The following is a 56,189-nucleotide window of genomic DNA, read 5'->3' on the forward strand; positions in this document are numbered from 1 at the left end:
GGACAAGGATGCCTCTACCAGTAGGAGTCAGGCGGGCATTACGGTGGACCATGAAGACCTCTTAGTCGTTCGGTGTGTGTGGTAACCACCAACCTAAGAGGTCTTCACCCTTTCAACATGTAACCAACGTCCTGGCCGAGTACACCTAGCACTTCAGCTGGCTCCTCAGGTCGCTGGCCGCGGCCTGGAGCTTGACCGTCTCGTCCCGCAACGAGGCCGCGGCCTGCGTTAGCGTGGCGTCATTGGGAACGTCCTTGACTGCCTTTTCAAGGTTCTGTTCCGCCGTCTTCACCGCATCCGCACGGTCTTTCGCCACGTCCTGGGACTGTTTGATCATTTCCTCGTAGGTTTTCGTCACCTGGTCCCGGGCCGAATGGACTTCATCCACCGTGGCGCTGGGCTTCAATGTGTCCTTGAAGTTGGTCAGGGCCAGTGCATAGGCGCTGGCGGCAGCGCAGGCCTGCGATACATTTTCCTGCGGACTCGGCGCGCAACTAGTCAGCAGCGCAACGGCCGTCCCGAGCGCCACCGGCCCGGCAAATATGCGATGTGCTTTCATCAACGGAGAATCCTTCCTAAGGAACCGCCCCGCCGGCAGGTCGGCCGTCACGGACAGTTACAACCAGTGTCAAACCCTCACCCATCCCTGGCCTCACCCTGGCAGCGTGAATTTCCCGACGCGGGCGCCCGCCGGGCGCCAAGCTCAGACGATGCCCCGCTTGGCCGCCGTCTTGAGGGCATCACGCCGGCTGCCCGCCCCGAGTTTTCGGTAGATGGACCGCTCGTGTGTCTTGACCGTGTTCACCGAGATGTACAGGGCCTCGGCAATCTCGGCCGCCGTCATGATGGAACGCATGTAGGCGAGGACTTCGCGTTCACGCTCCGTGAGGTTCCAGTAGGACTGTGTCCGAAGGCCGCCCTCACCCTGCGCGTCGCGTGCCATGAGCGCGGCGATGAAGGACTCATGAGCGGTTCCCCAGACCGCGTGCTGGACGAGCAAATCCGCGAGTTCGTCCCTGCGGTCGGCGAACGGCCGCAGGACTGATGCAGGCTCGGCCCTCTGGACCGCGTGCTCAAGACGTTCGTGTGCCGTGGCCGTGTCTCCGCCCCTACAGGCCGCGAGCGCCTCCGTCAGGCTCAGGCAGATATCGATATACGCGTTCCGACGGTCCGTCACAGACTCCGCGCAGTGCTGGGCTGTCTCGATGTCCCCTCCGCGACGCAACAGCTCCGCCAGCAGCGTATCCGCCAATGCCCCGTGCCCTCCAGCGCCCAGTGGTTGAACGATCGCCAGCGCACCGGCGAGGTCACCCTGGGCCTCAGCGGCCTTTGCCACGGTGACGGAGTGCAAGGCGTCCCAGGACACGGCATACAATCCACGCCCGTGAGACGAAGCGAGCGCCGCGCACGAGTCGGCAAGCTGGTCCAGATCACCAGCGGCGCAATCAACCAGCACCCGGTAGATGCCGCTGAGCGGGCCCGACGGGAAGTGCTCACCGCCCAAGCGCTGGGCTTTGGCGAGGCACATCCGGGCAGCCGCCATGTCGTCCCGCCAATAGCACGCAATGCCCCGCGCCAACCAGGCCGGAGCGATCCGCTCTTTCGAAGTCCGGGCCAGCGCGTCTCCCCGCCCCAGCACCTGCGTGGCATATTCGTCGGCGCTCACCAGGTCACCGGTTGCTGCGAACGCTAACGCGAGATCCGCCTGGGAACGGACTTCGGTCTCTTCCAACTGGTCGGGGCTGCCGGCCCCCCGGGCCGCTTCCAGCAGTGCGGTCGCAAGATCGCCTCTGCGGTGTAATCGAAACTCGGCCTGGGCAAGCAGGAACAGTCCCGTCGAGCAGACCGCGGAACGGCCGTCATTCGCGGCGTCGCTAGACGCCCGGTCGTCCTCCGCCTGGCTTGCGTGGAGGTCCAGCCGGCCACCGGCAGGCAAGGGCTCGAAGAGGGCCCGGTAACCGTCCAGCTGCCGGCGTCGACTCGAGTCGAGCACAAAGGTCCGCGCCAGCGCCCGCTCGGTGAGCTCGGACGCGGCGGCGGCGTCGCCGGCTAGGACGCGGCAGACGGCTCGGATCATCAAGACTTCGGGGTCCTCGCTCCACGGCGCCGGCAAATCCCGGCACAGCAGCTCGAGGGTCTCGGCGTCGTTCCCGAGCAGGAACTCAAGCCAGTGCGCTCCGAGCGATACCACGGCCTGCCGGGGCGCGCGCCCGTGCACTGCCTGGTCAACGCACTCGACGACGTCGGCGTCCTGGTAGTACCGCGCCGCCACGCGGTGCAGTCGTTCCGCGAGAAGGGGATCGCGCCGCTGAAGTATGCGGCGGCACTGCGCCGCGAAGAGTGATTGCCAGCGGTACAGGGATTCGCCGCCACGGTAGTCATGCTCCGCAATGAACAGGCCGTTGCGCAAGCATTCCTCAAGCAGCACTCCGCCCTGGGGCCGGCCGAAGAGCTCGACGGCGAGTCGACGGCTGAGCCAGTCACTCGTGGTGGCCCGCAGGATGAACTCCGCCAGCGGCGGTTCGAGCTGGTCGAGGATCTCTTCGGCGACATAGCCGGCGAGAGGGATGTGCGTGGGTGTGGCGCTCGGCGTCGTGACCGGCACGTTGCGGGACTGAGCCAGCGAGACGAGACTGGCGTGGACGGCGACGGGCCAGCCGGCGGTCATCGCCCAGAGGGCTCCGGCGTCAATGGCCGCGTCTTGACCCAGCGAACACGCGAACTCGGCCACTTCCTCCCGGGTGAAGGCGAGTTCGGCCGCGTGAAGTTCGCCCAGTCCCTCGCCATACCTGAACCGTTCCAGCTGGATGGACGTATGCCCGCGGCCCGAGAGCACCAGCCGCAGAGAGGGGGGCGCCGAGGCGGCGAGCACCCCGACGATTCCGTTGCCGAGCCCCGGGCCGGCCAGCTGAACATCGTCGATCACCAGGACAATCGGCTCGGTGAGATGCTCGAGCGCTCCGAGGAGGAGGTCGTAGGAAGCGGCGCGGTCATGGGCAAGGCCCTGGTCGAGAGTCAGCAGGGCGTCGTTTCCGGGTAGCGGCAGCCTGCTCGCCGCGGATTGAATCGCCCCGACGACCCCGTGAAAGAGCCGTCCAGGTTGGGTATCGAACCGGTCAAGCGACAGCCACGCGCACGGCAGCGCGCACTTGCGGACCCAGTCTCCCAGGAACGTGGACTTGCCGTAGCCGGCCGGTGCTGCGACGAGCGTCAGGCGGTGCGAATCGGCGGATGCGGTCAGGGCGTTTTCCAGGCGCGGGCGCTCCAGCGCTCCGAGCCCTCGCACAGGAGGCCGGATCTTGAACTGCGGACCAGGCACCCATTCGGGTTTTAGAATCTCTCCCACGTTGCACATGCTAGGCGGACGCAAAAGGGCTCCAACAGGGCGCAAAGACCCCTTGTGCCCTGCTGTCTTGTGCGACTTAAAGGCGGCCAGGAATGCCCAAATGCGCCGCAACGCGAATTGCGTGAGCGGGGGTATCATCAGTCATGGCTTCGAAGCACGGCAGCCAGACGAACCCGATATTCCTGCATGATCTCGATAAGGCCAGCCGTAGGCGCGTTCTTATTTTCGCGGTCGCACGTCTGGTTGCATTTACGGTAGTAATCCTCACCCTCTATTTCTTTATTCCAATAGGGGGGTTTAACGACGCCAATCCTGCGGCCGCGTGGATCCGGCTTGCGGGCATCGTCTTGGTCTTTCTTGCAGCCCTGGTCCTGCAATTGCGGATGATACTCACGGCGCATATCCCCCAGGTCCGGGCGGCCGCGGCAGTCGTCGAATCCGTCCTCATGTTTCTGTGTCTTTTCGCGCTGCTTTACACGTCAATGTCACTAACGGACCGATTTTCCTTTAGCGAACCCCTGAACCGGACGGATGCCCTGTACTTCACCACTTCCACGTTTGCCACCGTGGGATTCGGTGACATAACTCCGGTGAGTCAACTGGCGAGGGCGGTGGTGTCAGTCCAAATGGTTGCTGATCTGGGCGCTCTCCTCTTAGTCGCAAAGGTCGCCTTCTTCGCGGCCGGCCGGCGTCTGGGCCGCTGACGCCAAGGGCGCCGTCGTCATCACCCGAAAGGGGTGAGTCAGGACTTTGGTGTGAGCATTTTGCGGTGCAGGCAGTGGCGGACAGTGGCTCCTTGTGACCGGGCCGGGATCTGACGCGCGGATCGGCTCCCCCGCCACAGTCGCGGCAAATAATTTTGCGGCGCAACAGATCACCCTGTGTGGGTGGGGTTGGACCAACGCCCCGCGTGGACAATCAAAATTGTCACGAGTGCCCAACCGCAGGGCAGGAGCAGCGCCTGCAGCTCCCGCTTCCGGCTTGAGGCAGGCGTCGAATGAAGACCGGTCAGGCACAACAACGTAGCCTGTCGCCATCGTCCTATAGGCGGAGCCCCTCATGTCTCTCCAGGATCAGTCCCCCAGCTCCAGCGGCCCCGAACAGGAAGAAATACTCCGGCTCCGGGCGGAGATTGCCCGGTTGCAGCGCGAACGGGACGACGCCAGGAAAGCACACCCAAGGCCCTCCGGACCGCGCCCCGGACTGGCTCGACGGATAGTGGCGATCGTGCTGGTGGTCCTGACCGCCGTGCTGGCCTTTGCTGCGGTGCCGGCCCTCTACCTGCGCAGTGAACTCATCGATACCGACCGGTATGTGGCTACTGTGGCGCCCCTGGCATCCGACCCCGCGATTCAGGCCGAGATCGCTGACAAGGTCACGCAGCAGATTACCGACGCGGTGGACTTCCAGACCATCACCCGGGATGCGCTCAACGAACTGAGCAAAACGGCGCCGCGTGCGGCCGCCGTGATCACCGGGCTGGCGCCGGTCATTGCGGAGCAGACCAAGAACCTCATTCATTCCACCGTCGCCAAGTTCGTGGCGACCCCGCAGTTTCAGGATCTTTGGACACAGGTGAACCGGGCGGCTCACCAGGGGCTGGTCAACCTGTCCACGGGGAATACGGGCGGCGCCGTCAGTATTGACGAGAGCGGGACGGTGTCGATTTCCACGAAGGAGATCATAGCCCGGGTCAAGGCCCGCCTGGTCGAGCAGGGCGTCGACATCGCCGCCAGGATTCCAGAGGTGGACAAGCAGATACCGCTGTTCCAGTCGCCCGAGCTGGCCCGCGCCACGCAAATCATCAGCGCGCTGGACCGGACCGCGCCCATACTGGCATGGCTGACGGTGATCAGCGCCGTCGGAGCGGTCGCAGTGGCTCCCCAAGGCCGCAGACGGAGCACCACCAGCGGCGTAGGTTTGGCCGTTGCTGTGGCCATGGCACTGCTGGCGCTGGGACTTGTGATCGGGCGGAGCATCCTCCTGGACTCGATCCCGCCCGATACTGTCTCGCCGGCGGCGGCTGAAAGCCTGGTCGAGACTCTCCTGGTGCCGCTCCGCACCAGCGTGCGCCTTGTGTTCGTCGTTGGGCTCCTGATCGCTTTGGCTGCATTCCTGGGCGGCCACTCGCGTACCGCGGAGTTTGTCCGGCACGGTCTGGCGAGTGCAGGAGACTACATCACGGGCAAGGTCGGTGCCGGCGAGGCCAAACCGTGGCAACTCTGGCTGGCCCGCTACCGTCGGATCCTGGAGGCCACCGTCGTCGGAATCGCTGTGCTGGTGCTGATCTTTTGGCAGGACCCGACGGCAGCCGTCGCCATTTGGACGGCCGTCCTGGCGGTCCTGGCCGTTCTCCTCGTCGAGCTGCTGTGCCGCCCTGCCGTAGCGCCCGGGGCCGCAGAGTCCGTCCCGGGGGCCGGCGCCGAGACCGCCACTGTGCCGGTCGCCGGGCCCACTCCCGGATCAGCCACCGTGTCGGCCACCGGGTCCGCCCCATCATCGGGCGGCCCCCCGGACGAGCCGAATCCCACGATCCCTCTCCCCTGACGGATTCACGGCGACGCCAACGGGCGCCGCTCAGAAGGATGCCCCGGGCACGAGTGCCCGGGGCATTGCCTGTTCAGCCCGGGAGCACAGCTAGCCGGCCACCGGCGAGAACGGGAAGAGCTCTTCGCCGGCTCCGTGGACCACGACGCATGTGGATTCGGGCACTTCCCGCCACGCCCCGCGCAGGTCCCCCAGCGGCTCGGAGACCACCAGGCGCGTGTCGTCGGAGAGGCCGTGGAGCATCGGGTTGTCCGGGTATTGGGCCCGGAGTGTCGCGATGTCAGTGCTATGGAACAGGGACCTGGACCGGCCCTCGCTCGAGTAGCGGAACGCCCAGGTACTGTCGCCGTCGGTGGTTGCCACCGTCATCTGAATCGGAAAATCGATGCCGTGCCGCCGGCCGACCTCTTCAATCAGCCCTACGGCGGAGGCGACACCCGCCCGCGGATCCTGCTCCAGGCCGAAGGTGAGCGCCAAGTAGAAGAACAGCTCCGAGTCCGTGGCTCCCTCGATCTGCGGAAACAGCGACGGGTCGACGGCCATGGCCAAGTCGCGCTTCACCGTCGGGAAATCCGTGATGAGCCCGTTGTGCATCCATAGCCAGCGTTCGTGGCGGAACGGATGGCAGTTGGTCTGTTGGACGGCCGAACCGGTCGAGGCACGGATGTGCGCGAAAACGCGGCCGGCTGAAGCCTGGGCGGACAGCTCGCGCAGATTACGGTCGTGCCAGGCCGGCTCCGTGCTGTGGAACACACCGGGATACGGCGCCGAGCCATACCAGCCAACACCAAAGCCGTCACCGTTCATGGTTTCCACGCCCATACGAGCATGTTTGCTCTGCATCACGAGCGAGTTGGCGGGTTTGTACAAAAGCTCTTCAATTTTTACCGGCGAACCCGAATACGCGAGCCAACGGCACATGGCATCCTCCTCTGCTGTGGATTGAAGTCCATCACGGGTGCAGGACCCGCGCATCATCACCCCGGGGTGATTCGGCGCCGTCAGGGCAGCTGCCGAGTCTCTCCACGTTCACCGCAGGACGCCACATAGCGACGGCGGCGACGATGCGCCGCCGTCGCGATGCGGCTCCGAGGATCACCCCCGGCGGGTGAGGCGCCCGCACGGCGCGAAGCCAACACTGGTGGTACCTGCCAGTGTCTGGGCTGGCCAGGCACAGGCCCATTAAGAGCGCCAACCAACACCGCCAACCTACGGAGAGAGGGGCCTCCAGTGTCGAGACCACAACCAGTCCTCGCGCGGATGATCACGCTCGGGGCCGCGATGGCGTTGCTCGCCGGCTGCAGCAGCACGGGCGCTGGCCCCAGCCCCAGCCCGACCCCGAGCGTTTCGCCCGTTTGCGCTGCTGCTGACGCCTACGAGTCTGCCCTGACGAATTTCAAGGACACCCTGAAACCAGGCGCCACCGTGGATCAGATCCGGACGGCTCGGGATCAGGTCGTGAAAGCCTTTGACGACATGGTCAGTGCGGCCGGGGACGCTGCCAAAGGTCGGGTGGATGCAGTCAAGACGGCAGAACAGAAGTTCGCTTCCGCAGTGAAGGCCGTTCCCAACGACGCCACCCTGACCCAGGCAATCGATTCCCTGCGGGACGAAGCTGCCAACGTCCAGGGCGCGGTCAGTGACCTCACCAGCGAGGTCAAGTGCTAGTCCGGCCGGCTTGCAGATCCCCAAAACCCGTCCCCCGCCCAGGCTGCGTCCCCAAACAACGCCGCGCCAAGTGAAAGTAGGGAAGCCACAATGAGTTTCTTCGAGAACTTTTGGGATATTTTCTGGTGGCTGTTCTGCGTCTATGCGATCTTCGCCTTCCTGTGGGCGTTGTTCATGGTGATTGGCGACCTCTTTCGTGACCACGAACTCAGCGGCTGGTGGAAGGCTGTCTGGATAGTCTTCCTCGCATTTGTACCTTTCCTGTCGCTGCTGGTGTACATGATCGCCCGCGGCAAGGGAATGACGGAGCGGTCGATGGAACAAGCCCGCAAGAGCCAGGCGGCAGCAGATGCGTATATTCGCCAGGTTGCCACGGCGAGCCCCAGCGAAGAGATCGCCAAAGCCAAATCGCTCATGGACGCCGGAACGATCAGCCCGGAGGAATTCGAAAGGATCAAGAGCAAGGCAGTCGCCTGACTCAACGCGCCCTCAGCTCTGCATCGCCCCCGGTGGGGACCGGTTTGGGGGCGGGGCGCAAGGGACAAACCTCTCTACTCATCGCGCCTTCCCGCCTCTAAACTGGGGCCAGTCTGAACCAAGGAGGGCTCAATGGAGCCGGCATCATCGGAATCGGATCCACGCCCAGCCCTCCCCCGCACCGTCACCATCTTGCTCGCCCTGGCCGGCGCGACCATCGTGACTTTCGGCCTCGGTGCGATCAAAGGAATCGTCACCCCGGTATTTTTCGCGTTCGTGCTCACTCTGTGTGTTCATCCCATCCGCCGCTGGATGCAGGCTCGGGGAATCTCCCGGGGCATCGCCACGGGCACCACGATTGCGGCCGTCTTCGGATTGTTGATCGCTTTCGCCGCAGTCTTCGTGCTCTCGCTTGCGCAGTTCTCCGCGCTGCTGCCCCAGTACGCACCGCAGTTCGCCCAGCTGGGCGCCAGCATCGCCGGCGCCTTGGAATCTGTCGGTTTCGGACCGGAGCAAGCCCAGGCAGTCCTGGACGGGTTCACCCCCGGGCGCATCCTCGGTTTCCTCGGCGGCCTGCTGGGGAACGTCGCGAGCCTGGCGGGCAGCCTCGTGATCATCCTGACGATGCTCATTCTCATGGCGGTCGACGGCTCGCGCATACCAGCGATCCTGACCCATTTGAACTACCACCGCCCGGCAGTGGTCTCCGCCTTCATCGGCTTCGGTGACGGCGTGCGCCGCTACATGGTCGCCACCACAGTCCTCGGGATCGCCCAGGGCCTGTTCAACTGGCTCTTCCTGGTCATCCTCCAGGTCCCCGGAGCCCTGCTCTGGGGTTTGCTGTCTTTCATCTGCAGCTTCATCCCCAACATTGGCTACTTCATCGCGATCATCCCGCCGCTGTTCTTTGGATTCCTCACCGGCGGCTGGCCGACCGTTTGGGCCATTATCATCATCTACGGCGGAATTAACGGCGTCATCCAGTCCATAATCCAGCCGAAATACGTCGGCAACGCAGTATCGCTTAGCGAAACCCTGACCTTCGCCTCCGTCCTCTTCTGGACCGTCGTTCTGGGCCCTGTTGGCGCCATCCTCGCCGTCCCCCTGACCCTCTTCGTGCGCACGCTCCTGCTAGATTCCGACCCGTCGGTCTCATGGTGGCGTCCGTTGACGGGCGATCAAAAGGATGTGGAACCGCTCCTCAAAGCCGAAGATGAGACGATCCGCGCGCGTCGCGGACGGACACGGCCGGGCCGCCCGGACACGGGCAGCGTCCCGGAGGCATGACGTGCTGTCGGGGGGCCGCCCGCGGCAGGTGAGAGCCGCATGCTGAACACCATCACCAGCCTCGTGCTCTTCGCCCTCGCCGGGGCAATGAGCACCGTGCCTGTCAGTGTGACGATCATGATTTTGCTCTCCCCCAATCCACGCCGCGGCGCCGTTCCCTTCCTGGTCGGCAGCCTCGTGGGCTCGATTGTGGTCGTGGGGCTCTCGGCGGTCGGGCTGCAGTTCCTGCCCGTCAGGCCGCGCATCCGTAAGGACGAATTAGTGGCCCAGTTTGCCCTGGTGGTCGGTGTGCTTTTGATTGGCTACGCCGTATACCTCCTGTTAAGCAAGGGCGGGCGGGACAGTGCCATGCTGGGCAAATTGAAAACGAGGTTCCTCTCTGCCCCGCCCTGGGAATTCGTAGCCCTGGGCCTGGGCTTGAACCTGCGTCCCAAGGCAATCCTGCTGGCCGTCACGGCAGGTGCCGTGATCAGTGTCCAGGAACTGCCGCCGTTGGAAGCAAGCGTGCTGATCCTCGCCTACGCCGCCGTGGCCCAGTCCGCCGTCGTCGTTCCGGTCGTCGTGTGGCTGCGATCCCCGGAGCGCGCGCAAGTTCCTCTCACAGCCCTCTACGATTGGTTGCAGCGCAACGGCCGCAGGATCGCGGCGATCGTCACGCTGGCAATCGGGCTTTTCCTTGTCGGCTACAGCCTCGTCCAACTCTGACCGTGAGGCCGCGCAGATCGGACCCGGTCCCGGCCGAACGCCTAATCCAGGATCGCGCCTTCGCCGGTGCCGGAGGGCTTGGGGTCTGGAATGCGCATCATGCGGAAGGAGATGACGAAGCCGGCGACGCTGGCGAGGATCGGAATGAGCAGCCCGATCTGCAGGGCAATGGGCCGGGCCTCAGTGTTGATGCGGATGATTTCGGCCTGGATCTCCGGCGGCTGGCCGGCGAGCTGTTCCGCGAGCTGGGTGTTGCTGAGGACTTGCGCGTCTGCTTCCAAGGCTTGCGCGACCTGCTGCTGTTCGGCGGGCGGGAGTACCGTGCTCGAGGTCGCCAGGCTGGTGAAGATGGCGGCGAGTGATGCCAGCATGATGGCGCCGGCAAAAGCGAGTCCGAATGACAGTCCGAACGAGCCGGCGGCTGAATTCACGCCAGCGGCCTCGCTGACGCGTTCGTCGGAGATTGGGGACAAAGTGTAGTTGTTCAGCTGCGACACCAGCAGCCCGAGTCCGGCACCCGCAATGATCAGTGGGATCAAGAGCCACCAGCCGGAGTCGGCACGGGGCACCACCGGCAGGATCGCGAGCAGTCCTGCCAGAAGAAAGATGAACCCCCACCTGATAATGCCGGCCGGGCGACGCGTCCCTGCCTTCTTTCCGGCGAGCAGGGCGATGCCGAACATGGTCAGCGAAAGCGGCGCGATGGACAGCCCTGCCTGCATCGCGTTGTATTCGAGCACCATCTGGAGGTAGATCGGCAACACGATCATGGTGCCGCCGAGGGCGATCTGCTGAAGCATTTGCTGCGTGGCGCCGAACCGGAAGGCCTTCGAACGGAACAGCCCCGGGTCCAGCAGCATCGCTTTGTTGAGCCGCTCGCGACGCACGAGCCAGTAGGACAGCCCGGCCAATCCGGCCGCGCCGACGATCAGCAGCGCGCCAACGGCCTCGCCGCCCTCCTGCCAGACCAGGATGCCGAGAACGATCCCGCCCATGCCCACCACCGACAGGATTGATCCAACGACGTCGACCTCCCGGGGTCCCGTATACGGCACATCCTTAACGAGCTTGATGCCGGACAACACGACCGCGATGATTACCGCTTCCAGGAGGAAGGCAACGCGCCAGGAGAGAAACGTCGTGATAAAGCCACCGAGCAGGGGTCCGACGGCGGCGGCGATCGCCGCCGCGGCGCCCACGAGGGCATAGACCCGCTTCCGGGCATCGCCGTCGAAGTTGCCGTGGATGAGCGACTGCATGGCGGGGAGCAGGAGCGAGGCGCCCAGGCCGCCGATCAGCGCCCAGAAAACGATGATCGCGGTGATGCTCTGGGCCAGCGTCATCGCCACGGCGCCGACGGCGTAGCCACAGAGGCCCAGGACATAGGCGCGTTTGCGCCCGATCAGGTCCCCCACTTTGCCGCCGATCAGGATGAATGCCGCGGAAACCAGCGCTTCGAGGGCGATCGCCGCTTGAAGGTCGCTGACCGTGCTGTTGATGTCCTTGACCACGGCGGAGATCGAGACGTTCATGATCGATGTGTCGACGACGAGCACGAACATGGCCATCGCCAGCAGCACGGCGAGTCTCTGGTTGAACTGCACCGGCTGGGTCCCGGCGTCGTTGGAAGCGCTCATCACTCTGCGTCCCCCCGGCTCGCCGCATACGGGGTCATTACATGGCCGGACATGTCGCCTCCTCTGGCGTGGACCGGACAGGCGCACGCGTGTGCGTGGTGCTGCAGGATCACATCCCGCCAGAGCCCGCCGCGGTGTGATGCTGATGCAAAGCTAGCCGCCCGGCACCCAGACCGGATCATTCCCGGCGGGTGAGGTTTCAACCCGCCCAGTCCGGCGAAACCATGCAAGCACGCGATCCCCGCCCCGGATGGCCTACCGTAGAAGACTGCCCCGGCTTTGTAGCGCGGCAAATGCGTCCCGTCCCCCTAAAGAGTCCGATGCCCGGAGGCAACCCCCAAATGGTCGAACAGCTAACTGCCTTCGTGCTGACCTGCCTGGTGGTAGTCCTCGTGCCCGGTCCGGACTTTGCGCTGGTCCTTCGGAACGCGACCCGCGGGACCCGATCGGCAGCGACAGCCGCCGCCGGAATCATGGTTGGCAACACGATTCTTGCACTGCTGGCCGTGCTCGGTGTCACCGCGCTGCTGGGGGCCTCGGAGGTGCTCGGGACCGGGATCAGGATCGCCGGGGCGGCCTACCTGCTCTATCTGGGTGTCCGCGCCTTCGCTGAGGCGTTCCCCAGAGAATCCAAAACGCCCGGGACGCCCAAAAATCCCAACCCGCCCGCAGCCCGGGAGGGACGCCCGCTCGGCGGAAGTTCACCCTTCGTCCAGGGAATGGTGAGCAACCTGCTGAACCCGAAGGTCGCCGTGTTCTACCTGTCGCTGTTCCCGCAGTTTAACTTCGCCCCACTCCCGCCCCTCGCCCAGCACACGTTGATGGCCTGCATCTTCTTGCTGATTGCCTTGGCCTGGTACGTGTTGTTGCTCACCGGGATCAAGAGGGTGACAGGCTTCCTGGCCCGGCCCCGGACCCGGCGGATGATCGTCGGGGGTTCGGGCGCGGTCCTGGTCGGGGTTGGCGGCACGATCCTGACGAAGACGCTGGTCTCCGCCTAGCCGCCCCGGCGCGTACACGGGCCGGGCCGGGACTTCTGCCCGAGGGTTCAGGCCGGACGGGTCACCCACAACGGATGATGGCTTTGCACTCCGGCACTCTGCGCGATCAATGCCCGTGGTCCTTCAAAGGGGATGGACCTCCGCGTTCCCACGGCACTGGGCTCCCGGGGGCTTGGGTCGCGGCCGCACCGGGCTCTAGCTCCGGGCGACGTGGCTGGTTCGCGTTGAACTGGTCGGCGTCGACGGCGGCGAGGTTGCGGATCAGGACGATGAGCCACGAGAAGATCAACAATCCGGCGATGAGCTCCACCGCGGTCAGGTTGTAGTAACCGACCGGGAACCACAGCACCGCGGCGACAACGATGACTGCCAGGAACACCCACCCGAGCGCTGCGAAGGCGGGCGAGATGGAGGGGACGAGGGCCCGGATGCGGACAATCAGGGACGCGAACACCACCACCATGCCGGACGCGACCAGTGTGTGGAGACCGAAGCGCTCATCGACCGGGAACACTCCCACGCAGGCGAGGAACACGCCCATGAGGGCGATGCCGCCTTCGAGCAGCCTTGCCCGTCGAAGCGCGGCGGGGGTGTTGGCGCTCGCAGCGAGCGTCGCCGTCGAATATCCCGCCAGGGTGGTGACCACGACGCCGCCGACGATCAAGGTGAAGTTGAATGCCACCCCGGAGACGTCGGAGCTCATGCCGAGGGCGCTGAGGTTCTCCTGCCACCAATGCGGGTCAGCTGCCGTGAGCATGCTCGTGAGGACACCAGTGACGAGGAAACCGGCAAGTAGCGCGGCGAGCCGGTAGGCGGTCATCCCGAGCGCGGAGAGGTAGGCGACGTAGGCGCTGATAGCCCCCACGGCCCCGACCAGGACGGCGGCCGCCACGGGATAGAGCAGTGCGCCGATGAACGCCTGCTGGAAGACCCAAAAAAGCGCCAGCCAGCCGAGTAGGAAGATACACGCGTGGGCCAGCGCGAGGGCGCCGACGTCGATCGCATGACGCGTCCGGCCGCCGCGGAACTGCGGTGACACCGGCGTCGGTCGTTGCAGGCAACCGGCCACCACGGCCGCGGCACCAAGCACCGCCGTGCCGATCGCTGCAATGTCACCGGCCGAGCCTCGTCCGGACAACGGCACAGGATCCCGCCCGACCAGCAGAAACGCGACACCGCCGAGGACCACAAATCCCACGCTCCCGATGAAGAGCGCCCTCGACTCCGAGGTGACTGCTGCGTGTTTGTTCCGGTCTGACATCACTCACTTCGATTCGCTGCCGTTGTGGGCCCGTGCAGTTCCGCCGTTGAGGCCGGACACTCCCACGCTATGTCCGACGCTTCCGGTCGCCGTCACCCGGAACGGGTGAACTGCTATTGGGGACGGGAAGCCGGCCGGCGTTTCACGCGCCGGAGTGCGGAACTATCAGCACCGGCCGGGCCTGCAGGCGGGTCAAGGAAACGCTGACGGAACCTTCCAGGAGCCGGCCCATCCTCGCAACCCGCCCGGGCCGCTGCCCGCCGACGATCAGCGCAGCCGCATCCGTGGCTTCGGCCAGCCGGCCCAGGGCCTGAGCAACTTCCCCGTTGAGCACCCTGAAAGTCCACGCCCCGCCGGGCCGTCCGAGCACGCCGGTGAGCGCGGCGAGAATCTGGCCGGCGGGGAATTCGGCGTCGACATTGGGGACAGGATCCAGCGAGGTGCCTGGCTGCGATCCCTCAGGCTCCCACTCCGTGAGATAGCTCGCCGGGTCCACAAATCCGCAGATCAGGTGGGCGTCCATGATGACGGCCAGCCCCGCGGCGGCCCGTACCAGCCGCTCATCGAAATCCCAGGGCACGCCGAGAACCAGCGGGCCGTCCGACCAAACACCGGCACCGGCCTGCTCGAAGTCCTCGACAGACTCCATGGGAACCATGAGCCGCGACCTGTATCCGGCGGCCAGTTATGCCGTGAAGGCATGCAGTGAATCCACGCCTTCATTATGCCTACTCGCGGCCCCTCGGCGAAGGGCGCGGGCACGGGTCCCGCACGCGAGCGATCGCATGCGGGACCTTGTGCCTAGGTCAGAGTCCACGAGCGCTTGGACAGACCGAACCAAAAGCCGTCGATCGCGGTCTTGGCCTGGATGTCGCCGGATCCATATGCCGCGCCGAGGGCAACGTACAGAGGAGCCCAGTGCTCGCTCCGGGGGTGGGCCTCGCGGGCAGCCGGTGCCTTGTTCAGGAAGTCCAGGATCGAGTCGACGTCGCCCCGGGCCATGGCTTCCTCCGCCCAGTGGTCAAATTCGCTGGAGGCCGCGGGCGGGGTGATGTCCGGTCCCCCGGCCGGGTTGAACCAGCGCAGGTTGTGCGTGGTGAATCCCGATCCGACGATCAGCGTGCCCCGATCGCGAAGGGGGCCGAGGGACATCCCGAGGTCAAACAACCCCTGCGGATCGAGCGTCGGCATGGACATTTGCACCACCGGGACATCCGCTCCGGGGTACATCTCCTTGAGCGGAACATAAGCACCGTGGTCCAAGCCGCGGCTTTCGTCGCGCTCCACGTGGTGACCGTGGGCGGCCACGAGCTTCTCCACTTCGGCTGCGAGTTCAGGTGCCTGCGGGGAGTCATAGGCCACTTCGTAGTACTTCTGCGGGAAGCCGCCGAAATCGTAGACCAAACCGGGATCACGCCCGGTGGCACTGAGCGTCACGGGGGCGTTCTCCCAGTGGGCGGACACCATGAGGATGTCCTTGGGCTTGCCGAACGTACCGGACCAGGAATTGAGTTCGCGGGTCCACGTGGAGTCATCGGCCAGGGGCGGGGCGCCGTGGCTGAGGAAGAGGACCGGAGGGCGTTCGGTGGTCTGCGTCATGGAAACATGGTACCCCGAATTGATTGAAGCTTCAAGCTTCACGGCCGATGGGAAGGCTAGTGCCATCATGATGACGTGACTATCGCAAAAACGATCCTGCTGTTCATCCTGGCCGCGGCCGCCGAAATCGGCGGGGCCTGGCTCGTCTGGCAGTCCGTCCGCGGGGGCCGGGACTGGTGGTGGGCCGGGCTGGGCGTCGTGGCGCTGGGCATCTACGGCTTCGTCGCTACATTGCAGCCGGACGCCCACTTCGGGCGGATCCTCGCCGCATACGGCGGCGTGTTCGTGGCCGGCTCCCTGGCCTGGGGCATGATCTTCGACGGCTTCCGGCCGGACCGGTGGGACATCCTCGGTTCGGCCATCTGCCTGCTCGGGGTCGCCGTCATCATGTTCGCGCGGCCGGCGCCGCCAGCCTAGAGACCTGCTGCGCGCCCGAGGACCTGGCCGAGGATCCTCGCACCTTCCCGGAAAGCACCCTGGTTAGGCCCGGCATAGTTGAGCCGGACGAACGGCCCGGCCGGTTCGGCCGGGAACCAGTCGGTGCCGGCGGCGATGATGACCCCGGCATCCTCGCAGTCACGGACGAGCCGGTCGACGTCGGTCCCGTCGGGCAGGCGCGCCCAAAGATTGAGCCCGCCCCTCGGGACGTGTGCGACGTGGGCCAGCGGAGCGTGCTCCCTAAGGCTGTTGAGCAGCAGGTCCCGGCGGCTCAGAAGCTGGTGGCGCAGCCGGCGCTACTCTTCGGCGCCGTCCTCTGCGCAGCCATCGGCTACGCGGAAGGCGGCAAACTGGCCCGCGAACTCGGCGCCTGGCAGACCGTCTCCTGGGCACTCGTCCTGGTCTCCCCTCTCATGGTGTGCCTCGCGGCGACCTCCATGGCCGGACATCCTCCATCCGCTACCCCGGCGCAGTGGGCCGCGTTCGCGTACCTTGGGATCGTGAGCATGTTTCTTGGCTTCTTCGCCTGGTACCACGGCCTGGCGATCGGACCCATGGCACAGGTCAGTCAGATCCAACTGGTCCAGCCCGTGCTGAGCATCTGTTGGGCCGGGCTCATCCTGGGCGAGGACCTGACATGGGCCACCATTATTGGCGGCACCGTGGTCATCTTCTGCGCCGGGCTGGCCGTCCGCTCCAGGCCCGGGGCCGCCCGGCCTTCAGGGTCAGGGGGGAAGGTGATGGCGAGGGCGAATCGGGCCCGCTGACCGGGCCGCCTGCACCCCGCGTTCGATCCACACTTAGTCCACGATCCGAAGGGAAGATCTCCGTGTACATCCCCGCACATTTTGCTGTAAGCCCGGATTCCGTCCAGCACCTGCTCACCCGCCCGGCCGCTGCCAATCTGGTCACCGCCACCGCAAACGGCATGCTTGCCACGCTGTTGCCGTATATCTATGACGCCGAGGCAGGCGACCACGGCGCACTGCACGGACACCTCGCCCGCAACAACCCCCAGTGGTCAGAAGCCGCCCTGGGCGAATCGCTCGTCATCGTCCAGGGAGCGGACGCCTATATCTCGCCGTCGTGGTATGCCTCCAAGGCTGAGCACGGACGCGTCGTTCCCACCTGGAATTACTCCACGGCCCACGTCTACGGCAAGCTGGTCATCCACGACGATCCCCTTTGGCTCGCCAGCCATGTGCGGCGGCTGAGCGATCACAACGAAGCCGCCGAAGACCGGCCCTGGACGGTCGATGAGGCCCCCGAGCGCTACATAGCCGGCCAGCTGCGCGCCATCGTCGGCGTCGAGCTTCTGATCACCCGGATCGAAGCGAAGCACAAACTCAGCCAGAACCGGCCCGACGCCGATATTGATGGCGTGGTGGCCGGGCTGCGGGCCCGCGGGGACTTGGAGAGCGCCGCCGACGTCGAGGCGGCACGCGCGGCCCGGGACCAGGTTCGATGCCCACACCCCGGCGGAGCCCGGGCCTGATCGGAGCGGGCGGGGTGAGTTCTCCTTAGCCCTGGCGAAGCCCGAGGGTGTTGCCGTCAGGGTCTCGGAACCAGGCACCCCTCGCCGGGCCGAGCTGCGCGATGTGGCCCGTCGTCGCCAGGGGACCTTCGGTGTAGTCCAGGAAGACGACGCCCCTGGCGGCCAGGTCCTGAACCACGGCCTCGATGTCGTCCACCTCGAAGTGGGCGAGCGTGTGCTCCGTCGAGACCGGCGGGCGCTTGAAGACGGAGATCTCGCTGGCAGAGCCGCAGCTGAACCGGGCTCCCGCGGGGGTTTCCCACAAGAGAGCCAGGCCGAGGACGTCGCCGTAGAACGCCTTCGCGCGCTCCAGATCCGTGACCGGAATCGTGGCTACAACCATCGTGGCAGTGATCATCAGAACCTCCTTGGCGGACCGATCCGGTCGACGTGACCGGACTGTCGCGCCGGGCGTGGCGGCAGTACCCGGGTCCTTGTGCTTACCCACGGATGCTCCCACTGTTCAGGGCCGCGGGACAGGGCCTTCGGACCCGGCGCCCGCCACCCTCGCCGCCTGCACAGCCGCCTGGCGCCCTCGCAGCCGGGCCCGGCGGCCACGGCGCATGTGTGGGCGCTAAGGATGCGGTGGAGACGCTGACGAACGCTCTCGGCTTCCTCTTCACAGCCGCTTTCGCTGCGTTTTCGGACCGGCGCTATCCAAAAAGTCCGGCGCTATGGGTAGTCCCGTAGCGCCGGGCCTTTTGCGCGTCCCGGGTCCGTTACCGTAGCGGAATCCGCCGACGAAGGACCGCGTGCAGGACCGCCGCCGCGCCTCAGCTACGAGTGGCCAGGGACGATCGGCCGAAGTCTGTGTGCCACACGTCAATGTCCTTGCCGGCTGCGTCGGTGAGGACGTATTCGGGCCAGCGATCAAACGCGGAGCAGGGATGGGATATCCCGAAATCCACGGTGTCGGTGACATCCAGTCCGGTCACTCCTGTGAGGACCGCATGATGGTCGAAGAGATTGCGTACCACGCCGGCCGCGTTATTCTTGGTGCCACCTTCGGCGGTCCGGGCCGACAGGAAGATCGGCAGTCCGGCGTCGTACGGCAGATCCCGTTTACCGGCCCCGACGACGGCCATCCCCTCCTCGGGGGTAGACAGGACCACGGCGCGAACGGAAATCGCCGGAATGAGACCCGGAACGGGGCTGACGGCGGCGTACGTGCCGTGATCGTGGGTGACGTAGCACCCGGATCGCAGGATATTCCTGGTGCCGGGCACCCGGGCGGCGTCCGGAAGGAACTCAACCACACGGTCCGGGAATGCGGATCCACCCATGGAAAAGATGGGCGTGGCTGTCTCGAAGAACGCCGCCGTTTCCAGGAACACGTCCCGCACCAGCCGGCAGTGCCGGTCAACTGCCGTGACCGTGGCTTCGGCTCTGCTGTTGGGCACGACACCCTCGTAACCGGCAACGCCGACCAGCCTCAGGCCCGGTGCGGCGTGGACCAGCCCGGCCAGGAGCAGGCCCTCGGGGAGGCTGCGCACTCCGGTGCGGCCGCCGGGTGTTCCGACGTCGATCATCACTTCAAGGGCTGCCGGGCCGCCGCCGAATACCTCCGAGGCCGCCCCGACTCCGGCGGCCGAATCGACGAAACATCGAATTTCCCGTGCCGGATCTTCGCCAAGCCAGGTGCGGACACGCATCAGACCGAATCGGTCGACGATCTCATTGGCAACGAGAACGCGGTCATGTCCCCACTTCAGGGCCGAGGCCACTTGATCCACGGTGGCGACGGTGACGCCCACGGCACCGGCAGCCATCTGCCGCTCGATGATCGGTGCCGACATGGTCGTCTTGACATGCGGGGCGAGTTCCACGCCCCGCTCCCGGCACCACGCCGCCATGACGCTGATGTTGTTCTCAAGGGCAGCGCTGTTGAGCCGCAGCTGTGGATATGCCGGGCCGGCGCCGAACCCAGCCGCGCCGGCTCCGTCAGGTCCGCCCTGGCTTCCGTTGACCCTGCTCACATCCATAATCTCAACACTCTAGTGGCACTCGTCGGCCTCCGGTACGGCCTCGACGTCCAGCGCCGGGTTCCTGTCGAAGAAGCCCACCGGCTTGAGCCAGAACGCGACGGTGTCGGCCGGCATTACCGGCCACTCCTCCGGCCGCGGGATGTGGTGAATGCCGAAGACGTACCAAACGACGACGTCGGTGTTTTCCACGGACCGGCCCTGGCGCACCCATTCCGGCATTCCCAGGCCGCCCGCGCCCTGGTTCACGAACTCGCCGGCCGGCCACCGTTCCTCGGCGTTGTTCGGTGTCACCCATACCGTGTGCCCAATGACCTCCGCGCGCTGGAAAACCGGGGACGCCGGGTCGAAGAATGAGGGGAACGCTGCGCCGGGCAGCAGTTTGTAGGACACCGGGGTCCCGACTCCGTTGAGCGAGTTGTCGTTCGTCACCGTCCAGGCCCGCTGGGTCTCCCACGAATAGTCGTCGGGCCCCTCGGACGTGATGGGGGTCTTCTTCTGGTGCAGGGCGAGTCCGTATGGATTGTCCGGGCCCATCGGGACTATCTCGGTTTCCGAGCGGTAGACCGTGTTGGCCGCGCCGTCGATGTCCAAGTCGAGCCGGGCGATCAGGAAGTGCTGGTGGTAGGGCGCGTAGGTCCGGTTGTCCACCAGCGTGCCGCTCGGATGCTCCTGGCCTTCGGCGAAATACGTAACCACCATGATTCCCGTGGCCCGTACCTCGCACTCGATGTTCCCGTCCTGGTAGAAGCGCCAGTAGACCAGGTATTCGTAGTTCGCCACGGTGACGTGGAACGACACCACGAGTCGACGCATGCGGCGCACCTCAATGCCGCCGTCGTGGTCCATGTGCTTCCACAGCACCGCTGCGTCCTCTTCATGGATGCAGATAGCGTTCTTGATGGTGTACGGCTCCCCCGCCGAGTTGTGCATGACCGCGTCCAGATACCGCACTTCCCCGAGGCAGTCGCAGCCCAGCTCCAGCGACGTCGTCATGAATCCCAGACCCCATTCGCCGACGTCGAACGCGGTGCGGCGGTAGTGGTCCTCACTCTGGTCCCGGTAGGGAACCGCCATTTCGGCGAAGGAGAGGCGGTTCGCGATCGGCCGCTCGCGGCCCGCGTCGCGATAGCTGACCCGGTGAATGGTCATCCCTTCGCGATAGTTGAACCCGATGCGCATGGACCAGTTCTGCCAGCTGATCCTGTTGCCATCAATCCGGAAGGAAACGCCCTCCGGCTGGACAATGGCCAGCGGCTTCAGCGGCTCGCGGGTGCTTACGCTGCGGAGCCGCTCCGGGATCAGCGCCGGGACATATTCGCCCATGATCTCGGGAGGGTCGACCGCAAAGGTGTCCTCGATGTCCAGCAGCTCCATGGAGGCCAGGTCAATGATGCAGTGCAAGCCGTTGACCGGCCCTGCATAGGGATTGGCTCCCGAACGGGCCCGGACCCAGGTGTCTGACCAGCCGATCCGGCGTCCCTGGTACTTTTCGGGGATCAGCATCAGGCCATAGGTCCAGACGTCCATGAACACCAGGGACAGGTCGGTGATGCCGCGCTTGGCAAGCGCTGCGATCACCCGCGGGTGGCTGCGCAGCGCTGCGTCAGCTTCTTCCCACTCGTCCACGGTCATGTTCGCCTGAACTCCCGGGATATGGGTGAAAGAGATGACAACCCCGCGAGTCAGGGATAGCCGCGCCTGGTACGTCTTGTTGGAGGACCGTTCAAAGCAGTTCACGCCGGCGATCCGATCAGGAACCGGCCCATCGGCATCGGATTCGAAGGCACCGACGGCGGCCTTGTCCGGTTCGATGAGCTCTATGGCTGCCAGCCGCCACGCGGGAAACGTGACGCCCTGTGCGCTGGCGAGCAAGGCCGCCGCCGCACGGAACTCGTCCGCGCTGAGCGGATCCAGTGGATGAAACTGTGCTGAATTTTCCACGGCGCTCTCCTTTGGAAAGCTCGACGAAAGCAGGATCATCCGGGAGGGCCCGGCTGTCCAACACTGGACTACGCGGGAGGCAGTGGTAGCCGCATCGCGCTCCCGCCCGGCGTGCACGTCGCTGCGAGCAACCCGGGCGGACGAACCTCAGAAGACGCCATGCAGCCGCGGTGCTGGCCACGACGCGGTGGCTTCATGAGATGAGTGTAGGGGCCGGGGAACTGTTCAACCAGCCAATTCTGCTGCAATTTACCCGCCTTCACGTTGACGCTGGCACCGATGATGCGGAGCCGCTGGAGGACTCGCGGGCCCTCAACTCGTTTCCTCGCGAATGTGCCAGGGTGATCCGTATCCCGCCGGCTCAGGGGCGGCCATCAAATCCAAGAATGGCTTGGCGGGGAAAGCCTCTGGGCCCAAGACGCCTGCCCCGGTCCAGATCCCCGCGGCGAGTAGCTCGAGAGCAATGATCGGGTTGATGGCCGTTTGCCACACAACACATTGGCTGCCGTAGTTCTCCATGGTCCACGCGTTGTCAACCACATGGTAGAGGTATGAGCTTCGCCGGCTGCCCTGCTTGTCTTTGCCTCGCACGAGGACCCCGGCACACGTTTTGCCCGTAATTTTGGGGCCGAGCGTGGCAGGATCCGGCAGGCACGCGGCGACGACGTCCCGGGGACTGACCAACGTTCCTTTGACGTCCACCGGTTTGGTGGAGTCGAGGCCAAGTTTGTGAAGAACCCGGAGGACGTCGATAAATTCGTTGCCAAGCCCATATTTGAAATTCACGGTTTTTGCATCAATCCAGCGCGGCATGAGAAGGACTTCTTCGTGCTCCACATTGACGCATTCGACAGGCCCGATGCCCTCGGGAAAATCAAAGACCTCGGGGTCGCTAAATGGCTCCGTGGTCCTCCATCCGTCGTCGGAGGAGTAGACGACCGGCGGATTAAGGCACTCTTCAATCGTGGTCCAAATCGAGAATGAAGGGGCGAAGTCATATCCTTCGACCTCCAGGTTAGCCCCGTCCCGAACGGCCAATTCTTCGATCTCGGAGAAAAGGAACTCCTTGGCATAAGCGGCAAAAACATCCGACAGGCCGGGCTCGACGCCCATTCCGACCAGGGCCAGGCGGCCGGCGGCTTCCCATTCCCCGGCCCGTTCAAATTGCAGGTCACCCAGTTTCACGCCGGGGAGCTGATACGGCAGCTCAGGATGCGGCGCCGAGAGCGACATGGCCATATCGAGATACGTTGCACCGGCCTCCGCCGCGCCTTCAAAGATAGGCATCACGAAACGGGGATCAACGGCATTGAAGACGTGCGTGATGCCGTGCCGGCGTATCGCATCCGTAACGGCCGCCTGGCTCGATGCGTCCAGGGACACCGCCTTGAAGCGTTGCCTCAAGTCAGGAGGAACGGACTGAACCACAGCTTCCGCACGCGCCAGATCGTAGTCCGCGACGACAAATGTTTCGAAAAAGCTCCGCCGCGCCGCGATCCCGGCCGCTGCGCCGCCCACGCCACCGGCGCCTATGCATAGGATCCTCATTTGTCAGAACTCCGCGGCAGCGTCCAACCGCGGAAGAAGTCCGGCTTTCGGATCCACCAGATCCCCATGAGCACGGCGCCGAGCAGCAGGCCGCCGATGCCCACGACAGCCTCGGCCCCGATACCGAAGATCGTCACGTTGTTGCCGTCTGCGTCTTGCAACCAATCAGGCTGGGCAAAGTTGGACAGACCGTAAACGAAAACGGCCGCCAGCATGACGCTGCCCGCCAGCGGGAACAGTCCGCGCATCACGAAGTTCCGGAATGACGATGTGAGTGTCTTGCGGTAGAACCAGACGCAGGCGAGGCCGGTCAGGCCGTAGTAGAACGCGATCATTAGCCCGATTGACCCGATCAGGGCGAGAAGCAGGGACGGGCTGATGAACGTGAAAACGAGGAAGAAGAACGCGGAGATGAGGCCCATGCCGATGGTGGACCAGGTCGGCGTGAGGTATTTGGCGTGGATTCGCGCGAACTTTTGCGGGATCGCCTTGTGGACGGCCATCGAGAGCGACGTGCGGGCTGTCGGCAGGATGGTCGTCTGCGTCGAGGCCGACGCCGACGTCAGGATGGAGAATCCGAGAAGCGTCATGAGGATGGACCCAACCGGGCCTTCGCCGAACAATGTGGGTCCGATGGCCGAGAAGACGTCGGCGGAGTTGGCCGGGTTTGCCAGTCCGATTCCCGAGTCGCCGACTCCGGCGAAGGCCACGGCGGCCACGGTGACGATCGCATAGGTGGCCAGCAGGAGGACCGTGCTGATGATGGCGGCGCGCCCCGGGGTCTTCTCCGGGTTCTGCGTCTCCTCATTCACCGAGACTGCACTGTCCCAGCCCCAGTAAATGAAAATCGCGGTCAGCATTGCCGGGGCAATCGTCTGGCCAAAGTCGAGCGTGAAGGGATTGAACCAGTCCCACTGCGGGATCAGGGAGTACGGCTCCGCGGTTCCCGAATACACCTTGACCAGCGCGAAGACCGCAAAGAAAATCAGGATGATGATTTCAAAGGAGAGCAGCACGTATTGCACGATGGCCGTGATCTCGATGCCCCGATAGCAGATCCAGGTCATCAACGCGATCCAGATCAGACCGGCAATCGTTGTCGCAATGACGTTGCTCGCCAGCTCCGCGACTGCGGGCAGTCCGAATCCTCCGACAAAAGTGAATGAATACGCGCCAGCTATCTGAGCCAGGTTGGACATCACAATGATGTCGGCGATGATGATCCCCCAGCCGCCCATCCATCCCGTGACCGGCCCAAATGCCCGACTCGCCCAGGTGAAAGTTGTGCCGCAGTCAGGTTCCGCCTTGTTCAGTTCCTGGTAGGCGACCGCGATGAGGTACATCGGGATGAAAGCGAGAAGAACGATTCCGGGCGCCTTAACGCCCGCGAAGAGAGTGCCGCCGACGACGATGAATCCCAAACTTGCCGCCAGGCTGTAAGCGGGGGCGGTTGAAGCGACACCCACCACCACACTCGATAGGAGACCGAGAGCGCCCCCCTTTAACCCCTTGCTGCCGACCTCTTTAGTCCCTGAGTGAACGGTATTTGCCACATTGTCTCCCTACCGAGGAACCGGCAGCGCCGGTAAAGCCGGAGTTAAGCCTTTACCCAAAGAAGAACGGGACACCCCGCGGGTAACAATGCACATGATCCAGCCTGCAAGGATTCCCCGCAAGAGGAGGACAGATCCGATTTAGGAAAATGCGCACCGGAAATCCCGCCCGCGGTTTCCGCGAGCAAGTGTGTCCGTGAAAAGTGCCGTTATTGTTTCTCTTCTTTAGCGGCCTGGGTGAAGAGGTCACCCTGCGCGGCCCCCGAACCGGACTTGCCGCCGCCCGCGCCGCGCAAGAGAAAGGCGATACCGACGGCGACCACCGCGCCGGCCAGCGGCCCGGCGACGTAGACCCAGTAGTCGTTGAAATTGCCGCTGGCGAGATCGGGCCCAAACGTTCGTGCTGGATTCATCGACGTACCCGAGATGGGGCTACCCCACAGCCCGGCCAACGCAATGTACCCGCATACCGCAAACGCCCCGAGCAACCCGACATTCTGGGCCCCGGAAGCGGTTCCCAGGATGACGCTCACCAACCCCAGCGTCAGCAGTGCCTCCATCCAGAACGCTGCGCCAGCCGAATAGGCCGCCGCCGGATAGTTGGAGCCGTAGGTGGCGGAGACGCCGACCACGGCCTGCAGCAGCAGGCAGGCCAGGGTGGCGCCGATGAGCTGAACGACGATGTAACCCGGCACGCGGCGCCACGGGAAGTCGCCGCGGAGCGCAAACGCGATACTGACCGCAGGATTCAGGTGCGCTCCCGAGATCTTGCCCATGAACAGGATGACTCCCATCACCATCAGGCCCGGGGCCACCACGGCCGCCGTGCGGCTGATGACACCGGGGAACGCCTGGCTCATCATGCCGCCCCCGGCCGCGACGATGACGAGCAGGAAAGTGCCGTACAACTCCGAGAACAGGCGCCGCCATTCCTGGCGGGGATCGTTGAAGTCCTCGATGCGCAACAGGATGTTCTGTTCGACATCTCCCAGTTCGCTGGCGAGGTTTTGGTTGCGCTCCCGGACCTCGCGCGCGCCCCTGCGTTCGCTTCCCTGTTTGCCTTGATTTTCCGCCATGGCGTGTCGCCTCCGCCGGTTCTGGAGTCGCGCCTCGCCCGTCTCTTTGTCCGCGGGCGGGCCGGCACCTGAGACCCTTAATGTACCGCCGCCCGGTCCGGTTGTCAGCGCTGCGCAAATTGCCACCCGGCAGCCGCCCTTCCGTCCGGGGAAAGGCACAGCCGCCCCCGCCCGGGCTCGGAGGGACCCCGGCTGCAGATTCGTGCGGACATCCACGCAACAAAGTCCTACGATTCAGCCATGACGCAAGAAACCTGGCAAAAGTATTCCGAATGGCCCCTCGTCGGCGCGGCTTTCCTGTTTCTGGCGGCCTACTCCATCTTGGTCATCGCTGAACCGCCGGATCCCTATGCCGCCGCGCTGACGTTTCTTGTGGGGGCAACATGGCTTGCCTTCGGCGTCGACTACATCGTGAAGCTGCTTCTGGCGCCCCAGCGGGGCCGATGGTTCGTCCGGCACCCCATGGACCTGCTCATGGTGGTCCTCCCGGTCGCGCGACCCTTGCGGCTCCTGCGTCCGTTCACCTTGCGCCGGGTCATGGAACGGGCCCCCGGCACCGCCATCAGAGCCCGCGTCATGGCCTACGTCCTTGTGTCCGCCATCCTGTTGATCTACACAGTCGCGCTGAGCGTCCTCAATTTCGAAAAGGGCGCTCCTCACGCGAACATCACCACGATGGGCGACTCGTTGTGGTGGGCGGTGGTCACCATCACAACGATCGGTTATGGCGACTTTTACCCCGTAACCGTCCCGGGCCGGTGGGCTGCGTCCGCGCTGATGGTCGGCGGGTTTGCAGTCCTGAGCATGGTCACGGCGGCGGTGTCTTCCTGGCTCGTTGAAAGTGTGACCGCCGCGACGAATGAACGTAAGAAAGCGGATGAACTCACCGGCGCTGACGAGCTAGCCCGGCTCACCGCCCAGATCAACAGGCTCCATGACCAGCTGGCGCAAAGGCCGGGCGGAATCGACAATAGCCCGGCGGAGGACAACCCGCGCAAGGAACCGGACTCGCAGCAAGGCGGGTCCTGACCTTCTCCGCCGGGCCATGGCCGCGTCCGGGCTGAACAGGTACAACTGAGTCATGGTGACCTTCCCCCTGGTGCTCGGCCCCATGATGCGGTACGTGGATGAGACCTCGGCGAGTGTCTGGCTGGAGACCCGCTCTGCCGCCCGGATCTCCATCCATGCCGGCGGCAGGGACTGGGCAGCCAGGACCTTCGCAGTCCACGGTCACCACTACGCGCTGGTGGAGTTGGACGGACTGGAGCCCGGAACGGTCACGCCCTACGTCGTCGAGGTCGACGGAACGCCGGTCTGGCCCGATCCCTCGTCCGGGTTCCCGCCGTCAATGATCGCGACGCTGAAGACCGGAAAGCCGCTGCGCATGGCCTACGGCACGTGCCGGACCAGTGTGCCGCACGATGCGACCGGCAACCGGACCCACGGCGTCGATTCGCTGCGCGCCTATGCTTTGCGGATGGCCGCGGGCGGTGGGCCGCCGTGGCCGGATCTGGTGGCATTCCTCGGAGACCAGGTTTACGCCGACTTGACCAGCGAGCAGATGCAGGAGTTCATCAGCGCGCGGCGCGACATCAAAGCGCCGCCCGGCGAGGAGCTCAAGGATTACGAGGAATACGCCCACCTGTATTACCTGGCCTGGTCAGACCCCGCGAACCGGTGGCTGCTGTCCACCCTGCCCAGCGCCATGATCTTCGATGACCACGACATCCGCGACGACTGGAATACCTCCCTGAGCTGGAAGAAGAAAATGGAGGCCACCTCCTGGTGGCATGGTCGGATTGTCGCGGGCCTGGCCTCGTATTGGGTGTACCAGCATCTGGGGAACCTCTCACCGCAGGAACGGGCCGAGGACGATCTCTGGCAGCAGATCGCCCGGCACACGGGCGGGGACGAAATCGACGTCGGCCCGGAACTGGACAGGTTCGCTGACCGGGCCGATCAGGACCCCGGGTCGTACCGGTGGAGTTACTGCCGGGACTTCGGCGACACGCGGCTGATTGTGGTGGATTCCCGGGCTGCCCGGGACCTGGCGCCGGATGATCGTGCCCTGGTTGACGAGGCGGAAATGGCGTGGCTGGACGGCCGCATGCGGGGCGGCTTCCGCCACCTCCTGGTCGCGACATCGCTGCCTTTCCTGTTGCCGATGGGCCTGCATTACGTCGAGTCCTGGAACGAAGCCGTTTCTCAAGGTGCGTGGGGGAAACTGGCGGCCCGGGCCGGCGAAACGATGCGCCAGGCGTTGGACCTTGAACACTGGGGCGCCTTTCAGAACAGCTTCCGCGGGATGGCGGCGCTGGTGACCGATGTAGCCGATGGCAAACGTGGGAGCGCCCCGGAAACAATCACCTTTCTCTCCGGGGACGTCCACTACTCCTATGTTGCGGAAGTGGACCGCGACTCGGGCAGCCGGATCCTCCAGGCGGTCTCCTCCCCCATCCGCAACCCCCTGCCCCGGCTGATGAGGTCCTTCGCGGCCATCATGTCCTACGGGCTCGCCGCGCCGGTCGGCGCCTTGGTTGCCCGCTCGGCCAAGGTACCGGACCCGCCGTTCCGCTGGTCCAGCCTGAAGGGCCCATGGTTCGACAACAACCTGGCCTGCCTGGAGGCGGCACCGGAGGGGCTGAAGCTGTGGTGGCAGAAAGGCGTCGTGGACGGGGACCACTCCCGCCCCGGGCTGGAACGTGTCGCCTCCCTCACGGTGGCGCCGCGAAGCGCCGAGCACCCCGCCGCGGGGCATCGGCGGCATCTAGGCTTTCGTCCTGCGGCCGGCGGCCGGTCCGCAACCCAGCGCGGTGCCCGCCTTAGCGGGCGGGCACCATCTCGATGGCGACCGTTTCGATGATTCTCGTGGACGGCTCACCCACGAGCGCGGGCGCGGTCACACCCGTTTTCCACGTGTCGTTCTGCAGCCGGCCCAGGAAGTCCACGGCCGCCGCCTCCGTATCGAAGTCCATCTCGAGCATCACGTAGTCATTCTGGTCAAGCGGGCGGGAGATCCGGTATGACCGCACGCCCGACGCGGCGCGGTCCAGCGGATCGCTGTCAAATGCCTTCCGCCACATGGCAAAATCCCGGACCTGGTGTTCGATCTGCAGGGTAATCACTGTGGCGCTCCTGTCGACGGTCTACAGGCCCAACTGTAGGCCCGGAAGGCCCCACCAAGTAAGGCACCTGACCGAAGTGATATATCCCGAAGGCGCCCTATGCCGGCAGCGATCCGGTGTTCGTCGCGCCGGCCGGGGCGTTGGCTTGGTCGGCGTGGTGCCGCTGGCGGCGGCTGGCAAACAGGAAGGGCACCGCGACCAGTTCGATCACGCCGCCGATCGCCAGTGACGCCGGGTAGCCGTACAGATCCGCTGCCCGGCCGAGGAGAGGCTGCACCACCACGCCCCCGCTTGAGCCCATGAGCGAGTCGAAGCTGAGCACGGTGGCCCGTTGCTTCGAAGCGATCATGTCGTTCAGGTACGCCTGCCGCACCGGGATGCCGGCCGAAGAGACCAGCGCCCAAAACGCCAGCAGCATCAGCGCGACCCCGAACTCCTGGGTGAACCCGAGTATGGCCAGGATCGCTGCGTCCATGATGCTGCTGAGGATCAACACCGTCGTGCGTTTGCGGACGAGGCGCCGGACCCTGGGCGCCACCCAGCCGCCAAACACCTGAGCCCCGGCAACGATGGCCGCCGCCAGGCCCGCGACGGAATACGCGTGAGGGTCCCCGAACAGCTCAAGCAGATACGGTTGCAGGGCGTAGAACACGTAGATCCCGACGCCGGCGCTGAACGGCGCGGCCAGCATCACGTAACGCACGGGTGGATTCTTCAAGCCGTTCTCGATCGAGGCGGACAGGACGGCCCGGGTTGCCCGGACTGGGTGGGTCGAGCGTTCCGGGGTGAATCCGACGTCGTGCATGAGCCCAAAGGCCACGACGAACATGGCCAACAGCACGCCCACGCGCAGCAGAAACGGCACGCCCAGATTGGTGGCTTGCGCGATCACGCCGCCGGCCACCGAGCCAACGAGCATCGCGAAGCCGGCCACCATTTGCCCCCGGCCCAGCACCATCTCCATCCCGCCTTCATACCCTGAGAAGCGCAGGGCATCGACGAGCCAGGCCTCGACTGCTCCGGAGAAGAAGGTGAAGCCCAGGCCGAGCAGGACCGACACCACCGCCCACAACCAGAACGGGGCGGAAAACTGCCAGAGCAGGTAATAGAGGTAGGTCGATCCGGCCAGGGTCACCGTGCCCAGCAGGAACGAAACGCGGCGCCCCCACGCGTCGGCAACTACCCCGGTGGGCACCTCGAACAGCACCATGCCTGCCGTGAAGAAGGCGTTCGCGGCAAAGGCTTCCAGGTTGGTCAGCCCGGCATCCAAAAGGAAGAGGGTGTTGATCCCCCAGATGAACGAGGCCGCAACGGTATTGCCCAGCGTCAACGTCAGGTAGATGCGCTGAATCTTTCGGGCGGCGGCGTTCATCACGTCGCCGTCCCCGCCAGAGCGAGGAGGTGGCACGAACCCATTCTCGTCGCCCGTACCGGCGCGCGCCAGATCGTGCTGACGCGTCTCGACAGACTAGCGCGGCCCGCGGTGGCGACCTGCCCGGCCTGGTCGGGTCCGGTCGCGTGCGGTCGAGCTAAGTCTGTATCCGCGTCCAAGGGTCCCCGGGCGAGGCGCGGTGCCACGTTTGCCGCGGGCCATCCGATTCGCGCGTGACGTCCGTGAGCCAGAGCGTGCTGTCGGGGTCCCACCCGGCGATGACCGTTCCCGTCTCGGTGTCGACCTGGAGTGCACGCGTTGCGCCGCCGAGGTAAGCCAGGACTGTGAGGTGTACGGCGTCCCACTCGCCCGCCACTTGTTCCCAGTCCGGGATCACCCATCGGCCCTGGCGTCCGGTCGCCCGGAACCAGTCGTGCCGTCGCGACGCGGTGATGTCAAGGGGGAACCTTCGGCACAGCGATATCCAGTCAGCTGCCGTGCCGATCTCGAGAGTCCGGCCCGCTCCGTGCAACGGAACCGTGGCCGCATCCGCCCACCCCAGGGAATCTTCCACGAGGCTCAGCCCGGCCGGGACCTGCCCGACGGTGTGGACCAGCCCGTGCGGGATCGACCACCAGGCTCCGGAGACGTTGGCGTGAGGATCGAGCGGGAGTTCCCGCGCAGCCCGTTCTTCCCGGGCGCGTTCCTTGCGCGACCACTCCGTCGGCGTCTGGCGCGGGGCCTTCGGCAGCGGCGCCGCGCCGTTTGACGAACTCCAGTCGATGGCCCACTGCTCAGCCCCGCGAGGCTGGCACCACCATTGGATGGCCGGTGCTGCCATGAGCTGCCGAGCCAGAGGGGACAGAGCGGCAGTGATGATCGGGAGCCCCGCGAGGAGGTCCTCTCCATCGGGTTCCTGCCAATACCTTGCAGTATCGACGGACCGCGCAAGCGCCACCTGCATCAATTCCGGGTCCGGGTTGGCCAACCTCAGGGACGCGAGCCTGGCCGCCAGCTGCTCTGGGGGCGGAGTGTGGCCGGGCATCTCAGGGTCACCGGCGGCGACGGCGCTCAGTAGGACCCTCGATGTCCCCCTGCCAGCATCAAGGCCGTACCCCAGCCGGAACACCATCGCTTTGATGTCCGGATCCAGCTCCATCGCCAGCTCAAGGCACAGACGACGCCCTCGAGGTCCCTGCAGCAGGATGTCCACTTGCGGCGTCATGAGACCATCCTCGCATCATCGAACGGGGACAGACCGGCCTCGCCGGGCGTGAAAGACGAGCAGAACGGCCAGCCCCGCCAAGGTGATGGCACCGAATCCGATGATGGTGGCCGAGACGCCGAAGGCCTCCGCGCCCAGTCCCAGCAAGGCCGAACCGAACGGCGTGGTGCCGGCGAGCAGCAGCACGAACAGGCTCATGACCCGGCCGCGAAGCCGGTCCGGCGCGAGTATTTGGAGGCGGGTGTTGACCGTCGTCGTGAAGACTGTGCCGCTGAGGCCTGCCAGCGTCATGAGACCCAGACTCACCGGGTAGTTCCGGGAGATGCCGAGGAGAACCAATGTCAGTGCAAGGACACCGCCCGAGGCGATCATTCGGCGTTCGCTGCTGCCTCCGACGACTACCAGAGCGATGCCGGCCACCAGTGAACCTGCCCCGAATGCGGACATCAGTGCGCCGAAACCGACTGACTGGACGTTCAGCGCATCCCGGGCGAGCAGCGGCGCTGCGACCGGCCAGTTGTAGCCGAAGGTCCCCACCACGGCCAGTGCCCCGAGGACAAAGAGGACGGCAGGGGTGTGAAGGACATAGCGGAGGCCCTCCCGTAGGGCACCGTGTCGGGCAGGTTTGCCCTGGGAGAGGCGAAGCTCGCCGGTACGGAGGGCCAGCAAGGCGCCCAATGCCGCCGCAAAGCTCGCGGCGTTCATGAAGAAAACGGCCGCGGCCGAAAGCTGTGCCACCGCCAATCCACCCAAGGCGAAGCCGATCATCCGGCTGGAGTTGAACTGCACACTGTTCATGGCCACGGCATCAGGCGCCAGCGCTGGCCCCACCATCTCGGGGACAAACGCCTGTTGTGCAGGATTGTTGAACGCGTTGGACACACCCAGGGCAAACGCCAGGGCGGCAAGCTGCCAGACCTGCGGTGATCCGGCCAGGGCCAGAAAGCCGAGCACCAGCGCCTGCATCGCAGCCAGCGACTGGGCTGCGATCATTATTGTCCGCTTCGGGACGCGATCGGCCAGGACCCCTGCCGGCAGCACGAACATCAAGAGCGGCAGGAACTGCAGAGTGGTCACCATGCCCAGGACGGCTGCCGACTCGCTGATGTCCAGCACGAGCCAGGCCATCGCCACCATCTGCATCCACGTGCCGGTGCCCGAGATCAGCTGGCCCGCCCAGAAAAGCGCAAAATTCCGCACCCGCAGCGCGCGCAACAGGTCGCCCGCACCCCGCGGCTGCGGAGTCCCGGGCGCCATCCCGGCCGCGGTAGGGCCGCTATTGTCAGGGGGCATCACGACACCGCCTTTCCGCGCAGCTTGGCCGGCAGCGCACCCTGCAGCCGAGGCAGATTACTTTCCCGAAGATCCGATAGGGCCAAGTTTATGGAGGATTCCCGCAAAAATATCCCGACGGAACTCGTCTCAAATCCTTGAGCCGCAGGCCTCCCAGCCTTCTATCACCTACATGCCGTACGCTCGGCGTGCACTTACCGGACGGTTAGTTATCAGTCGCGTTGGCTGGCGGAATCTCGACGCCGCAGCGCGGATCTCTGCCTGACTCCGACCGCCCCCTGCCCACATCCGATTCCTCCCATTTCCGACTCCTGATTGGAACCCCATGTCTGTGCCAATCCTGTCCGCGAACGACCTGACCAAAACCTACGGGCGCGGGCCCGACCGTTTCGATGCCCTCAAGGGCGTCACCCTGGAGATCGAACGCGGCGATTCCGTGGCGATCGTGGGCAAGAGTGGTTCGGGCAAGTCGACCCTGATGCACCTGCTCGCGCTGCTGGACTCCCCCGGCGGCGGCCAGATCCAGGTAGACGGGACCGATGCGAAGACCCTGAACGGGCGCCGGCTCAATGCGCTGCGGAATTCGATGTTCGGCTTCGTCTTCCAGCAATTTTTCCTCAACCCGGCCTCCAGCGTGCTGGAGAACGTCGTGCTGCCGCTGAAGATCGCCGGGGTGGGCGCCCGGGAACGGCGGACCCGGGGAATGGCCGTCCTGGAACAGCTCGAGCTGGCCGACAAGGCCCGCAACAAGGCCAGTAATCTCTCCGGCGGCCAGAAGCAGCGGGTCGTGATCGCCCGGGCCCTGGTCAACAACCCGCAGGTCCTGTTCGCGGACGAGCCGACCGGGAACCTGGACACCGCCACCGGGCGCATCGTCGAGGACATCCTGTTCGACCTCAACACCAACCACGGCATCACCCTGATCACGGTCACGCACGACCACGATCTGGCCGCCCGCTTCAACCGCCGCCTGTATATCCGCGACGGCCTGCTGATCACCACCGACGAGGAGCACGCGGCATGAAACCGCTCGAAATCCTGAAGACCGCCATGACGAACAGCTTCCGCAGCAAGCTGCGCACGTTCCTGACCATCCTGGCGATCTTCGTCGGCGCGTTCACCCTGACCATCACCAACGGCCTCGGCACCGGCATCTCGAACTACATCGACAGCCAGATCGCCGCCGTCGGTTCAAGCAACTCCTTCACGGTGGGCAAGGCCGATACCAGTGGCAGTCCCGTCTCCGGACCAAGGAAATACGACGCCGGCACCAGGGTCCTTGCGGCCGGCGGCCGGCCCGGCTCAACCCAGCTGGCCCTGAGCCAGTCCGACCTGAACACGATCCGCGCCGTCCCTGGCATCACCGGCGTCACGCCGGTTACCCGGCTCAACCCGGACTACATCCAGTGGAAAGACCATGACAAGTACCAGCTGTCCGTCAGCCCGCTCGCCGGGGCACAGCCCCAACTCGCGGCAGGCACCGCCTTGGACGATGCCGGAACCCAGCCGCAGCTAATCCTCCCCGCCAGCTACGTGGCACCGCTGGGCTTCGCCGACAATAACCAGGCCGCCGGTCAGAACGCCTCGATCGGCATCACCGACGCGACCGGAACCACACACACGATCACCGCCCGCATCATCGGCGTCGAACAGAGCGCCCTGCTAGGCGGCGGTGGCGCCTTCATCAACAAGGCGCTCTCAACCGCCCTCGCCGATGCCCAGGGCACCGGCGCGCCCGCCGCGTCAAAGACGGCCTGGGCCAACGCGACGGCTACCTTCGCCCCGTCCTCCGCCGCGCAGGTCAACGACATGAAGGCCGGGCTCGCTGCTGCCGGCTACACGGCCCAGACCCTCGATGACCGGATCGGCACCGTCAGGACCGTCATCAACGGCATCATCGGCGTCCTGGACGCCTTCGCCGTCATCGCCCTGGTCGCCGCGGGCTTCGGGATCGTGAACACCCTGCTGATGTCCGTCCAGGAACGCACCCGGGAAATAGGCCTCATGAAAGCCATGGGCATGGGTAGCGGATCCGTCTTCGCGCTCTTCAGCGCCGAAGCCGCGTTCATCGGATTCCTCGGAAGCGCCATCGGCTCCGCCGTTGCCATCGCACTCGGCACGGCCGTCAGCGGCGCCCTCGCCCGAGGACCCCTTAGCGATCTGGCCGGCCTCCACATCCTTGCCTTCGCCCCGGGGTCGGTGGCAGGAGTTATCCTCCTGGTCATGGCCATCGCCTTCATCGCCGGAACCCTCCCGGCCTGGCGGGCAGCGCGGCAAAACCCCATCGACTCGCTCCGCTACGAATAAACCACGCCGCTGAGGGCTGTCCCGGGCCCGGAACCGCAAAACAACGCGCCCAGGTCCCGGGATGCGGAAGTGAAGGAAGGCTGCGCTGAAGCAAATAGACTCAGGCAATGCCCAATACTGATAGCCCTCAAGCCCGCGCCGAGCACCGGTGGCCTGCGGTGCTCGCGCTACTGATCGCGCTGGGTCTGTATGCCACGTTGCCCAGCGCGTTCATTCCGGGACTGCGGTACACGGTGGTCGCCGTCGGCCTCGTAATGCTGATTCCGCTCCTGATCCTGAATCCCCGGCGGCTCCACAAGGAAACCCGGTGGTCAAAGAACCTGGCCACCGGGCAGGCGCTGCTGCTCGTCGCGGCGAACGGATTTGCCCTGGTCCAGCTGATCATTCTGCTCACCACTTCCGGCAACAGCAACGGGCCCACCATCTTGCTGGCCGCCCTGCAGATCTGGGTCACGAACATCATCGCGTTCGCCCTGGTGTTTTGGGAGCTGGACCGCGGCGGACCCGTCTCCCGCCGGCACGCCGACCGCAAGGACATGCCCGTGGCAGACTTCCGGTTCCCCCAGGACGAAGACCACGATGCGATTGAGGAAGTAGCGGCAAGATCCTCCAGGCGGACGGGATGGGTGGCCTCGTTCATCGACTACTTGTACTTCTCATTGTCCAATTCCATGGCGTTCAGCCCCACGGACACTATGCCGCTCTCGGGCCGGGCGAAAGTCATGATGGGGCTGGAAGCCGCCGGCGGATTCGTCCTTCTGGCCCTCGTCATCGCACGCGCCGTTTCCCTGCTCAGCTAAGCGCGCCGGACGCACCAGACCGCGGGCCAAGGTACCGAGGATGCCCCCACTCGCGGCGCCGAGCTGGTCCCAGCCGATGCCAGCCTTCGCGAGGGCCAAGGGTGACTGGGATAGGCGTCTGGCGTCCGCGGCGGCTTCATTGGACTGCACTTGGTTCCGCCCTGCTCTTCGCGGCACTCAACGCGGGTGCCGGGATCTACGTCCTTTCAGCGATGCGCGCTGGTCCGCGGGGGGAGAACCGCCGCTGAGTGCTCCGTCGTTGTCCGGGACGCCTGTCGTGGGGCAGTTTCTGGGCCGCCTGGACTCGGCCCTGAACGGAGTGGTCAGTGGGGTGAACGAGTTCCTGGCATTCAAGCAATTCCCTCGACACCGCACACCCTGCGGAGGACGAGGCCACGGTTGTGCGCCCCAGACTGACCCCCAGAGGATGACTCAGATGGCTTTGGCGGGAGTCCAAAAACCCGTCACAGTCACAGGAGCCGCCAGAGTCTGACCCGGATCACCTTTTGGGACGGCGTGAGCGGGACCACCGCCCCTCACATGCCCGCAGTCATGGAGAGCCCAGGCAGCAGCTCCGGGTGCGACGGGACGAAGAAACCGAAGACGATCAGCGCCACCCCGGTGATCCGGCTCAGGGCGGGTCCGTATTTCCACGTCTTCTCCAAGAAGATGACCACCGTGAGCGCCGCCATCCATGCCAGGTTCATTACGCCAACAGCGATCAGCACCACCATGAGGCCCCAGCAGCAGCCCACGCAGTACACGCCGTGGTACATGCCGACGCGGACATCCCGCAGGCGGCCCTTGTATCCGGATACGTGCAGCAGGAAGGCCATGGGCGACCGGCAGTGCCTGAGGCAGAAATCCTTCAGCGGGGTCAGCTGGTACGCGCCCGCCGCCACCAGCACGGCAGCTCCCACCCAGGGCGCGATATCCGGCGCGTCCTCAGCCAGGAGTCCAGCGAGCGTCGCAGCCGCGTAGGCAACGACGCCGAATCCGGTCCACGTCAGGAGGTAACCGCCGACCAGGGCGGTTGTCCGGATCGCCCTGATGCGGCGGCTGGGTACGGCACGGATGGTCCTGAGGTACGTCGACGTGAGCGGCGCCAGGGCCGGCAGCATCATGGCGGCCATCATCAGCGCCCACACCGCCAGGAAACCCCAGAGCCCCAGCCCCATGGTTCCCGGGCCTGTGGACATGTCGGCGAGGCCTGAGAACGTGAGGTACCAGGCCAGGGCGGCACACCCGGCCAGAGCCAACTCTGCGGCGTGGTGGCTGACTGTCAGGCGGCTGGTGCCCGGCACTTACGCGGACCAGGCGAAGGGGGCCGAGAAGGAGTTCTTCCCGGCGTTATCCCAGGTCATCCCGAACACGTCGACGCGGGCGGTGCTGGATGTGCCGGCTGCCAGAGTGTCCGCCGGGAATCCGACCCCGCTGATTTTCACTCCGCGTCCTGTGGCATCAAATGGATTCATGAAGTCCTCGACCACCATGTCGACTGCACTGCCAATACGGACCTGGTGGCTGCGCCCGTCGTCGGCGTAGGCCATCTGCAGGGACTCCATGCCCGCCATTTCACCGATCAAGGGTGCGAGGCCCTCCATCGGTCCGCCGAGCTGGCCGCCAAAGACTGCACCGAGCGCTTCGGCCTGCTCAGCGGAGGCGGCGGCATCCATCAGAACGCCGACCTTCCAGCCCCCGTCGCTCATCATCGCCGGAGTATCGGCTACGACGCACACAGTCAGGCCGCCGACGTCGACACCGTTCACTTCGCCGGTTTCGACGTGGAAAGCCAAGGCCACGTTGCAGCGTTCGTTGTCCGCCGGTGCCGTCTGTCCTGTCGCCGTACACGGGCAGACCATGTCGCAATTGCAATTCTCAAAATATGTGCCTTCGACATGCCACGGCATTTGGGGCTCCTTTCGAAGAGGCTCCCCCCGGAAATTAACTCTCCTCGCGGCCCTGAGCAGTGTCAACGGTCCGATGGTGACTCCGGCAAAGGGGCCTTGCGCCCAGCCGTGCTATCGGCTCCAAAGATGCACCACCGCTATTAACCGGTCGGCGTCACGACGTCCTCCAGCATTGACCTGTCGAAGAAACGGACCTCGCCCGTTTCTTCGAAGAACACGGGAACTACCGACGTACTGGGGTCCTTCGAGGTTTCGTAAATCTCGGCAGCGCTGCCGTGCTTTCGCGCAATGGTGCCAATCAGGTCGGTGCCGCGAACCCGGACCGTTCGAAACTTATAGCTCATGGGGATCCTTTCGTGTGCCAGGGCAAACCCTACTCCTGAAAGGTCCCGCCGGGAGCTGATCCGGAGTTTCGCATAGTCTCCGCCGCGTTTCGCATCACCCGACGACCACAGGCACGTTGCGCTCTACGGCGGGGCCGCTTCGGCGGGCAGCGGCGTGACTCAGCGTGGACCGGATGAGCGGTCCGGAGGGCCGTCCCCACCTTGGCGTCACTGTTGCCGCTGTCCACGTCCCCGTGGCTGGCTCCGGTTTCGGGGCGGCCGGAGGCCGTCCTGTGCCGGCGGTCAGACGCGCCATCAGCCAGTCCATGTTGTTGTAGACACCGTACTTCCAGGCCGGCCAGGCGTGGCCGCCTGGAGCTTCCTGCAGCCGAACGTCCATACCCGCCTTCTTCATCGCTTCGTAGACTTGAATACCCTGCGGTCGGTAAAAGCTGTCCGTGGCGCCAACGGTGACCACTCCGGCAGAGTTTGTGTAGCGGCGGGTCTTGAGCACATCCAGAGCGTTCTGCTTGGCAAAGTCCGCCTCGTTGCCGCCAAAATACTCCTTGATCAGTTCGCTCCGGCCTTGATTGATCGTGGGCTCGTTTTCGCCCGAACTGTCGATGAAAGTGGGGTAGACAGCGGGGTAATTCGTGGCCAGCTGCATGGCGCAGGTCCCCCCGTAGGAGAAGCCGCCGATGGCCCATTGCCCGGGTGAGGACGTTCCGGCACCGAAGGTCTTCTTTATCCAGTTCGGCACATCCTGCGTTAGGTAAGTCGCGGCCTTGCCTTGCCGGGAATTGAGGCAGACCGGCGGGTACTTCGCGTTGATCGCCCCGGCGTCGGGCATGACGACCACTGGTGCCAGGCCCTTGTGCTCTTGGGCGTAACTGTTCATGAACTGCGCAATCTGGGCGCCCCTGAGCCAGTCGAACGATCCGCCGGGCACCCCGTGGATCAGAACAAGGACCGGCAGATTTGCCCTCGGGGTTCCCAGATAGGCAGGGGGCAGGTAGACGTAACCGGGCGCCTCGGGCAGATGCGAGGTCGTGGCCGGGATGGACGTCCGGATCACGACGCCGTCTTGCGGCATGTCGGCAGGCGGGTTCCATGTCGCCTCGAGTGTGGGGGCCAGTGCCGTCCTGATGGCCGGATGATGTTGAAGCTGGAATTGCGCGAGGGACTGGATTGCCACCCCTGAATCCTCAAAGAGGGAACCCAGGGTGGGGTAATACTGGAAGTCCTGGTTCACCAGGGACGCAGAAGCGAGAACGACGGCGGCGGCCACGACCGGGGTGAAGATCCTGACCCGAAGCCGCCGCTGGACCAGCATTTTGGGGATGACCAGAATCATGGCCAACATGCCTACAGCGATGAAGCCATAGACAGCAACGGGGAGCGGTGCGCCCCAGAGATTCCAAAGCCGTTCCGAGACGAACCACAGCCCAACTGTGACCGCGAACGTCAAAGCAACCGCGAGGGGAACTGCCCGCAGCACGTGTCGGCGGGGTCCCGCTAACAGCCAAATCAGTGCCGCCAGGGCCAAGAGGTCGAGAACGACGGGCGCGGCACCGCTGGTCAGCGGCAGGCTGTTGACACTAATCACGTCCCCATAATAGGAATCCGATCTGGGAACTTGCCGGACGACAAGCAGTCATTCGCGGAGATTAGCCAGGATGACTTTTTCCATAGCGTCCTGCAGGTAGTGCTGCCCATCCGCGCTGGGGTGGTCGCCGTCCGGTCCGATAAGTTGCTCAGCGTGTCCCATAATCCATTGCTCCTGAATGGGATCGACGAACACAGCGCCTGCCTCGGTTGCCGCGTCCCGGTCCTCGTCACGTACCTGAAGGCGTGCCGGCTCGGGGGTGTTGGTGTACGACGGCGGTCCGACCACGACGATTGTGGCGCCGGGGGCTTTGGCGCTAATCTCAGCGAGAGTTTTGGCGACGGCCTGTTTCAGCTGAGATCCGTCGGCGCCCATGTCGTTTTCGGATCCGAAGACGAGCACCATCTGCGTCGTCTTTTGAACGCTTCCGTCGACTTGGGACAGGAATGTGGATCCTCCGTCACCCTGGCTCACGTAGCCGCTGCCGTTGACTGCTGCGTCGACAATGGCGAGGGGGTGCTTCCCTCCGCTGGTGTCGTTCCGAACCAGGTTGGGCCATGCCATATCCGGGCTCGTTCCTAAGCCTGTGCTGAGCGAGTCACCGATAACCACTACCCGCGCTGCGGGCGGGGGTGCGGTGCTGGTCGCCGACGGCGTCGACGTCGATGTCGACGTCGGTTGCCTGGAGTCGGACGCTTGGCCCAGCAGTTGGGACGCGACGGGGACGGCGCCCGCGGCCGCAACTGACAGGGCGCCGATTCCCGTGAGCATAAGAAGACTGCGGGCGTTTCGTCGTAAGCGTGGTTTCAAGAGGCTGACCCTGCGGACGTGAGGTTGTCGGTATCGTGATGTCCACCATAACAGGACCCCGCCGACGCCCGGCCGCCCGTGTTCGGTAGCCGGCTCCATTCCGGTACCCAGTGAACTCTAAGCTCCCGCAGGTATCCTCGGTGAGTTTATCGGGCATGTTTGGAGGATTCGGTTGCGTCGTTGGTTATACGGGCTAAGCCTCTTGGAGGGCTGGCTTCCCGTTACTCTCCTGGCCTTGGGAGCCGCTTCGATCATTTTCTTGCTGTGGCGCCGGCGCCGCCACTGGTGGATCTTCGTCGCCGCGGCGCTGGCGGCTTCGATGGCGGTCTCCTTGCTCCTAGCGTGGCTGCTGGTGCACGTTTTTTATGTGTGGCCGGAGGATCTTCCCATCGAAGTGGTCGGCTGGGCGGCCCTTGTCCTGTTCGGCGTTGCCGTTACGATCGCCAATTTTTCCTTGCGCGGCCGTTGGCGCCGGGTTCTCTCCCCCATCGCGGGCCTGCTCGTCATCGCCGTATGTGGTCTTCAAATCAACGCATATTTCGGTTTATTGCCCACCGTCGGGGATCTGCTCGGCGTTCCGTCTTCGACGCTTCTGCCCCTGGAATCGGCCCTGGAAAAACACGGCGACAGGATCTCGGTGGAAAGTTCACCGGTATATGAACGCTGGCACGAGCCAGCACACCTCGCGGCAAACGGCGCCCTCAGGTTCGCGCCGATCCCCGGGACCGTTTCAGGCTGGCACGGCCGTGACGCCCTGATCTTCCTGCCGCCGGCCTACCTCTTGAAGAACCGGCCCAAGCTGCCCGTCCTCGTGCTGGTGGGAAGCCAGCCCGGATGGCCCGGCGTGTGGACCGTCAGCGGTGACTTGGTGAACGCGATGAGCCAGTTCGCGGCGCAGCATCACGGGCTGGCGCCCGTCGTCGTCATTCCAGACCCCAATGGAACGGAGGACGGCAACACGATGTGCATGGACACTACTTTTGCCAAAACAGACACCTACATGAGCGTCGACGTGCCGGAGTGGATCCGACACAATCTGGATGTCGATTCGAATCCGAAGCATTGGGCCATAGGCGGGTTCTCCTTCGGTGGTACATGTGCCGTCCAGATGGCCACCCGCCACCCACAGGTCTACCCGAACTTCATGAGCTTCTCCGGGGAGCGCGAACCCGCGCTTGCCATTTCCCGCCAGCAGACCGCCGATCAGGCTTTCGCTGGAAATCTGTCCGCCTTCACGGCCGAAGTTCCGCTGACGCTGTTGGGGCAGCGCCGGTACCCCCAGATCCATGGCTTTTTCGCCGCGGGGGCCGACGACCCGGAATTTAGCGCCAACGCCACCGTCCTGGCCGCGGCAGCCACCAAAGCGGGGATGCATGTCCAAACGGACATCGTCCCCGGCGCCGGCCATTCGTGGGCAGTTGTCTTGGGTTCCATGCAGCCCGCAATGGATTTCCTGGCCGGCCCGCTCGGGTTGGCACCGTGAGCGGACTCTCCAGCCCCCGGCGGTGGCTGAGGGCTGTGGGGCGGTTGGCGCGCAAAATCCCGCTTGCGTTGTCCCTCACCACACTCTTGTGGGCCGCGGCCATCGGGACGGGGTCCATGCTTTCCGGTCCCCCGCCGGCTCTCGAGCACGAAGTGGCGGTCAGCCTGCAGTCGCTGGCTCAGGGCAGATGGTGGACATTGTTGTCCTCGGGGTTCTTCTCCGGAAACCTTGCCTCCCATCTGCTTGCCAGCGCGGTGCTCTTAGGTTTCGTAGGGCTCGCCGAAGCGACCATGGGCACGTGGCGGACGGCCGTGGCATTCCTGGCAGGATATTTTGGCGCGTTAGTCCTGTACTTCTCAGTGGTTCCCGTCGGGGTGGCGCTGGGAAGCGAATGGCTGGCCGGAATGCTGCACGCTCCTCTCGCCGGACCGTACGCTGCTTCGTTGGCAGCCGTCATTGCGGCCAGCCCGTTTATCAGCATCCTGTGGCGCCGCCGGCTGCGCTCTCTCATCCTCGCAGTGACTCTCATGCTGCTGCTGTACGTCGGGCACCCGCAGAACCTGTTGGCTTTCCTTGGCGTTCTCTGTGGCTTTGGGCTGGCCGCAGTGATGCGCCCGCGCCCTGCGGAAGCGCATTTCATGCGCTCGACCAGCCGTGAGACCCGGGCGCTGTTGTCGATGATCGTGGCCGTCTTCGCCGCGGGTCCCGTCATGGCCGGCTTGGCACAGGCACCGTCGGGTCCGTTGGCTATCCTGCGGAATCTGATCGTCAATCCGGTTCCTACCATCAATCAGCTGCAGGCCAATTGTCCTGCGGCCGTGGACCTGAGCTGCGCCCAGGTCATTCACAGCCCCGGCTTGGACGGTCCCGGAGGTGTAGCCCTGTCGCTGGTGCCGCTCCTTTTGCTGCTCGTTTGCGCCGAAGGGCTTCGCCGCGGGAACAGGCTCGCCCTGTGGGCGGCCATTTCCGCTCACCTGGTGATCGGTGTCCTCTCGGCGGTGTACCTGCAGCTTTTTTCACTCTTCGGTCTCTACACCCGAAGCGGCGGGCGGGTGCTGCCCGTCGGCCCGGGGGTGGTCGAGGTACTGCCGGTGGTGCTGGTGCCCTTCGTGATTGCGGGCCTGCTGTATGCCAACCGACGGCATTTCATCGTCGACACGGACCCGGTGCTGCGCAGACGCACGTTCGTCCTGCTTCCCTCCGTCTTTCTGGTGTTCGCAGGCGGCTACGTGGCGGCGTGGTTTGCGGAGGATAACTATTACCGACGGGCGGGCCTGCTGGCGCTGCTGACGACCCTGCCGCGGATGTTCCTGCCATACCCCTTCTCTTTCCGGTACTCCGTGTCGGTCTATCCGCATGGCTTCTTTTCGCCCTTGTTGTTCAGCTATGGAGGCGCCGCATTCTGGCTCGTGTGCCTGGTCAGCGCCTTCCTGCTCTTCCTGAGCCGCCGGATAAAGAGCCACCGTCCCGAGAGCGAACTGGCAAGGGCCGGAGAACTCGTACGCCAGGGCGGGAACTCGCTGTCATGGATGGCCCTGTGGCCGAACAACCGCTACTGGTTCAACACCTCCGGAACGGTGGGGATCGCCTACCAGATGCATTACAACGTTGCCCTCACCGTGGGCGGTCCCTTCGGAAATCCGGAGGACTTCGAGGCGGCTTCACAGGAGTTCATCGGATTCTGCACCGCCCAGTCGCTGACTCCGTGTTGGTATTCGGTCACCGACGACAACTGGGACAACCTGAGAAACCTGGGATTTCGACGCGTCTCAGTGGCAGAAGAGACCCTGCTGCCGATCCGGGGAATAGAGTTCAAGGGCAAGGAATGGCAAAACGTCAGAACGGCCCTCAACAAGGCTCAAAAGCTTGGAATCACGGCGCGATGGGACACCTACAGCACCCTCAGCGTCGGCCTTCGCACTCAAATTAACGAAATCTCCGAGGACTGGGTCTCCGAAAAGGCGCTGCCCGAAATGGGATTCACGCTGGGCAGCGTCGAGGAACTTAAGGACGACAACGTACTCCTCTGCCTGGCCGTCGACGCAGAGGGAACAGTGCACGGAGTCACCAGCTGGCTCCCCGTCTTCCGGGACAAGCAAGTGGTCAGCTGGACCCTCGATTTCATGCGCCGCAACAGCCAGGGCTTCAACGGGGTCATGGAATTTCTCATAGCCTCCGCCGTGCTTCGTTTCAAAGAATCGGTGGATACGATTTCGCTCTCCGGATCGCCCCTGACCCGCTCAGCGGGAGGGAACGTACCCGGGCCCGCAGAAAATCCACTGACGGCGTCGGACGGAACCCTGATCGAAGGCTTCCTGAAACTGCTGGGAAATGCGCTCGAACCCGTTTACGGATTCCAGTCCCTCGCGGCCTTCAAGAGACGGTTCCAGCCCCAGCACCGGGCGCTCTACATGATGTATCAGGACCCCTTGCGGCTGCCATCGATCGGCAGGGCGGTCACCGAGGCTTACATGCCAAACCTGTCCGTGCGTCAGACCGCCCGGCTCCTGCGCGGCATCATGAGCTGACGTCCACACGCGCCGCTGAAGTCCTGCGCCTCTGCCACGTGGGCGTTACCCGCCCGGCCGCCGGCGCCTCCGCGGGCAGCACGGTCCGGAATTTGTCCGTGCTGCCCGTCGGGTGCCCCGACTCTCCGCCCCTCGGCGTCGTACTGTCAGTTCGCCTCTGCGCCGACTGCCGCCTCGACAGCACCGCCGGCGAGCCGGAGCCAGGTATCCACCACGGTGTCGGGGTTGAGGGAGACGGAATCGATGCCTTCCCCCACCAGCCACTCGGCGAAGTCCTTGTGGTCGCTGGGACCCTGGCCGCAGATGCCCACGTATTTGCCGCGCGCCTTGCAGGCCGTGATGGCCATGCTCAGGAGCTTCTTGACGGCGGGGTCGCGTTCATCGAAGCCTCCCGAGACAATCGCGGAATCCCGGTCCAGGCCGAGGGCCAGCTGGGTCATGTCATTGGAGCCGATGGAGAATCCGTCGAAGTAGTCCAGGAACTCGTCGGCGAGCAGGGCGTTGGAGGGGATCTCGCACATCATGATCACCTCGAGGCCGTTCTCGCCGCGGGTGAGGCCGTTCTCCCCCAGCAGTTCAATGACGCCGCGGGCCTCGTCCAGGGTCCGCACGAACGGGATCATGAGCTTGACGTTGGTCAACCCCATCTCGTTGCGGACAAAGGACAGCGCCTCGCACTCAAGGTCAAAGCAGTCCCGGAAGGTGGGCTCCAGGTACCGTGAGGCGCCCCGGAAGCCGATCATCGGGTTCTCTTCGTGCGGCTCGTAGGCGGGTCCGCCAATCAGGTTGGCGTACTCGTTGGACTTGAAGTCGGACATGCGCACAATCACGGGTTCGGGCGCGAAGGCCGCCGCGATGGTGGACACACCCTCGGCCAGGCGCTTGATGTAGTAATCGCGCGGGCTGTCGTACGCGGCGATCCGCTCACGGATTTCCGCGGAGACGTCCGCCGGCTGCTCTTCCAGATTCAGCAGTGCCTTGGGGTGGATGCCGATCTGGCGGTTGATGATGAATTCGAGCCGGGCCAGGCCCACACCGTGGTTGGGCAGCTGCGCGAAGGTGAAGGCCTGCTCCGGGGTGCCGACATTCATCATGACCTTGACGGGAGCCTCGGGCAGCTGGGTGATCTCGGTTTCCTCGACGCTGAAGTCCAGGAGGCCTTCGTAGATCACGCCGGTCTCGCCGTCGGCGCAGGACACGGTCACCTCGAGTCCGTCGGAGAGCGCGTCGGTGGCGTCCCCGGTGCCGACGACGGCGGGAATCCCGAGCTCCCGCGCAATGATGGCCGCGTGGCAGGTGCGGCCGCCGCGGTTGGTCACGATGGCGGAGGCACGCTTCATGATCGGTTCCCAGTCCGGGTCGGTCATGTCGGCGACGAGGACATCGCCGGTCTTGAAGGCGGCCATCTGGTCGATCGCGGTGAGGATGCGGACGTTGCCGGCGCCGATGCGCTGGCCGATGGCTCGGCCCGCGACCAGCACCCGGCCGGTCCCGTTTAGGCGGAAACGGCTCAGGCTACCGGAGGCCCGGCGCGACTGCACGGTTTCCGGGCGGGCCTGAAGGATGTACAGGCCGCCGTCGATCCCGTCCTTGCCCCACTCGATGTCCATCGGGCGGCCGTAGTGCTGTTCGATGGCGACTGCGTGCCGGGCGAGCTGCTCGACGTCGTCGTCGCTGAGGCTGAAGCGGGTCCGCAAGGAGGCCTCAACCGGTACGAAGTCGATGGTGCGGCCAACTTCGCGGCTGGTCGTGTAGGTCATCTGGAGGGCCTTTTCGCCCAGTCCGCGCTTGAGGATCGCGGGCCGGCCGGCCTGCAGCGCGGGCTTGTAGACGTAGAACTCGTCGGGGTTGACAGCGCCTTGGACCACAGCCTCGCCGAGTCCGTAGGAGGACGTGACGAACACCGCATCCTCGAACCCGGACTCCGTGTCCATGGTGAACATGACGCCGGAGGCCCCCACGTCGGAGCGCACCATGCGCTGGACGCCGGCCGAGAGCGCCACCTCGGCGTGTTCGAATTTGTGGTGCACGCGGTAGGCGATCGCCCGGTCGTTATAGAGGGACGCGAACACGTCCTTGATGGCGAGCAGGATGTTCTCGATGCCACGGATGTTCAGGAAGGTTTCCTGCTGCCCGGCGAAAGAGGCATCGGGCAGGTCTTCCGCGGTGGCGCTGGAGCGGACGGCCCAAGAGAGCTCCTCAGAGCCGCCGTGCTTGTCCACCAGCTGTTGGTACGAGGCGCGGATCTGCGCTTCGAAGTCCGGCAGGAAGGGCGTCTCGCGCATGAGGGCGCGGATTTCCTGCCCGGCCGAGGCGAGGGCCGTCACATCATCGGTGTCCAGGCCGACCAGCCGGTCGGCGATCTTCTGGTCCAAGCCGGAATCTGCCAGGAAGTTGCGGTAGGCGTCCGCGGTTGTGGCGAAGCCGTCCGGAACCTGGACGCCGGCGGAGGTCAGGTTCTGCACCATCTCACCGAGGGAGGCGTTCTTTCCGCCCACCCGGTCCAGGTCCTTGAGTCCGAGTTCTGAGAACCACAGGATGTCTGTCGTCATTATTGCTGCTCCTTTGCAGATGATGGCATGCAAGTGCGGCGCCCCGCTCGCGGCGATGGCCGGTTGAAGGGCGCAAGTCCTGTCCACAGTGACAGGTCTCCAGCCCACTTTCCACATGACGTGCGCCACACTCGGTTTGTGAAAGTTTTCTCTAATGTTTGAGGTTCATCCGCTGCAGGATGGTGGCCGCCATCTCCTCCACCGAGACGCTGGCTGAATTCAGGTAAGGAATTCGGTGCGAGATGTACAACTGCTCGGCGCTGCGGAGCTCGAAGCCGCACTGCCGCAGCGAGGCGTAGGGTGAGCCGCGGCGCCGTTCGGTGCGGATCTGGCTCAGGCGCAGGGGGTTGGAGGAGAGCCCGAAACATTTCTCAACGAAAGGCCGCAGCGGCTTGGGGAGCCCTTCCCGTTCGAAGTCTTCGTCCACCAGCGGGAAGTTCGCGGCGAAGATGCCATGCTGCAGCGCCAAGTACATGGTGGTGGGCGTCTTGCCGCAGCGGGACGGCGCCACCAGGATGACCTGGGCCTTTTCGAGCGCCCGCAGGCTCTGGCCGTCGTCGTGTTCCATGGCGTATTCGACGGCGGCCATCCGGGATTGGTACCGCTCCGCGTTGCCCAGCCCGTGGGCTCTGCCGGGTTCGCCGCTGGCCGGGGTGCCGAGCGCCTGCTCCAGCTGTCCGACGTGCGTTCCGATGAGATCCACGATGATCCCCTGGCACGTCGACAGGACCTGGCGGATGTCGCTGCTGACCGCGGTGGAAAAGACGATCGGCTGCAGGCCGTTCGCGGCGAGGCCGTCGATGGTCTGGACGACGGACCGCGCCTGTTCGGCGGTGGTGATGAAGGGGACGGTGATGCGGTCAAAATTGTTCGCGGGGAACTGCGTCAGCAAGGTGTTACCGAGCGTTTCCGCGGTGATGCCCGTACTGTCCGAGAGGAAGTAGACGGGTCGACGATCGTCATTGGTCATGAACGCATTCTCCACCAGCGCGGCCCCGGTCCGGTATCGGGCTACCGGTGGGTCCCTACCCGGTCTCGGGGCAGAGACGTAGACTGCTCGCGTACAAGGCCACCAGCAATCGGGGAGATGGACATGAGCTATGCAGGGACCGGGAACGAAAAGGCCGTCGCGGCAAGCGACCTGAACCGGACGCATGTCGGCCTGACCGTGAGCTTCCAGGCGGACGACTTTACCGTGGTGTTCGGCCGGATCGGGGCCATCGCACGCAAGGAGGGCGGCGTGACCCTCGTGCTGGCAGAGGTGGAAGGCACAGGTGGCCTGCCGTCGCATTACAGCCTCCCTCCCGCCCAACAGGTCTATGTGCAGCCGGACATGCTCACCAATACGGAGACGACCATCAAGGATTTGTTCGGCAAGGTGCAGGAGAATCTCCGGAGCCACAAGGGCGATCAGCGGCCGGACACCATGTAGGGCATTGCTCGACAGTGGCCGCTCCGGATCAGGTCACGTGGACTTTGTCACCAGGGCTACGTTGTGAGGTCCCAGTGGACACGGATTGCCTCTGCAATCGGTCCAGCAGCGACATCGACCCGGAAGTCAACGGGCGCGGTTCCTGTCTCTTCAATGACCGCGTCATGGTAGACACGGCCGCATGATGCACACAGGGTGTAGAGATCCTCGTCCGCAGGCCACGCAGCCAGCCCCGCGGGTGCGGGAACGGTTCCACCGATGTGAACGGGGATGCCTTGCGAGTTGGCCTGAATCAATCCCTCGTTGCTGGCGGTATTGCCGCAGACGCAGGTGATGGTGGTGACGTCATGATCGGTGACTTCAGCGAATTCGGTGTCCATGATGGGCTCCCTTTAGGTTCCGCAAAAGGTCTGGTAAGGGCCGAAACTTTCCGGGGCGGCCGCCGCGTAGCGCTCCAGACCGGGCCGCTCGTCGAAGGGTGAGGCTACTGCGTCCAACAACCCTTCCAGCGGGCCCAGGTTTCCGCTGGTGGCGGCGGCCAGGGCCTCCTCCACCAGGTGGTTCCGCGGGATGTAGACAGGGTTGACCCGGTCCATGGCGTCGGCATCCGGCGCCACGGCGAGCCAGCGCCGCACCCAGGCATCGAAACCTGCCGTGTCCGGAACCTGGCCCCGCGCAGGTTCAGCCTGGCCGCGGGCGGCTTTGCCCAGATTCCGGAAGAACGAGGTGTAGTCGGACCGGGACTCCTGCATCAAAGCCACAAGCTCGTCCACAAGAGGCGACGCCACGTCGTCGTCAAGCCCTTCACGGAATCCCAACTTGGCCTTCATGCCTGCCGACCAGGCGTCACTGTACTGCCGGCGGAACTCGCTGAGTGCTCCCACCGCCAGATCGACCGCCTGCTCCTGGTCGTCGTGGAGCAGAGGCAGCAGGGCCTCTGCGAGCCGGGCGAGGTTCCACTCCGCCACCAGCGGCTGATTGCGGTAGGCGTAGCGTCCGGTCTCGTCGATCGAACTGTAGACGGCGGCCGGGTCGAAACCTTCCATGAAGGCACACGGCCCGTAGTCGATCGTTTCACCGGAGATCGTCATGTTGTCAGTGTTCATGACCCCGTGAACGAAGCCTGCGAGCATCCACTGGGCCACCAGGGACGCCTGGGCGGATATGACTGCCTGCAATAGTGCGAGATATTGGTTTTCGGCCGCCGCGGCGGCGCGATGGTGGCGGGTTAGGGCATAGTCGGCGAGGCGGCGAAGGAGGCCGACGTCGCCCGTGGACCGGGCGTACTGGAAGCTGCCCACGCGCAGGTGGCTGCTGGCAACCCGGGTAAGAACGGCGCCGGGCAGGAGCGTCTCGCGCTGCACGGAACGTCCCGTCGCGACGACGGCGAGGGATCGCGTGGTGGGGATGTCCAGTGCGTGCATCGCCTCGCTCACGATGTATTCGCGCAGCATCGGCCCGAGCACTGCCTGGCCGTCGCCGTTTCGCGCGAACGGCGTGCGTCCTGATCCCTTGAGGTGGATGTCGCGGAGCCGCCCGTCCGCGTGCCCGATCTCGCCGAGCAGGAGTGCGCGCCCGTCGCCGAGACGGGGCGCGTACCAGCCAAACTGGTGGCCGGCGTAGGCCTGCGCTACCGGGCTGGCCCCTGCAGGGATGGCGTTGCCGGTCAGCAGAAGCAGACCCTCAGGGCTCCGGAGAAAATCCGGATCGAGGCCCAGCTCGGTGGCGAGATGCTGGTTGAGCACCAAGAGCCGCGGGTCGGGCGCCTCCTCCGCGCGCCACGGAATGGCCATCTCCTGGAACTCCCGGGCGAAGCGGCCATCAAATGTGACGGTTGAACTCGCTGTGCCACTCATCTATCAAGGATACCGGCCACACCGTCGGCAAGGCTGCTGGTCTCGGCTGAGCGGATTCCTGCCGGTGCCATGACGCGGCGCGGAGCTGGTGGGAGGATGGGCGCATGGAACTGCACATCACGGGCGACCCCGCCGCCGACCAACTGCTCAGCAATGACGCGTTCGCACTCCTCGTTGGCATGCTGCTTGACCAGCAAGTGACCATGGAGTCTGCGTTTGCCGGCCCCGAAAAGATCCGGACGCGCATCGGGTCCATGGCCCCTGGCGCAATCGCCGAATATGACCCGGCAGGCTTCGTGGAGATCTTCAAGGAGCGTCCATCCATCCACCGCTTCCCTAGCTCCATGGCCACGCGCGTCCAGGACCTCGCCGCGACCGTCCAAGGCGATTGGAATGGGGACGCAACTGCCATCTGGAACCAGGACGACCCGGACGGCCAGGAAGTGCTGCGCAGGTTGAAGGGCTTGCCCGGCTTCGGAGAGCAAAAGGCAAAGATCTTCCTTGCACTACTCGGCAAACAGTGCGGACTCCAGGCGCAGGGCTGGCGTGAGGCCGCTGGCCCCTATGGCCAGGAGAGCGCATTTCTTTCCGTCGCCGACATCGTGGACCCCGAGTCGCTGAAAAGAGTGCGCGCCAACAAGCAGGCTGCCAAGGCCGCCATCAAAGCCGCGAAGGCATCCGAGCGCTGATGCGCCTGGGCGGATTCGGTGAAGCGTCCGGCACTCCAGCCTGGGCCCATAATCCCCTGCTCCCCCGCATTCACGGCGGCATCTCAGCGGAAGGTGGCACCATAGGAACATGACTCCCACTCACGGTTTTTCCGGCCTCTTCCGGCGTCCCCAGCCCATCAAACCGCAGGCTGGTCAAGAATCGGTGTGGGACTACCCGCGGCCGCCGCGGGTCGAGCCGCGGTCGGAACGGGTCATCGTCCGGCTTGGCGCGCAAGTGATCGCCGACACCACCGACGCCGTGCGCGTCCTGGAGACGAGCCATCCACCCGTCTACTACCTGCCGTTGGACTCATTGCCAGCCGGTGTACTGGTCCCGGTCGAGGGCACCAGCTTCTGCGAGTTCAAGGGAGAAGCGCACTACTTCGACGTCGTTGCCGGCGGAGTCGTCGTTCCCCGTGGAGGGTGGACTTATCCGGAACCCGCCCGGGGTTTCGAGGCGCTCAGCACCCGCGTGGCCCTCTACCCGGGTCACATGGACTCCTGCGAGGTCGACGGCGAACAGGTGACCTCCCAGGAGGGCGACTTCTACGGCGGGTGGATCACGGCAAAGATCGTGGGTCCGTTCAAGGGCGGCCCGGGCACCGCCGGGTGGTGAGAATATCGCTCGTGCGCGCAAACGTGTGCAGGCTCTGGCGGCCAGGCTTCCAGGAACGTCAGTTGATCAGTACTCGCCCTTGATCACGAAGTAGGAGCCGCGGATAACGCCTGCCAGCTTTGATTTCTGGCGGGCGAACTTGAAACGTGTTGCCAGTTCCTCTGGAATCTCCATGCCTTCGGCCAGTTTGAATCCGACCGCCCGCTTCCCGCCGTCCTCAATGCTGTACATGACGTTGATCGACAACCCCGACTCGTAGAACACGTAATCCATCCGCAAACCGTCGACTTCGAAGGCGGTCGCTTCGAGCGGGCGGGAGCCGATGACGATGTCGCGCTCGTCCCTGAGGATGCGGCTCACCCGGTCGACCACCTCCGGAACCTCGCCTGCAGGGCTAACGGTAAAGACGTGGTCGTACTTGTTGCGGAAGTAGCGGCCCTCGTTGGCTCGCAGACCAGCGAGGGACTCGGCGACCGGCGACGATTCCAGGCCCACAGTGGAAACGTTCTCGAAGTCAACAACGTATGGCATGCGTCCTCCTGATGAGATGTGTTGGACCAACGATAACGTGACGCCATGCTTCGTCGACGTCCTAACGTTCGGGGGTCGGGCAAGACCCGCAGCGCCTCACCGTTCCGCCCTGTAGCGCCGGCTTGCAGCAATGCTGGTCATCGCGTATATCGGTATGTATCGTTGAGTATCGTTCGCGATTCACTAAGGAGAGCAGCATGCGTAATTCATACTCGGCTGGCGGATTTGGCGGCCCCAACATCGACGGCATGTGGCAGGCCGTTGAAGAGCTGCGTTCAAAGTTTGAGAAGCGCGCGGGCACCCGCGCGGGGCGAGGCGAGGTGCGTTCCGCGGTGCTGGCCCTGCTCGCAGAGCGGCCGATGCACGGCTATCAGATCATTCGCGAAATCGAGGAGCGCAGCAGTGGCAGTTGGAAGCCGAGCGCCGGTTCCGTCTACCCCACGCTGCAACTGCTGGCCGACGAGGGGTTGATCCGTGCCGAGGAGTCCAACGGCCGCAAGATTTACTCGCTGACCGACGCCGGGCGGGAGGACGTCGCACATGCCGCAGGGTCAACACCGTGGGAGTCAACGGGACCGACCTCCGGCACCGGCTTCGCGGCACTCCCGAGGGCCGGCGTCGAGCTCGCGCAGGCAGCGTCCCAGGTGGGCCGCACCGGCTCTCCGGAGCAGGTGCAGCAGGCCGTGGCAGTGCTCGACGAGGCACGTCGTCGCCTGTATTCAATCCTCGCCCAGGACTGACGAGGGTGACGTCGGTTCGTCGGGATCGAGCAAATCCGGTCTCCGGCGCCGGAGACACCCGTGCCCGTTACCGCCGCATCCTGCGCTTCGCCGCGCGGCACCTCGCGGTGACGTGGTGGTTTGAGCTGTTCCTCCCCCGCATCGGGCTCCGCCGAATCGCCGAGCGCACCAGGGCGAAGAGGATGCACGACTTCGCGCAGCGCTTCCATGTGCTCGCGGTGGACCTGGGCGGCCTGATGATCAAGGTGGGTCAATTCCTGTCGTCCCGGCTCGACGTGCTTCCGCCCGAGATCACCAAGGAGCTTGAGGGACTGCAGGACGAGGTGCCCCCCGTTCCGTTCCCCGCAATCCGTGCACTTGCCGAGGCGGAGCTGGGCGTGGCGCTGGACCAGGTTTTCGCCTCGGTCGAGGAAACGCCAATCGCCGCCGCATCACTCGGGCAGGCGCACCGTGCACGACTCCTTCCCGCCAATGCCGCCGACGCGGGGCTCCACAACGTGGTGTTGAAGGTGCAGCGCCCGGGCATCGGCGCGATTGTCGACGTCGATCTGGCGGCACTGCGCAAAGTGGGCGGCTGGCTCAGCCATGTGCGGCTGGTGTCCGATCGGGCAGACATGCCCGCCCTGGTCGAGGAGTTTGCGCAAATCAGTCTTGAGGAGATCGACTACCTGCAGGAGGCGGCGAATGCAGAGCGCTTCGGGGCTGATTTCGCCGACGACGACCGCGTGTGTGTGCCCGACGTCGGATGGGAGTGGAGCACCCGCCGCGCGCTCATTCTCGAAGATGTCACGGCGATCAAGATCACGGACACGCAGGCGCTTCTTGCGGCGGGCATCAATCCTGCGCAGGTGGCCCCGGTATTCGCGTCGGTCATGTTCGACCAGATGTTCACCAACGGCTTTTTCCATGCCGATCCGCACCCCGGAAACATCTTTGTCACACCAGTTGCCGATTCATCCGCAGGGCGCCCGTGGAAGCTGACGTTCATCGACTTCGGCATGATGGGCGAGGTTTCGCCCAGCACGCGCAGCGGGCTGCGGAAGCTTCTGATCGCGGCCGCCTCGCGTGACGGCAAGGGCTTGGTGAGCGCTATCAGCGACCTGGGGGTGCTGGTGCCCTCGACCGACAAGGCCGAGCTTGAGCGGGCGATGACGCACCTGTTCGCCCGGTTTGGCGGGATGGGCTTCGCCGAGCTTCGCGAGGTGGATCAGAGGGAATTCCTTGAATTCGCGGTGGAGTTCGGCGACCTGGTTCGTTCGCTGCCGTTTCAATTGCCGGAGAATTTCCTGCTCATCATCCGGGCGATGTCCCTGACCTCGGGCGTGTGCAGCTCGCTGGACGCCCGCTTCAACCTGTGGGACGCGGTGGAACCCTATGCGGCGCAGCTGCTGCGCGACGAGCGTGGGAACATCGTGCAGGACGTCGCTCAGCAGGCGCTCGACGCCGCCGGGGTCGCCCTGCGCCTGCCGAAACGCCTGGATGGGCTTGTCACCCGGATCGAGGACGGTTCACTATCCGTGGCCAATCCGCGTCTCGAACGGCAGATGGCGCGACTGGACCGCACGGCGCAGCGATCGGCATCGGCGCTGATATTCGGCGCCCTGCTCATCGCAGGTTCCGTGGTCCGGGCGGACGACACGGTCCTCGGCAGCGTGCTGATGATCGCGTCGGTCGTCCCGCTGCTGCACGGACTGTGGGTGGGGCGCCGCGGGCTCTGAGCCTGGCCCTCTATTTGAGGTGCCTAACGGGGCGCAGCCGGCGCGGACCCTGTCGCTGCCCAGCTGGCGAGCAGCCGCAGTCGCTCCGCACTGGGCGAGCCGGGCTCGGCGGTGTAGATCATGAGGACACTGCCCGGATCGGCAGTGATAATGAGTTCTTCGTAGGCGAGAGTGAGTTCGCCAACCACGGGATGGTTGAATCGTTTCGTGCCGGACCCGTGGGTCCGAACGTCATGCGCGCCCCACAGCCGCCGGAATACCTCGCTGCGCGTGGACAGCTCGCCAACGAGATCGTGGAGTCCTTTGTCATGGGGGTCACGGCCGGCCTCGGTCCGCATGATCGCCACGCACATCTCAGCGAAGAGTTCCCAGTCAGGATAAAAGTCGCGGGATGCAGGGTCGAGGAACTGGAACCGGGCGAGGTTTGGAGTGCGGCCGCCGCTGCCGATGAGGGGCGAATAGAAAGCCCGGCCGAGCTCATTCGTGGCGAGGAGGTCTTGGTGTTGGTCCCGTACGAAGGCAACGCCGTCAGTGATCGTACCGAGCACCCAGTGGAGACTGGGTCGGCTTACGGTGTTTTGGGTGGAGCGTCGGCGGGGACGTCCGGACAGCGGAATACCGTCGGCCGCACGTGCCAGGTCGAAGAGGTGGGTCCGTTCAGTGTCGTCGAGGAAAAGGGCACGGGCGATGGCGTCAAGCACAGAAGAAGAGGCTCCGCCGATAGCACCACGTTCCAGCTTGGCGTAGTACTCGACGCTGACGTCAGCAAGGGTTGCAACTTCGGTGCGGCGAAGTCCGGCAACGCGTCTGTTCGGCCCGGCGGGAAGTCCGGCCTGTTCGGGGCTCACCTTCGCGCGGCGTGACATCAGGAACTCGCGAACCTCGGCTTTATTGTCCATGGCACGAGAATACGTCTCTGCGAACTTCGTTGGGGTGCCCTGCCGGTACACCCCCTGACAGTGACTCCTCCCCCGGACGGTTCGCATGTTGACTTGGTAAAGACCCGCCGGCGGTAGGACTCGGACGGGCTTCAACCTCGCTTTTCCCGCTGAAGGAAGCCTCTTCAACCGCGTTACCGACCAGCAAGTAACCCGCGCGACCGCCCGCGGGCCAGGAGACTCATGAACACCACCACCCTTCCGACGCCGGCCCCGGCAGCTACCGAGCAGGCGAACCGACTGCCGCTCGCCACTCTGGCCGCGCTCGCCGTCATCGGCTTCGTGCTCGTCGCGATGGAGACCATGCCGGCCGGCCTGCTACCGGTTATCGCCACCGGCATGGGGACCAGCGAAGGCACCGTCGGACTGTTCGTCAGCGCCTACGCGCTCGGCACGGTGACCGTCACGATCCCTGCCATCACCCTTACCCGGGGCATGCGCCGCAAGCCGTTGCTCCTTGGCGCGATCCTCGGCCTCATCCTGGCCAACAGCACCACCGCGTTCTCCGGCGACGTGACCGTGTCACTGGTATCGCGATTCGTCGCCGGCGCGTTCTCGGGGATCATCTGGGGGATGCTGGCCGCCTACGGCCGGAAGATCAGCCCGCCCTCCCGTGCAGGCCTGTCCCTGGCGATCGTCTCCGTCGGGGCACCTGTGGGATTCGCTCTCGGCACACCCCTGGGGTCCTGGCTCGGCTCAACATTCGACTGG

The 56,189-nt window shown here is 65.1% G+C and carries 50 protein-coding genes and 2 pseudogenes (1 of these 52 running past the window's edge); 23 read left to right on the forward strand and 29 right to left on the reverse strand.

Annotated elements, in window-relative coordinates; translation table 11 throughout:
- Nucleotides 1-145: 145 nt before the first annotated feature.
- The gene (locus tag AB4Y72_RS17545; RefSeq protein WP_441427421.1) at nt 146-559 is read right to left on the reverse strand and encodes a hypothetical protein; all 414 of its coding nucleotides are present in this window, start codon (nt 557-559) and stop codon (nt 146-148) included.
- A 144-nt stretch (nt 560-703) separates the two neighbouring features.
- A complete protein-coding gene (locus tag AB4Y72_RS17550) occupies nt 704-3,346 on the reverse strand; it encodes a LuxR C-terminal-related transcriptional regulator (protein ID WP_441427422.1) in 2,643 nt (880 codons plus the stop codon).
- A gap of 143 nt (nt 3,347-3,489) precedes the next feature.
- On the opposite strand from AB4Y72_RS17550, the gene AB4Y72_RS17555 reads away from it, so the two are divergent.
- Both AB4Y72_RS17555 and AB4Y72_RS17560 read left to right on the forward strand, forming a co-directional pair.
- Nucleotides 3,490-4,050 (forward strand): ion channel, encoded by a 561-nt coding sequence (locus tag AB4Y72_RS17555; protein WP_441427423.1) that lies wholly within the window; start codon nt 3,490-3,492, stop codon nt 4,048-4,050.
- A 355-nt stretch (nt 4,051-4,405) separates the two neighbouring features.
- Nucleotides 4,406-5,893, forward strand: coding sequence for a hypothetical protein (locus tag AB4Y72_RS17560; RefSeq protein WP_441427424.1), 1,488 nt, complete (start codon nt 4,406-4,408; stop codon nt 5,891-5,893).
- Nucleotides 5,894-5,983: 90 nt separating this feature from the next.
- Here AB4Y72_RS17560 and AB4Y72_RS17565 read toward each other — a convergent pair whose 3' ends face one another.
- Nucleotides 5,984-6,814 carry a class II glutamine amidotransferase gene (locus tag AB4Y72_RS17565; RefSeq protein WP_441427425.1) on the reverse strand — a complete coding sequence of 277 codons (831 nt, stop codon included), beginning with the start codon at nt 6,812-6,814 and terminating at the stop codon, nt 5,984-5,986.
- Between the two features lie 309 nt (nt 6,815-7,123).
- Between AB4Y72_RS17565 and AB4Y72_RS17570 the strand changes: the two genes are divergently transcribed.
- The 4 genes from AB4Y72_RS17570 (at nt 7,124) to AB4Y72_RS17585 (ending at nt 10,030) form a co-directional block, all read left to right on the forward strand.
- Nucleotides 7,124-7,561, forward strand: coding sequence for a hypothetical protein (locus AB4Y72_RS17570; RefSeq protein ID WP_441427426.1), 438 nt, complete (start codon nt 7,124-7,126; stop codon nt 7,559-7,561).
- Between the two features lie 90 nt (nt 7,562-7,651).
- Nucleotides 7,652-8,038 carry an SHOCT domain-containing protein gene (locus tag AB4Y72_RS17575; protein WP_441427427.1) on the forward strand — a complete coding sequence of 129 codons (387 nt, stop codon included), beginning with the start codon at nt 7,652-7,654 and terminating at the stop codon, nt 8,036-8,038.
- Between the two features lie 132 nt (nt 8,039-8,170).
- On the forward strand, nt 8,171-9,325 hold the full coding sequence (locus tag AB4Y72_RS17580; protein ID WP_441427428.1) for an AI-2E family transporter: 1,155 nt from the start codon (nt 8,171-8,173) through the stop codon (nt 9,323-9,325).
- Between the two features lie 39 nt (nt 9,326-9,364).
- Entirely contained in the window at nt 9,365-10,030 is a 666-nt protein-coding gene (locus AB4Y72_RS17585; protein WP_441427429.1) for a GAP family protein, read from the forward strand.
- Between the two features lie 41 nt (nt 10,031-10,071).
- On the opposite strand, the gene AB4Y72_RS17590 is transcribed toward AB4Y72_RS17585, so the two are convergent.
- Nucleotides 10,072-11,667: an MFS transporter gene (locus tag AB4Y72_RS17590; protein WP_441427430.1), complete on the reverse strand. Its 1,596-nt coding sequence runs from the start codon at nt 11,665-11,667 to the stop codon at nt 10,072-10,074.
- A gap of 341 nt (nt 11,668-12,008) precedes the next feature.
- Here AB4Y72_RS17590 and AB4Y72_RS17595 point away from each other — a divergent pair, with 341 nt between their 5' ends.
- Nucleotides 12,009-12,668 (forward strand): LysE family translocator, encoded by a 660-nt coding sequence (locus AB4Y72_RS17595; RefSeq protein ID WP_441427431.1) that lies wholly within the window; start codon nt 12,009-12,011, stop codon nt 12,666-12,668.
- 106 nt (nt 12,669-12,774) lie between these two features.
- Here AB4Y72_RS17595 and AB4Y72_RS17600 read toward each other — a convergent pair whose 3' ends face one another.
- From AB4Y72_RS17600 to AB4Y72_RS17610, 3 genes are all read right to left on the reverse strand, one after another.
- Nucleotides 12,775-13,929, reverse strand: coding sequence for a hypothetical protein (locus tag AB4Y72_RS17600; RefSeq protein WP_441427432.1), 1,155 nt, complete (start codon nt 13,927-13,929; stop codon nt 12,775-12,777).
- A 142-nt stretch (nt 13,930-14,071) separates the two neighbouring features.
- Nucleotides 14,072-14,587: a universal stress protein gene (locus AB4Y72_RS17605; RefSeq protein WP_441427433.1), complete on the reverse strand. Its 516-nt coding sequence runs from the start codon at nt 14,585-14,587 to the stop codon at nt 14,072-14,074.
- Nucleotides 14,588-14,730: 143 nt separating this feature from the next.
- Entirely contained in the window at nt 14,731-15,528 is a 798-nt protein-coding gene (locus tag AB4Y72_RS17610; protein ID WP_441427434.1) for a dioxygenase family protein, read from the reverse strand.
- Nucleotides 15,529-15,603: 75 nt separating this feature from the next.
- Between AB4Y72_RS17610 and AB4Y72_RS17615 the strand changes: the two genes are divergently transcribed.
- Nucleotides 15,604-15,945 (forward strand): YnfA family protein, encoded by a 342-nt coding sequence (locus AB4Y72_RS17615; protein ID WP_441427435.1) that lies wholly within the window; start codon nt 15,604-15,606, stop codon nt 15,943-15,945.
- Here the strand turns inward: AB4Y72_RS17615 and AB4Y72_RS17620 are convergent.
- A pseudogene (locus tag AB4Y72_RS17620) lies at nt 15,942-16,262 on the reverse strand (PLP-dependent aminotransferase family protein); the annotation flags it as partial. The gene AB4Y72_RS17615 and the pseudogene AB4Y72_RS17620 sit on opposite strands and share 4 nt — an antisense overlap.
- Between AB4Y72_RS17620 and AB4Y72_RS17625 the strand changes: the two are divergent.
- Both AB4Y72_RS17625 and AB4Y72_RS17630 read left to right on the forward strand, forming a co-directional pair.
- Nucleotides 16,263-16,733: pseudogene (locus AB4Y72_RS17625) on the forward strand (DMT family transporter); the annotation flags it as partial.
- 62 nt (nt 16,734-16,795) lie between these two features.
- A complete protein-coding gene (locus tag AB4Y72_RS17630) occupies nt 16,796-17,461 on the forward strand; it encodes an FMN-binding negative transcriptional regulator (RefSeq protein ID WP_441427436.1) in 666 nt (221 codons plus the stop codon).
- A 25-nt stretch (nt 17,462-17,486) separates the two neighbouring features.
- Here AB4Y72_RS17630 and AB4Y72_RS17635 read toward each other — a convergent pair whose 3' ends face one another.
- From AB4Y72_RS17635 to AB4Y72_RS17660, 6 genes are all read right to left on the reverse strand, one after another.
- The gene (locus AB4Y72_RS17635) at nt 17,487-17,858 is read right to left on the reverse strand and encodes a VOC family protein (protein WP_441427437.1); all 372 of its coding nucleotides are present in this window, start codon (nt 17,856-17,858) and stop codon (nt 17,487-17,489) included.
- Nucleotides 17,859-18,273: 415 nt separating this feature from the next.
- Nucleotides 18,274-19,476 carry an alanine racemase gene (locus tag AB4Y72_RS17640; protein ID WP_441427438.1) on the reverse strand — a complete coding sequence of 401 codons (1,203 nt, stop codon included), beginning with the start codon at nt 19,474-19,476 and terminating at the stop codon, nt 18,274-18,276.
- Nucleotides 19,477-19,494: 18 nt separating this feature from the next.
- Nucleotides 19,495-21,426 (reverse strand): primary-amine oxidase, encoded by a 1,932-nt coding sequence (locus tag AB4Y72_RS17645; protein WP_441427439.1) that lies wholly within the window; start codon nt 21,424-21,426, stop codon nt 19,495-19,497.
- A 312-nt stretch (nt 21,427-21,738) separates the two neighbouring features.
- A complete protein-coding gene (locus AB4Y72_RS17650) occupies nt 21,739-22,974 on the reverse strand; it encodes a saccharopine dehydrogenase family protein (RefSeq protein WP_441427440.1) in 1,236 nt (411 codons plus the stop codon).
- The gene (locus AB4Y72_RS17655) at nt 22,971-24,440 is read right to left on the reverse strand and encodes an APC family permease (protein WP_441427441.1); all 1,470 of its coding nucleotides are present in this window, start codon (nt 24,438-24,440) and stop codon (nt 22,971-22,973) included. The genes AB4Y72_RS17650 and AB4Y72_RS17655 overlap by 4 nt, the downstream gene beginning before the upstream one ends.
- Nucleotides 24,441-24,736: 296 nt before the next feature.
- Nucleotides 24,737-25,603 (reverse strand): MIP/aquaporin family protein, encoded by an 867-nt coding sequence (locus AB4Y72_RS17660; protein ID WP_441427442.1) that lies wholly within the window; start codon nt 25,601-25,603, stop codon nt 24,737-24,739.
- Nucleotides 25,604-25,843: 240 nt separating this feature from the next.
- On the opposite strand from AB4Y72_RS17660, the gene AB4Y72_RS17665 reads away from it, so the two are divergent.
- Entirely contained in the window at nt 25,844-26,632 is a 789-nt protein-coding gene (locus AB4Y72_RS17665) for a potassium channel family protein (RefSeq protein ID WP_441427443.1), read from the forward strand.
- Nucleotides 26,633-26,684: 52 nt separating this feature from the next.
- Nucleotides 26,685-28,466 carry an alkaline phosphatase D family protein gene (locus AB4Y72_RS17670; protein WP_441427444.1) on the forward strand — a complete coding sequence of 594 codons (1,782 nt, stop codon included), beginning with the start codon at nt 26,685-26,687 and terminating at the stop codon, nt 28,464-28,466.
- Here AB4Y72_RS17670 and AB4Y72_RS17675 read toward each other — a convergent pair.
- The 4 genes from AB4Y72_RS17675 to AB4Y72_RS17690 form a co-directional block, all read right to left on the reverse strand.
- Entirely contained in the window at nt 28,426-28,728 is a 303-nt protein-coding gene (locus tag AB4Y72_RS17675) for a hypothetical protein (protein ID WP_441427445.1), read from the reverse strand. The genes AB4Y72_RS17670 and AB4Y72_RS17675 overlap by 41 nt on opposite strands.
- A gap of 97 nt (nt 28,729-28,825) precedes the next feature.
- Entirely contained in the window at nt 28,826-30,100 is a 1,275-nt protein-coding gene (locus tag AB4Y72_RS17680) for an MFS transporter (RefSeq protein WP_441427475.1), read from the reverse strand.
- Between the two features lie 157 nt (nt 30,101-30,257).
- Complete coding sequence (locus AB4Y72_RS17685; protein ID WP_441427446.1) at nt 30,258-31,325, reverse strand: hypothetical protein; 1,068 nt, start codon at nt 31,323-31,325, stop codon at nt 30,258-30,260.
- Between the two features lie 15 nt (nt 31,326-31,340).
- On the reverse strand, nt 31,341-32,618 hold the full coding sequence (locus tag AB4Y72_RS17690; protein ID WP_441427447.1) for an MFS transporter: 1,278 nt from the start codon (nt 32,616-32,618) through the stop codon (nt 31,341-31,343).
- Between the two features lie 325 nt (nt 32,619-32,943).
- Here AB4Y72_RS17690 and AB4Y72_RS17695 point away from each other — a divergent pair, with 325 nt between their 5' ends.
- The 3 genes from AB4Y72_RS17695 to AB4Y72_RS17705 all read left to right on the forward strand — a co-directional run bounded on the left by AB4Y72_RS17695 (nt 32,944) and on the right by AB4Y72_RS17705 (nt 35,725).
- The gene (locus tag AB4Y72_RS17695; protein WP_441427448.1) at nt 32,944-33,642 is read left to right on the forward strand and encodes an ABC transporter ATP-binding protein; all 699 of its coding nucleotides are present in this window, start codon (nt 32,944-32,946) and stop codon (nt 33,640-33,642) included.
- A complete protein-coding gene (locus AB4Y72_RS17700) occupies nt 33,639-34,925 on the forward strand; it encodes an ABC transporter permease (protein ID WP_441427449.1) in 1,287 nt (428 codons plus the stop codon). Before AB4Y72_RS17695 ends, AB4Y72_RS17700 begins: the two co-directional genes overlap by 4 nt.
- Nucleotides 34,926-35,032: 107 nt before the next feature.
- Complete coding sequence (locus AB4Y72_RS17705; RefSeq protein WP_441427450.1) at nt 35,033-35,725, forward strand: hypothetical protein; 693 nt, start codon at nt 35,033-35,035, stop codon at nt 35,723-35,725.
- 536 nt (nt 35,726-36,261) lie between these two features.
- Here the strand turns inward: AB4Y72_RS17705 and AB4Y72_RS17710 are convergent.
- From AB4Y72_RS17710 to AB4Y72_RS17730, 5 genes are all read right to left on the reverse strand, one after another.
- Entirely contained in the window at nt 36,262-37,029 is a 768-nt protein-coding gene (locus AB4Y72_RS17710) for a DUF2182 domain-containing protein (protein ID WP_441427451.1), read from the reverse strand.
- On the reverse strand, nt 37,030-37,635 hold the full coding sequence (locus AB4Y72_RS17715) for a DUF1326 domain-containing protein (protein WP_441427452.1): 606 nt from the start codon (nt 37,633-37,635) through the stop codon (nt 37,030-37,032).
- 140 nt (nt 37,636-37,775) lie between these two features.
- Nucleotides 37,776-37,979: a hypothetical protein gene (locus AB4Y72_RS17720; protein WP_441427453.1), complete on the reverse strand. Its 204-nt coding sequence runs from the start codon at nt 37,977-37,979 to the stop codon at nt 37,776-37,778.
- 94 nt (nt 37,980-38,073) lie between these two features.
- Nucleotides 38,074-39,564: an alpha/beta hydrolase gene (locus AB4Y72_RS17725; RefSeq protein ID WP_441427454.1), complete on the reverse strand. Its 1,491-nt coding sequence runs from the start codon at nt 39,562-39,564 to the stop codon at nt 38,074-38,076.
- Between the two features lie 48 nt (nt 39,565-39,612).
- Nucleotides 39,613-40,335 carry an SGNH/GDSL hydrolase family protein gene (locus AB4Y72_RS17730; RefSeq protein WP_441427455.1) on the reverse strand — a complete coding sequence of 241 codons (723 nt, stop codon included), beginning with the start codon at nt 40,333-40,335 and terminating at the stop codon, nt 39,613-39,615.
- Nucleotides 40,336-40,609: 274 nt separating this feature from the next.
- Here AB4Y72_RS17730 and AB4Y72_RS17735 point away from each other — a divergent pair, with 274 nt between their 5' ends.
- Together AB4Y72_RS17735 and AB4Y72_RS17740 are read left to right on the forward strand one after the other, a co-directional pair.
- The gene (locus tag AB4Y72_RS17735) at nt 40,610-41,857 is read left to right on the forward strand and encodes an alpha/beta hydrolase (protein ID WP_441427456.1); all 1,248 of its coding nucleotides are present in this window, start codon (nt 40,610-40,612) and stop codon (nt 41,855-41,857) included.
- Nucleotides 41,858-41,925: 68 nt separating this feature from the next.
- Nucleotides 41,926-44,385: a phosphatidylglycerol lysyltransferase domain-containing protein gene (locus AB4Y72_RS17740; protein WP_441427457.1), complete on the forward strand. Its 2,460-nt coding sequence runs from the start codon at nt 41,926-41,928 to the stop codon at nt 44,383-44,385.
- 146 nt (nt 44,386-44,531) lie between these two features.
- On the opposite strand, the gene ppsA is transcribed toward AB4Y72_RS17740, so the two are convergent.
- Both ppsA and AB4Y72_RS17750 read right to left on the reverse strand, forming a co-directional pair.
- Entirely contained in the window at nt 44,532-46,937 is a 2,406-nt protein-coding gene (gene ppsA, locus AB4Y72_RS17745) for a phosphoenolpyruvate synthase (RefSeq protein WP_441427458.1), read from the reverse strand.
- Between the two features lie 151 nt (nt 46,938-47,088).
- Nucleotides 47,089-47,907: a pyruvate, water dikinase regulatory protein gene (locus AB4Y72_RS17750; protein WP_441427459.1), complete on the reverse strand. Its 819-nt coding sequence runs from the start codon at nt 47,905-47,907 to the stop codon at nt 47,089-47,091.
- A gap of 123 nt (nt 47,908-48,030) precedes the next feature.
- Here AB4Y72_RS17750 and AB4Y72_RS17755 point away from each other — a divergent pair, with 123 nt between their 5' ends.
- Nucleotides 48,031-48,369: a hypothetical protein gene (locus tag AB4Y72_RS17755; RefSeq protein ID WP_441427460.1), complete on the forward strand. Its 339-nt coding sequence runs from the start codon at nt 48,031-48,033 to the stop codon at nt 48,367-48,369.
- A gap of 56 nt (nt 48,370-48,425) precedes the next feature.
- Here the strand turns inward: AB4Y72_RS17755 and AB4Y72_RS17760 are convergent, their stop codons facing one another.
- Together AB4Y72_RS17760 and AB4Y72_RS17765 are read right to left on the reverse strand one after the other, a co-directional pair.
- Entirely contained in the window at nt 48,426-48,749 is a 324-nt protein-coding gene (locus tag AB4Y72_RS17760; RefSeq protein WP_441427461.1) for a hypothetical protein, read from the reverse strand.
- A gap of 12 nt (nt 48,750-48,761) precedes the next feature.
- Complete coding sequence (locus tag AB4Y72_RS17765) at nt 48,762-50,225, reverse strand: protein adenylyltransferase SelO (protein WP_441427462.1); 1,464 nt, start codon at nt 50,223-50,225, stop codon at nt 48,762-48,764.
- A 104-nt stretch (nt 50,226-50,329) separates the two neighbouring features.
- Here AB4Y72_RS17765 and AB4Y72_RS17770 point away from each other — a divergent pair, with 104 nt between their 5' ends.
- A complete protein-coding gene (locus AB4Y72_RS17770; RefSeq protein WP_441427463.1) occupies nt 50,330-50,914 on the forward strand; it encodes an HhH-GPD-type base excision DNA repair protein in 585 nt (194 codons plus the stop codon).
- 109 nt (nt 50,915-51,023) lie between these two features.
- Nucleotides 51,024-51,551: a DUF427 domain-containing protein gene (locus tag AB4Y72_RS17775; RefSeq protein WP_441427464.1), complete on the forward strand. Its 528-nt coding sequence runs from the start codon at nt 51,024-51,026 to the stop codon at nt 51,549-51,551.
- A gap of 66 nt (nt 51,552-51,617) precedes the next feature.
- Here the strand turns inward: AB4Y72_RS17775 and AB4Y72_RS17780 are convergent, their stop codons facing one another.
- A complete protein-coding gene (locus tag AB4Y72_RS17780; RefSeq protein ID WP_441427465.1) occupies nt 51,618-52,082 on the reverse strand; it encodes a phage tail protein in 465 nt (154 codons plus the stop codon).
- A gap of 197 nt (nt 52,083-52,279) precedes the next feature.
- On the opposite strand from AB4Y72_RS17780, the gene AB4Y72_RS17785 reads away from it, so the two are divergent.
- Both AB4Y72_RS17785 and AB4Y72_RS17790 read left to right on the forward strand, forming a co-directional pair.
- Nucleotides 52,280-52,822: a PadR family transcriptional regulator gene (locus AB4Y72_RS17785; RefSeq protein ID WP_441427466.1), complete on the forward strand. Its 543-nt coding sequence runs from the start codon at nt 52,280-52,282 to the stop codon at nt 52,820-52,822.
- Nucleotides 52,823-52,827: 5 nt separating this feature from the next.
- Nucleotides 52,828-54,540, forward strand: a complete 1,713-nt coding sequence (locus AB4Y72_RS17790; RefSeq protein ID WP_441427467.1) for an ABC1 kinase family protein — start codon at nt 52,828-52,830, stop codon at nt 54,538-54,540.
- A 23-nt stretch (nt 54,541-54,563) separates the two neighbouring features.
- Here AB4Y72_RS17790 and AB4Y72_RS17795 read toward each other — a convergent pair whose 3' ends face one another.
- Nucleotides 54,564-55,439: a helix-turn-helix transcriptional regulator gene (locus tag AB4Y72_RS17795; RefSeq protein ID WP_441427468.1), complete on the reverse strand. Its 876-nt coding sequence runs from the start codon at nt 55,437-55,439 to the stop codon at nt 54,564-54,566.
- A 222-nt stretch (nt 55,440-55,661) separates the two neighbouring features.
- Here AB4Y72_RS17795 and AB4Y72_RS17800 point away from each other — a divergent pair, with 222 nt between their 5' ends.
- Nucleotides 55,662-56,189, forward strand: partial view of an MFS transporter gene (locus tag AB4Y72_RS17800; protein WP_441427469.1) — the start only. 675 nt of this gene lie beyond the right edge of the window; the window shows 528 of its 1,203 coding nt (coding positions 1-528); the start codon lies at nt 55,662-55,664; its stop codon lies off the right edge, out of view.

This window comes from Arthrobacter sp. YAF34 (genome assembly GCF_052113245.1).
Lineage (GTDB): Bacteria > Actinomycetota > Actinomycetes > Actinomycetales > Micrococcaceae > Arthrobacter.

What these genes read in the sequence shown, in the direction of transcription:
- AB4Y72_RS17545 (WP_441427421.1), bottom strand. Translation starts at nt 559, where the DNA reads ATGAAAGCACATCGCATATTTGCCGGGCCGGTGGCGCTCGGGACGGCC.
- AB4Y72_RS17555 (WP_441427423.1), top strand. Translation starts at nt 3,490, where the DNA reads ATGGCTTCGAAGCACGGCAGCCAGACGAACCCGATATTCCTGCATGAT.
- AB4Y72_RS17560 (WP_441427424.1), top strand. Translation starts at nt 4,406, where the DNA reads ATGTCTCTCCAGGATCAGTCCCCCAGCTCCAGCGGCCCCGAACAGGAA.
- AB4Y72_RS17565 (WP_441427425.1), bottom strand. Translation starts at nt 6,814, where the DNA reads ATGTGCCGTTGGCTCGCGTATTCGGGTTCGCCGGTAAAAATTGAAGAG.
- AB4Y72_RS17575 (WP_441427427.1), top strand. Translation starts at nt 7,652, where the DNA reads ATGAGTTTCTTCGAGAACTTTTGGGATATTTTCTGGTGGCTGTTCTGC.
- AB4Y72_RS17580 (WP_441427428.1), top strand. Translation starts at nt 8,171, where the DNA reads ATGGAGCCGGCATCATCGGAATCGGATCCACGCCCAGCCCTCCCCCGC.
- AB4Y72_RS17585 (WP_441427429.1), top strand. Translation starts at nt 9,365, where the DNA reads ATGCTGAACACCATCACCAGCCTCGTGCTCTTCGCCCTCGCCGGGGCA.
- AB4Y72_RS17590 (WP_441427430.1), bottom strand. Translation starts at nt 11,667, where the DNA reads ATGAGCGCTTCCAACGACGCCGGGACCCAGCCGGTGCAGTTCAACCAG.
- AB4Y72_RS17595 (WP_441427431.1), top strand. Translation starts at nt 12,009, where the DNA reads ATGGTCGAACAGCTAACTGCCTTCGTGCTGACCTGCCTGGTGGTAGTC.
- AB4Y72_RS17600 (WP_441427432.1), bottom strand. Translation starts at nt 13,929, where the DNA reads ATGTCAGACCGGAACAAACACGCAGCAGTCACCTCGGAGTCGAGGGCG.
- AB4Y72_RS17605 (WP_441427433.1), bottom strand. Translation starts at nt 14,587, where the DNA reads ATGGTTCCCATGGAGTCTGTCGAGGACTTCGAGCAGGCCGGTGCCGGT.
- AB4Y72_RS17610 (WP_441427434.1), bottom strand. Translation starts at nt 15,528, where the DNA reads ATGACGCAGACCACCGAACGCCCTCCGGTCCTCTTCCTCAGCCACGGC.
- AB4Y72_RS17635 (WP_441427437.1), bottom strand. Translation starts at nt 17,858, where the DNA reads ATGATCACTGCCACGATGGTTGTAGCCACGATTCCGGTCACGGATCTG.
- AB4Y72_RS17650 (WP_441427440.1), bottom strand. Translation starts at nt 22,974, where the DNA reads ATGAGGATCCTATGCATAGGCGCCGGTGGCGTGGGCGGCGCAGCGGCC.
- AB4Y72_RS17660 (WP_441427442.1), bottom strand. Translation starts at nt 25,603, where the DNA reads ATGGCGGAAAATCAAGGCAAACAGGGAAGCGAACGCAGGGGCGCGCGC.
- AB4Y72_RS17665 (WP_441427443.1), top strand. Translation starts at nt 25,844, where the DNA reads ATGACGCAAGAAACCTGGCAAAAGTATTCCGAATGGCCCCTCGTCGGC.
- AB4Y72_RS17670 (WP_441427444.1), top strand. Translation starts at nt 26,685, where the DNA reads ATGGTGACCTTCCCCCTGGTGCTCGGCCCCATGATGCGGTACGTGGAT.
- AB4Y72_RS17680 (WP_441427475.1), bottom strand. Translation starts at nt 30,100, where the DNA reads ATGAACGCCGCCGCCCGAAAGATTCAGCGCATCTACCTGACGTTGACG.
- AB4Y72_RS17685 (WP_441427446.1), bottom strand. Translation starts at nt 31,325, where the DNA reads ATGACGCCGCAAGTGGACATCCTGCTGCAGGGACCTCGAGGGCGTCGT.
- AB4Y72_RS17690 (WP_441427447.1), bottom strand. Translation starts at nt 32,618, where the DNA reads ATGCCCCCTGACAATAGCGGCCCTACCGCGGCCGGGATGGCGCCCGGG.
- AB4Y72_RS17695 (WP_441427448.1), top strand. Translation starts at nt 32,944, where the DNA reads ATGTCTGTGCCAATCCTGTCCGCGAACGACCTGACCAAAACCTACGGG.
- AB4Y72_RS17700 (WP_441427449.1), top strand. Translation starts at nt 33,639, where the DNA reads ATGAAACCGCTCGAAATCCTGAAGACCGCCATGACGAACAGCTTCCGC.
- AB4Y72_RS17705 (WP_441427450.1), top strand. Translation starts at nt 35,033, where the DNA reads ATGCCCAATACTGATAGCCCTCAAGCCCGCGCCGAGCACCGGTGGCCT.
- AB4Y72_RS17715 (WP_441427452.1), bottom strand. Translation starts at nt 37,635, where the DNA reads ATGCCGTGGCATGTCGAAGGCACATATTTTGAGAATTGCAATTGCGAC.
- AB4Y72_RS17720 (WP_441427453.1), bottom strand. Translation starts at nt 37,979, where the DNA reads ATGAGCTATAAGTTTCGAACGGTCCGGGTTCGCGGCACCGACCTGATT.
- AB4Y72_RS17730 (WP_441427455.1), bottom strand. Translation starts at nt 40,335, where the DNA reads ATGCTCACGGGAATCGGCGCCCTGTCAGTTGCGGCCGCGGGCGCCGTC.
- ppsA (WP_441427458.1), bottom strand. Translation starts at nt 46,937, where the DNA reads ATGACGACAGACATCCTGTGGTTCTCAGAACTCGGACTCAAGGACCTG.
- AB4Y72_RS17750 (WP_441427459.1), bottom strand. Translation starts at nt 47,907, where the DNA reads ATGACCAATGACGATCGTCGACCCGTCTACTTCCTCTCGGACAGTACG.
- AB4Y72_RS17755 (WP_441427460.1), top strand. Translation starts at nt 48,031, where the DNA reads ATGAGCTATGCAGGGACCGGGAACGAAAAGGCCGTCGCGGCAAGCGAC.
- AB4Y72_RS17760 (WP_441427461.1), bottom strand. Translation starts at nt 48,749, where the DNA reads ATGGACACCGAATTCGCTGAAGTCACCGATCATGACGTCACCACCATC.
- AB4Y72_RS17765 (WP_441427462.1), bottom strand. Translation starts at nt 50,225, where the DNA reads ATGAGTGGCACAGCGAGTTCAACCGTCACATTTGATGGCCGCTTCGCC.
- AB4Y72_RS17770 (WP_441427463.1), top strand. Translation starts at nt 50,330, where the DNA reads ATGGAACTGCACATCACGGGCGACCCCGCCGCCGACCAACTGCTCAGC.
- AB4Y72_RS17775 (WP_441427464.1), top strand. Translation starts at nt 51,024, where the DNA reads ATGACTCCCACTCACGGTTTTTCCGGCCTCTTCCGGCGTCCCCAGCCC.
- AB4Y72_RS17780 (WP_441427465.1), bottom strand. Translation starts at nt 52,082, where the DNA reads ATGCCATACGTTGTTGACTTCGAGAACGTTTCCACTGTGGGCCTGGAA.
- AB4Y72_RS17785 (WP_441427466.1), top strand. Translation starts at nt 52,280, where the DNA reads ATGCGTAATTCATACTCGGCTGGCGGATTTGGCGGCCCCAACATCGAC.
- AB4Y72_RS17795 (WP_441427468.1), bottom strand. Translation starts at nt 55,439, where the DNA reads ATGGACAATAAAGCCGAGGTTCGCGAGTTCCTGATGTCACGCCGCGCG.